We start from the raw sequence: 56118 nt of genomic DNA, 5'->3' as shown, positions 1-56118 counted from the left end.
TACACGCACGCGTGCGTGCAGCCCCGGTAGGGATTGACCGTCCACTGGAACGACATCCGTGAGACCGCCGGCACCCGGTTGATGATCGAACGGGCCCGGATCTCGTGGAACGTGATCCCGGCGAACTCCGGCGTGTCGAAGGTGCGGGTCGTCACCGCGTCCGCGCCGAACAGCGCGGCATCGGCCCGGCTGTGTTCGGAGTCCACTGTGAGGTTCTCCCAGCGCATGACGCCTCCTCGGTAGCACTGCCCACAGAATAGAACACATGTTCCCTTGATCGTGCGGGGGTGTTTTCCGAACGTGTTCGACCGGGTTGGGCGACCCCGATTTGGGGCGCCGGGCGGCGGGGTGGTTGGCTTGCCCCGACCCCCGAGCAACCATGTCCTGGAGGAAAGCGATGGCGCAGGTCGAAGCCACTACGGAGCGGATCGTCGCGGCGGACGCGGAGACGGTGTTCGACGCCCTCGCCGACTACAGCGGCACCCGCGCGAAGCTGCTGCCCGAGCAGTTCAGCGAGTACGAGGTCCGGGAGGGCGGCGACGGCGAGGGCACCCTCGTCCACTGGCGGCTCCAGGCCACCAGCAAGCGCGTGCGCGACTGCCTCCTGGAGGTCAGCGAGCCCACCGACGGCGAGCTGGTCGAGAAGGACCGCAACTCGTCCATGGTCACCACCTGGCGGGTCACCCCGGCCGGGGAGGGCAAGTCCCGCGTCGTCGTGACCACCACCTGGACCGGCGCCGGCGGCATCGGCGGCTTCTTCGAGAAGACGTTCGCGCCCAAGGGTCTCGGCCGGATCTATGACGCGGTGCTCGCCCGGCTCGCCGCCGAGGTCGAGAAGTAGCCGCTCCCAAGGTCCCGACCCCCGGGGGCCGTTGTGCCCCTCACCGGTTCGGGTGATCTCCGTACGGCTCGCTCCCGTGCCGTAACTCGTCGCGCTTGCTCGTAGTTGTCGCTTTTACGCGGTAATTGTGCGGCAGCGCGACGAGGGGAGCGGTAGGTGGGCGGTATCACTCTGGCGCAGGACGAACCGGCGGCAGCACCCCCCGACAGCCCCCCACCACCCCCGACCGAGGCCGCCCGGCTGAGCCCGCGGCGGGTGCGGCTGGTCTTCCTCGCGCTCCTGTCGGCCCTGCTCCTGGCCGCCCTGGAGCAGATGATCGTCGCCACCGCCCTCCCGAAGATCGTCGGTGAGCTGCACGGCCTGGACCGGATGTCCTGGGCGATCACGGCCTACCTGCTCACCGCCACCGTCGGGCTGCCCATCTACGGCAAGCTCGGCGACCTCCTCGGCCGCAAGGGCGTCTTCCAGTTCGCCATCGTCGTCTTCGTCGCCGGCTCCGCGCTCGCGGGCCGGGCGCAGACCATGGACCAGCTGATCGCGTTCCGCGCCCTGCAAGGCGTCGGCGCGGGCGGCCTCATGATCGGGGTGCAGGCGATCATCGCCGACATCGTGCCGCCCCGGCAGCGCGGCCGGTACATGGGCCTGATCGGCGCCGCCTTCGGCCTCGCCTCCGTGGCCGGGCCCCTGCTCGGCGGCTACTTCACGGACCACCTCTCCTGGCGCTGGTGCTTCTACGTCAACGTGCCCTTCGGCCTGCTCACCCTCGCCGTCGTCGCCGTCGCGCTGAAACTCCCGAAACCGGCCGTCAGGGCCCGGCTGGACATCCTCGGCGCGCTGCTGCTGACCGCCGCCTCCACCTGCCTGCTCCTGCTCACGAGTTGGGGCGGCACGGAGTACGCCTGGGACTCGCGCACGATCCTCGGCCTCGGCGCCGGAGCGGCCGCGGCGACCGTCCTCTTCCTCGTCGTCGAGCGCTTCGCCGCCGAACCCCTCATGCCGCTGCGGCTGTTCCGGGACTCCGTCTTCAACATCACCGGCCTGGTCGGCCTGGTGACCGGCGTCGGACTGTTCGGCGCCGCCAGCTACCTGCCGACCTACCTGCAGATGGTCGACGGGGTCTCCGCCACCGAGTCGGGCCTGCTCATGCTGCCGATGATGGCCGGCATCGTCGGCGCCTCGGTCATCGCCGGACAGCTCATCAGCCACACCGGCCGCTACAAGGTCTACCCGATCCTCGGCGGCGCCCTCTCCGTCGTCGGCATGTGGCTGCTGTCCCGCCTGGAGGTGGGCACGCCCCGCCTGCACTACAGCGTCTGGATGGCCGTCCTCGGCGCCGGCATCGGCATGGTGATGCCGGTGCTGATCCTCGCCGTTCAGAACTCCGTGCGCCCCGCCGACCTCGGTACGGCCACCAGCGCCAACAACTACTTCCGGCAGATCGGCGGCAGCGTCGGAGCCGCCGTCTTCGGCGCCCTCCTCGCCGAACGGCTCACCGACGCCCTGGCCGACCGCCTGCCGACGCGTGCCGGGACCCCGCTGCCCGACCCGGAGTCCCTCACCCCGCAGCTGGTGCACTCCCTGCCCCCGGCCCTGCGCGACGGCTACATCCGGGCGTACGCCGACACCATGCCGCGGATCTTCCTCTACCTGGTGCCGGTGCTCGTCCTCGGACTGGTCATCGCCTTCTTCCTCAAGGAGAAACCCCTGGTGTCCCACAACGCCTCCGTCACCGACCCGGACACGGCGCCGGGGAACGCCCCGATCCCGCAGGCGCGCGGCGCGCACACCGCCGGAGTGCCCGTCTGCGGCTCGGTGCAGCACCACGACGGGACCGTCGTGCCCCGCGCGGCGCTCACGCTCATCGACGTCACCGGCCGGCAGACCGGGCGCGGCGCGAGCGGCGAGGACGGACGCTACGCGCTGGCCACCCCGGGCCCGGGCTCGTACGTGCTGATCGCCGCCGCGGGCGGCCACCAGCCGCAGGCGGTCTCCGTCACCGTCGGCGAACGCCCCGTCGAACTCGACATCGTCCTCGGCGGCGCCGGGAACCTCGTCGGCAGCGTGGTCACCGCCGACGGCACACCCGTGCGGGACGCCACCGTCACCCTCACCAACGCGCACGGCGAAGTCGTCGCCACCACCCGCAGCGGCCGCGAGGGCGGCTACGTCATCACCGAGCTGGTGGCCGGCGAGTACACCCTCGCCGCCAGCGCGCCCGCCTTCCGCCCGGCCGCGCTCCCCGTCACCGTCCAGGCCGCCCGCGAGACCCGCCGGGACATCGAGCTGGCCGGGGGCGCCGTGCTGCGCGGCACCGTCCGGGCGGGCGGCGGACGGCCCGTGGAGGACGCCCGGGTGACCCTGCTGGACGTGGCGGGCAACGTCGTCGAAACCCTCACCACCGGCCCCGACGGCACGTTCCGCTTCGTCGACCTGTCCACCGGCGAGTACACCGTCATCGCCGCCGGCTACCCGCCCGTCGCCACCGTCCTCCAGGTGGCCGGAGGCGGACGCACCGAGCGGGACCTCCAGCTGGGGCACGAGGACTGAACCGCACCGGCGCGCGGGGTCGCACGCCGGTGCGAACCCCGCGCGAGCAATTTCCCGCATTGCCTCACCTCACGACCGGCGGGCGCCGTACGGTGGTGACGCCGGCACAGATCTTGCGGATCCGTGGGGAGAGAGGGCCTGGGCCATGGACCGTGGCACCGAGACGGACACCACCCCCAGCCCCGGGGCTGGACAGGGCACGGTGACGGAACCCACCGAGCCCGGCCGGGTCCCCCTGGCCGTGGTCGTCGTCGACCGCGAGGGCCTCGTCTCCCACTGGAGCCGGGGCGCACGACGGCTGTTCGGCGTCCCCAAGGAAGAGGCGATCGGCCGCGCGGCCCTCGACCTGCTCCCCGTCTCCGGCGCCCTGCCCGGAGAGCCCGACACCGCCCCGTACGCCGCCGACGACGGCCTCGGACCCGACCTCGAAGCCTCCCTCGACCAGGGGCTCTCCTACCCGGCCGCGGGCCGCGCCCGGCTCACCGCACCCGGTAGCGAGCGGGTCGACGTCCTGTGGTGGGCCTACCCCCTGGTCGGCCCCGGACCCGAACGGCTGCTCGTGCTGGCCGCCGACGCGGCCGGGCTGCGCGCGGGAGACGGGGAGTTCGAGCGGATCGCGCCCGGCTTCGCCCTGCACACCGACTTCCCCGGCGCGGAGGACCTCGCACGCCGGCTCCCCGAGATCCTGCCCAGCATGAGCGTCGGCGAGAGCGCCCGCATCGTCGCGCAGGTCCTCGAACTCGGCTACCCGGTACTGGAGTTCAGCCAGAACGACCGGGTGCCCGTGACGCCCGACTGGGGCGTGGCCCGGCGCGCCGAGCGCAGGGCGCGCCGCGAGCGGGCCGCGCGGGCCCTGGCCGCCGGGGAACCCGTCCCCGAGGAACTGCGCGACGAGGGCGAGGACCTGGAGTACGCCGCCGTCCGCGAGCGCCTGGAGTTCCTCAACGAGGTCAGCGGCCGCATCGGCACCTCCCTCGACCTGTCCCGCACGATCATCGAGGTCAGCAGGGCCGTCGTGCCCCGCTTCACCGATGTCGCCGGCACCTACCTGCGCGAACAGGTCGTCGCCGGCGAGGGCTTCCCCGAGGGCGTGCCCGACACCACGACCATGTGGCACCGGGTCGCCGTCGAGCACACCGACGAACCAGGCCGCTGGGACGACGTCGTCCCCGTCGGCGAGGCCATGCCGTTCCCGGCGCACACGCCGTTCTTCCAGTGCATGACCAGCGGCGAGCCCGTCCTCGTGCCGCGCATCAGCGAGGAGATGGGGCACGCCATCGCCGCGCAGTTCGACAAGCGGGACATCCGGCCGCTCATCACGGGCCGCTCCATGCTGGTCGTGCCGCTGAAGGCGCGCAACGTCGTCCTCGGCTTCATGATCCTGCTGCGGCACCCCGAGCGGCCCGTCTTCAACGACATGGACCGCGTCACCGGCGCCGAACTCGCCGCCCGTGCGGGCCTCGTCCTCGACAACGCGCGCATGTACACGTTCCAGGAGAACGTCGCCGAGACGCTCCAGGACAGCATGCTGCCGCACATCCCGCCCCGCATGGCGGGCTGCGACATCGCCACCCGCTACCTGCCCGGCACCCTGCTCGGGCGGGTCGGCGGAGACTGGTTCGACGCGGTGAAGCTGCACGGCGGGCGCACGGCACTCGTCGTCGGCGACGTCATGGGCCACGGCCTGAACTCGGCCGCCATGATGGGCCAGTTGCGCACGGCCGTGCAGACCATGGCCGGGCTCGACCTGCCGCCCGCCCAGCTGCTGCGCAACCTCGACGACCTCGCCCAGCGCCTCGGCGACACCTACCTCGCGACCTGCCTCTACGCCGTCTACGACCCGATCGCGGGCGAACTCCACCTCGCCAACGCCGGGCACATCCCGCCCGTCCTGGTCCGCGCCGACGACGGCCGCAGCGAACTGCTCGACCTGCCCACGGGCGCGCCCATCGGGGTCGGGGGAGTGCCCTTCGAGGCGGTGCGCGTCCCGGTGGCGCCCGGTGACCGGCTGGTGATGTGCACCGACGGGCTGGTGGAGGTGCGCGGCGAGGACATCGGCGTGGGTCTCGCGACGCTCTGCGAGTCGGCCGCACACCCGGCCGCGTCCATGGACGCGGCCTGCGACACGATCATCCGCGCCCTCAACACGCGCGGCGGCCGCAAGGACGACGTGGCCCTGCTGATGGCCCGCCTGAACGGCATCGCACCGGACGACGTGGCCGAATGGCGGCTGGCCCTCGACCCGGCCGAGGTGGGCCGGGCCCGCGCGGCGGTCCGCGAGCAACTGCACGACTGGGGCCTGGCGAAGCTGGTCGCGTCCGCCGAGCTGATGGTTGGCGAGCTCGTCACCAACGCCGTGCGGCACTCCCACGCCCGCCCCGTCGAGGTGCGCCTGGTCCGCGGCGACACCCTGCTGTGCGAGGTGGAGGACGACGACCACGAACTGCCGACGCTGCTCAGCGCGGGCCCGCTCGACGACGCCGGACGCGGCCTGCGCGTGGTCAGCACGCTGGCCCGCGAGTGGGGGACCAGCCGGACGAAGGCCGGCAAGACGGTGTGGTTCGAGCTGACCCTGCCGCGCCGCTGAGCACCACCGTGTCGAACGCGGGGTGAAGGAACGGGCCGCGTCCTTGTGGCCGCGACCCGAGCGCGGTACACCGTACTCGCCCGTCACTCATGGCGGGAATCGTTCGCACCCTGGGGAGTCGGACATGAGCGTGACGAGTCGGTACCGGGAGTCCTGGGAGGGGTTCTGGCGTGAGGCGTCCGACGAACCGGGGGCGGTGTTCTGGGACGCGGAGCCGGCCCTGACCGTCGGGCCGCATCTCGCCCTGTTCGAACCGCACCTGGCCGATCCCGCGCTGCCGCTGGTGGACCTCGGCTGCGGCAACGGCACCCAGACCCGTCACCTCGCCGACCGCTTCCCGCGGGTCCTGGGCGCCGACCTGTCCGCCGCGGCCCTCGACCACGCCCGGCGTGCCGACCCGGCGGGCCAGGCGACGTACCGGCAGCTGGACGCCGTCGAGAAGAGCGAGACCCAGGCCCTGCACGCGGAGCTCGGCGACACCAACGTCTATCTGCGGGGCGTCCTGCACCAGTGCGAGCCGGACGACCGGCAGGCGCTCGTGGACGGCATCGCCACCCTGGTCGGGGACCGCGGCCGCGCCTTCCTCGTGGAGCTCTCGGGGGCCGCCAAGCCGGTGCTGATGGGCCTGGCGAGCGGCCCCTCCGGTCCGCCGGCCAAGCTCGCGCCCGTGTTCCGGCACGGCATCGCGCCCGGCGAGGTCTCGGACGACGCCGTGCCCGAGTATGTGCGCGCGGCGGGGCTCACCGTCCTCGCGAGCGGCGAACTCCCCCTGAGCACCACGGAGTACCGCCCCGACGGCACCCGCATCGAGCTGCCCTCCCGGTGGCTGGTGGCGGGGCGCACGGGCTGACGCGGCCGGTCAGCGGTCCGGGCCGCCGCCCAGCCGGTCGGCCAGACAGGCCAGGTACAGGGCCCTGGCCGTCCGGTGCTCGCGCAGCGGACGGCCGTCAGGTCGAGCAGGCGCGTGCGGGCGGACCGGCCGACCGCCGCGAGGAGTTGGTGGGCTCTCAGGTCGCCGATGGCGGCGGCCCGAGACGCTGCTGCCCTTCCGCTTCGACCGGCTCCGGAACTGACCCTGGTGACCATGGTTTTTGTCGGTGTACGGTCACTGATGCGCCGTCCTGTCCGTGCATCCGCCTCGCCGTCCGGAGGACCGTCATGCCGTTGCCCTGGGTCCGGACGCTGGTCGCGTCGGCGGCGTCGATGCTGCTGCTCGGCACCGCGTCCGTCGCCACCGCCGCGCCGGACCGGGACGGAGTGCGGGCGAGCGTGCACACCGCCGGGCGGGTGCAGGACGCCGGGGACGTCCTGCGGTACAGCTGGCCCGGCGTGTACTTCGAGGGCCGGGTCAGGGGGACCGGCGTCGGAATCGTGCTCGACGACCCGGCCGCCGACTACGACGTCCAGGTCGACGGGACCACCGTCGCGACCCTCGTCACGCCGGGCAAGACCACCCACTGGGTCACCGGTCTGCGCGACGGCGTGCACACCGTGCGGCTCGTCAAGCGCAACGACACGCCCTGGTCCACCAGCGCGTTCGGCGGGTTCGTCGCCGCGCCCGGCGGCGCCGTGCTGAGCAGGCCGGCCGCGCGCGGCCGCCAGATCGAGTTCGTCGGCGACTCCCTCACCGCGGGCTACGGCAACCTCTCGGACTCCCGCGACTGCGACGGCGAGCAGCTCAGGCGCACCACCAACGCGGACGTCAGCTACGGTGCCCTCACCGCCCGGCGGCTGAAGGCCGACTACCAGCTCAACGCCTACTCGGGCCTGGGCATGGTGCGCAACTACGGCGGAGGCTCCCCGGAGGTGAACTACCGCACCTTCTACGACCGCGCGCTGCTGAACGTGCCGGGCGACGTCTGGCAGAACCCGGGCACCTGGCGACCGCAGCTCGTCGTGGTGTACCTCGGCACGAACGACTTCTCGACACCGGTCGGTCCGGGCGAGCCGTGGACGGACGAGAGCCTCGCCGCCGCCTACCGCAGCGCCTACGGCGCCTTCCTGGAGAAGCTGCGGACGCGCTACGGCCCGCGCACCACCCTCCTGGCCGTCGGCACCGGCCCGTTCGCGGGACACGTCGAGCAGGTCGTCCGGGAGCGCACCGCCGCCGGCGACCGCCGGGTCCGCCACTGGCCCCTCGACACCACCGGCCTGGACCACACCGGCTGCCACTGGCACTACTCGGCCCACGACCACCGGCTCCTCGCCGACCGCCTCACCGCGTTCATCACCGACCTGCCGATACGGTGGTGACCACCTCGTAGCCGGTTCCGCCCGCAGCGCGTAACGTGACGAACCATGAAGATCTGCACCCGGGACGGTTCGTCATGAGAATCCTCGTCAGCGCCGACATGGAGGGCGCCACCGGCGTCACCTGGCCGGACGACGTGATGCCCGGCGCGTCCCAGTGGGAGCGCTGCCGCGCGCTGTTCACCTCCGACGTCAACGCCGCCGTGCTCGGCTTCCACGACGGCGGCGCCGACGAGGTGCTCATCAACGAGGCGCACGCGACCATGCGCAATCTGCTGCTGGAGCAGCTGGACGAACGGGCCCGGTTGCTCACCGGGCGGCACAAGGCGCTGTCCATGGTGGAGGGGGTGCAGTACGGCGACGTCGACGGCGTTGCGTTCGTCGGCTACCACGCGGGCGCCGGCATGGAGGGCGTCCTCGCGCACACCTACCTCGCCAACTCCATCACCGGGGTGTGGCTGAACGACGTACGGGCCAGCGAGGGGCTGCTCAACGCGCACGTCGCCGCCGAGTTCGGGGTGCCGGTCGTGCTGGTCACCGGCGACGACGTGGCCTGCGAGGACGCGCTCGGCTACGCGCCCGGGGCGCTGAAGGTCGCCGTCAAGGACCACGTCTCCCGGTACGCGGCCGTGTGCCGCACACCCGCCCGGACGGCCGCCGACATCCGGGCCGCCGCCAAGGAGGCCGCGGCCCTGGCGGTGCGTCACGAGCCCGTGCGGGGCGGCCCGTTCACCGTCGCCGTCGAGTTCGACGCGGAGCACCTGGCGATGGCCGCCACCCTCGTGCCGGGTGTGGACCGGATCGCGGAGCGGAAGGTGGCCTGCACGAGCGAGACCATGTACGAGGGCATCCGCGCCTTCAAGGCGGTCACCACGATCGTCTCGGCCGCGGTGGAGGAGCAGTATGGCTGAGCGGGTGGACGAGCGGGCGCTGGACGAGGTCGTGACGTTCACGTCCGACCTGATCCGGATCGACACCGCCAACCGGGGTGGCGGCGACTGCCGGGAGCGGCCCGCCGCCGAGTACGCCGCCGCGCGGCTCGCCGAGGCCGGGATCGAGCCGACGCTCCTGGAACGCACCCCGGGCCGCACCAACGTCGTCGCCCGCGTCGAGGGCACCGACCCCTCGGCGGACGCGCTGCTGCTCCACGGCCACCTCGACGTCGTGCCCGCCGAGGCCGCCGACTGGAGCGTGCACCCGTTCTCCGGGGAGGTCCGCGACGGGATCGTCTGGGGGCGCGGCGCCGTCGACATGAAGGACATGGACGCGATGATCCTGGCCGTGGTGCGCTCCTGGGCCCGCAAGGGCGTGCGACCCCGGCGGGACGTCGTCATCGCGTTCACCGCGGACGAGGAGGCCAGCGCCGAGGACGGCTCGGGATTCCTCGCCGACGAGCACCCCGGACTGTTCGAGGGCTGCACCGAGGGCGTCAGCGAGTCCGGCGGCTTCACCTTCCACGACGGGGCCGGGCGGCAGATCTACCCGATCGCGGCCGGCGAACGTGGCACCGCCTGGCTGAAGCTCACCGCGCGGGGACGCGCCGGGCACGGCTCCAAGGTGAACCCGGACAACGCCGTGACCCGCCTCGCGCAGGCGATCGCGCGGATCGGGGCACACGAGTGGCCGCTGCGGCTGACCCCGACCGTACGCGCCGCCCTCACCGAACTCGCGGCCCTCTACGGCATCGAGACCGACCTGACCGACGTGGACGCGCTGCTGGACAAACTCGGCCCGGCCGCGCACCTCGTCGAGGCGACCCTCCGCAACAGCGCCAACCCGACCATGCTGAACGCCGGTTACAAGATCAACGTCATTCCCGGGGAGGCCGTGGCGTACGTCGACGGCCGGTATCTGCCCGGCGCCGAGGACGAGTTCCGCGGCACCCTCGACCGGCTCACCGGGCCGGACGTGGAGTGGGAGTTCCACCACCGCGAGGTGGCCCTGCAGGCGCCGGTGGACTCACCGACGTTCGCCCGGATGCGGGCCGCCGTCGAGGAGTTCGCGCCGGAGGGCCACGTCGTGCCGTACTGCATGTCCGGCGGCACGGACGCCAAGCAGTTCTCCCGCCTCGGCATCACCGGCTACGGCTTCACACCCCTGAAGCTGCCGGAGGGCTTCGACTACGGCGCCCTGTACCACGGGGTCGACGAGCGGGTCCCCGTCGAGGCGCTGCACTTCGGGGTGCAGGTGCTCGACCGGTTCCTGCGGACCGCCTGAACGAGTGGGGGAGACGGTGCGGACGCTGGCGTACGGGGCGTGGCCCTCGCCCATCGACGCGGCCCTGGCCGCCGCGCACGACGGGCACCCGGAGTACGTGGGCTTCGTCGGCGACGAGGTGTGGTGGACCGAGCCGCGCCCCGCCGAGGGCGGCCGGCGCACCCTGGTGCGGCGGCACACCGACGGCCGGGAGGAGACGGTGCTGCCCGCGCCGTGGAACGTGCGCAGCCGGGTCATCGAGTACGGCGGACACCCGTGGGCCGCCCTGCCCGGCGAGGACGGGCCGCTGCTGGTCTTCGTGAACTTCGCCGACCAGCGGCTCTACCGCTGCGAGCCGGGCGGCGAGCCGCGCCCGCTCACGCCCGTGTCCCCGGTGGGCGCCGGCCTGCGCTGGGCCGAGCCGCTGCTCCGGCCGGAGCGGGGCGAGGTGTGGTGCGTGCTGGAGGAGTTCACCGGCGACGGGCCCGCCGACGTGCGCCGCGTCCCGGCCGCCGTACCGCTGGACGGATCCGCCGCCCAGGACCGCGGCGCCGTGCGCGAACTCACCGACGAGAGGCACCGGTTCGTGACCGGGCCGAGGCTCTCGCCCGACGGGCGGCAGGCGGCCTGGCTCGCCTGGGACCATCCGCGCATGCCGTGGGACGGCACCGAACTGGTCCTCGCCGACGTCGGCCCCGACGGCACCCTGCACGACCCCCGGACCGTCGCCGGCGGCCCCGGGGAGTCCATCCCGCAGGCCGACTGGACCCACGACGGCCGCCTGCTGCACGCGAGCGACCGCACCGGCTGGTGGAACCTCTACCTCGACGGGGAGCCGCTGTGCCCCCGCGAGGAGGAGTTCGGCGACGCGCTGTGGAAACTCGGGTCGAGATGGTTCGCACCGCTGGAGAGCGGGCTGATCGCGGTCGTGCACGGCCGCGGCGCCACCGCCCTCGGCATCCTGGACCCCGAGACGGGCGAGGTCGTCGACGCCGCCGGGCCCTGGACCGAGTTCGCCCCCACCCTCGCGGCGCACGGCGAGCGGGTCGTCGCCGTCGGGGCCAGCCCGCGCAGCGCCCACGAGGTCGTGGAACTGGACACGCGCACCGGCCACGCCCGCGTCATCGGCGCCGAGCACGACGACGCCGTGGACCCCGCGTACTACCCCGAGCCGCAGATCCGCACCTTCACCGGCCCGGACGGACGCGACATCCACGCCCACATCTACCCGCCGCACCATCCCGCCTGCGTCGCGCCCGGCGAGGAGCTGCCGCCGTACGTCATCTGGGCGCACGGCGGCCCCACCGGCCGCGCGGGGCTCGTGCTGGACCTGGAGATCGCCTACTTCACCTCGCGCGGCATCGGCGTCGCCGAGGTCGACTACGGCGGCTCCACGGGGTACGGCCGCGCCTACCGCGAGCGGCTGCGCGAGCAGTGGGGCGTGGTGGACGTGGAGGACTGCGCCGCCGTCGCCCTGGCCCTCGCCGACGAGGGCACCGCCGACCGCCGCCGGCTCGCAGTCCGCGGCGGCAGCGCGGGCGGCTGGACCGCGGCGGCCTCGCTCACCACGACCGACGTCTACGCCTGCGGCACCATCAAGTACCCGATCCTGGACCTCACCGGCTGGGGCACGGGGGAGACCCACGACTTCGAGTCCCAGTACCTGGAGTCCCTGATCGGGCCGCTCGCCGAGGTGCCCGCGCGGTACGCGGAGCGCTCGCCCGCCACCCACGCCGACCGCCTCCGCGTGCCGTTCCTGCTGCTCCAGGGGCTGGACGACGTGATCTGCCCGCCCGTCCAGTGCGAGCGCTTCCTGGCCCGCCTCGAAGGGCGGCAGGTGCCGCACGCCTACCTCGCCTTCGAGGGAGAGGGCCACGGATTCCGCAGGGCGGAGACCATGGTGCGCGCCCTGGAGGCCGAACTCTCCCTGTACGCCCAGGTGTTCCGCCTGAACCCGCTCGGCATCCCCACCCTGGAGCTCACCAAGTGAACCCGCTCGGAACACCCACCCTGGAGCACAGCCAATGAACCCGCTCGTCCGGCCGCCCCGGCTCGCCCCCGGCGCCCGCGTGGCCGTCGTCGCCCCCAGCGGGCCCGTGCCCGAGGAGCGGCTGCAGGCCGGGCTCGACATCCTGCGCGGCTGGGACCTCGACCCCGTGCCCGCGCCGCATGTGCTCGGCCGGCACGGCACGTTGGACTACCTGGCCGGCACGGACGCGGAGCGGGCCGCCGACCTGCAGGACGCCTGGTGCGACCCGTCCGTCGCCGCGGTGCTGTGCGCCCGGGGCGGGTACGGGGCGCAGCGCACGGTCGACCTGCTCGACTGGGCGGCGATGCGGGCGGCGGGGCCGAAGGTGTTCGCCGGGTTCAGCGACATCACCGTCCTGCACCAGGCGTTCGCCACCCGCCTCGGCCTGGTCACCCTGTACGGGCCCGCGGCCGCCGGTGTCGACTTCCTCAAGAACGCCCGCGCCCAGGAGCACCTGCGGGCCACCCTCTTCGAGCCGGAGTCCGTGCGGACCATCGCCGCGGCGCCCCCGGGCGGTGCCGCACTGGTGCCCGGCCGGGCCCGGGGCGTCACCCTGGGCGGCTGCCTGAGCCTGCTCGCCGGCGACCTCGGCACCCCGCACGCGCACGCCGGTGCCCGCGGCGGGCTGCTGCTGATGGAGGACGTCGGCGAGAGCCCGTACCGACTGGACCGCTACCTGACCCAACTCCTGCGCGGCGGCTGGCTGGACGGGGTGGCCGGCATCGCGCTCGGGTCGTGGGCGAGGTGCGGTCCGTACGAGGAGGTGCGCGCGGTCCTCACCGACCGGCTCGGCGGGCTCGGTGTCCCGGTCGTGGAGGAGTTCGGGTTCGGGCACGGCGAGGGCGCGCTGACGATGCCCCTCGGGGTCGGGGCCGAACTGGACGCGGACACGGGCACGTTGACGCTCGACGAACCGGCCCTGAGCTGACCGGCCGCTACTGAAATCCTGTCAAGAAACCCTCGTTTCGGTGATTGACGCCCCCTGACACGTGTCACACCATGACTACCGGCCAGTACATACCGACCGGTATCCGGGTCGTCCGGGTGTCGCCGTCCCCACCGTGGAGGTCCGTGTGTCCCGACGCGTGCCCAGATCCCGCGCACTCGCTCTCGCTCTGGGCGCCGTCCTGGCCGCCCCGCTCGCCCTCACCCCGCCCGCGACCGCCGCCGCCTCCTACTCCGTCACCCCGCTGAAGTTCACCGTCCAGGCCGGCGGGCGGGCCTGCACGGTCGACGCCGACCTCTACCGCCCCACCGGCGTGGACCGCGACCACCCGGCGCCCGCCGTGCTCGGCACGAACGGCTTCGGCGGCAGCAAGTCGGACGGCTCGACGGACACCATCGGCAAGGCCTTCGCCGAGCGCGGCTACGTCTCCCTCGTCTACTCCGGACTCGGATTCGGCCGCAGCGGCTGCCTCATCTCCCTCGACGACCCGGACATCGACGGCGCCGCCGCCGCGCAGCTGGTGGACTTCCTGGGCGGCAAACGCGCCGCCGACGACGGCACCACCGCCGACTTCGTCACCCTCGACGCCCCCGGCGACCCCCGCGTCGGCATGATCGGCGGCTCCTACGGCGGCGCCGTCCAGCTGGCGACGGCCGCCGTCGACCACCGCCTCGACGCGCTCGTCCCGATGATCACCTGGAACGACCTGGCCCACTCGCTCGCCCCCAACGACGCCGTCGGCAGCGCCGGCGTGCCCGGCGTCTTCAAATGGCAGTGGACCAACGGCTTCTACCTCATCGGCGAGGGCCAGCCGCTGCTCCAGCCCAGCCTCGACCCGTCCCGGATCAACTCCCTGACCTGCCTGCACTTCGTCACCCAGGCCTGCCGGACCGTCCACACCCTCAACTCCGGGAAGTTCCCCGCCGACCGGACCGCCGAGCTGCTCGCCTTCGCGCACCGCGTCTCCCCGGCGTCCTACCTGCACCGCGTCAAGACGCCCACCCTGCTGGTCCAGGGGCAGGCCGACACCCTCTTCAACCTCAACGAGGCGACGGCGACCTACCGGACACTGGCCAGCCGGGGCACCCCCGTGAAGATGATCTGGCAGTCCTGGGGCCACAGCGGCGGCCTCACCGGCCCGGCCGCCGGCGAACTCGACCTGTCCAAGGGCAACCTGGAGACCAGCTACGTCGGCCGGCGCGTCCTCGCCTGGTTCGACCACCACCTGCGCAAACGGGCCGACGTCGACACCGGCCCCGCCTTCGCCTACCACCGCGACTGGATCACCGACCCCGAGCGCGCCTACGCCACCGCCGACCGCCTCCCCGCCCTCGGCCGCACGCTGTACCTCTCCGGCGACGGCAGGCTCGTCGACGACCGCGACAAGGTGGTGCGCGGCAGCCGCGGTTACGCCAACTGGCCGATCCCCACGAGCCACTCGGAGAACTCGCTGGCCGGCCTCCTCGGCGTGCCGGACTCACCGCCGCGCGACACCAAGGGCACCTACCTCGACTGGACCAGCGCGCCGCTGGAACGGCCCCTCGACGTCGTGGGCGCGCCCCGGGCCACGCTCAAGGTCGTCTCCCCGAAGGCCGAACGCACCCAGCACTCCGGCGACGCCGCCGACAAGCTCGTCCTCTTCGCCAAGCTCTACGACGTCGCCCCCGACGGCACCCGCACCCTGGTGCGCCGCCTGGTCGCGCCGGTCCGCGTCCCCGACGTGACCAAGAGCTTCACCGTCACCCTGCCCGGCATCGTGCACCGGTACGAGACGGGGCACCGGCTGCGCTTCGTGATCGCGGCGAGCGACGACGCCTACTTCGGCAACCGGGGGATCAAGCCGGTGACCGTGGCCGGCGGACCGCGGGAGACCGGCGTGCTCCGGCTGCCGGTCGCCGGTTCCTGAAGAGATCCAGCCGCGCGGTTACTGTGGCGGGGTGCCGCACAACGCATCCCGCTACCTCGCCGAAGGCCCCCGGGTGGGCATACGCCACTTCACCTACGAGGACGGTGCCGAGTTCACCGCCCGCGCCCGGGAGAGCAAGGACCTGCACCACCCCTGGCTCTTCCCGCCGAACACCGCACAGGCCTACACCGCCTACGCGAGCCGGCTGATCGAGGACCCGTCCAAGGCCGGCTTCCTCGTCTGCGAGAAGGCCGACGGGGCCATCGCCGGGTTCATCAACATCAACAACATCGTCGAGGGCGGCTTCCAGTCAGGGGCGCTGGGCTACGGCGCCTTCGCGCACGCCGCCGGGCGCGGGCTGATGCGCGAAGGGCTGGACCTCGTCGTGCGGTACGCGTTCGGCCCCATGCGGCTGCACCGGCTGGAGATCAACGTCCAGCCCCTGAACGCCGCGTCGATCGCCCTCGCCCGCGGCTGCGGGTTCCGCCTGGAGGGCTTCTCGCCGAAGATGCTCTTCGTCGACGGGGCCTGGCGCGACCACGAGCGCTGGGCGATCACCGCCGAGATGATCATGGGGCCGGGGCGGCGCTGAGACCGGCCCCGGCCGGGATCACGCCTGGCGGTCCACGTACTCGTAGACCGACCCGTCCGGGTGCAGGGCGATCAGGTTGCGGCCCGCCGGTGACGCGATGGGGCCCGCGATGATGTGGGCGCCCAGCTCGGTGAGGACCTTGTGCGTCTCCTCGACGTCCGTCACCGCGATCGTCGCGGCGACCTTGCGCAGCACCTCCAGCTCGGTCGGGGGACCGCTCATCAGCAGGAAGCAGCCGATCGCCGCCACCTGGACACCGCCCCGTTCGAAGCGCTGGGCCGGGCCGCCCGCCAGCCGCTCGTAGAAGGGGATCGCGGTCTCGAGGTCGTCGACGCAGACGCGCAGTGTGGCACCCAGAATCTCCATGCCGACGAGCCTAGTTGCGCCGGCCGGGCGGGGAGATCACTCCACACGATCTCCCCCCGCGCCGGACACACCGCACCGGCGTTACCGGGCAGGGGGCGAGGGTACCCGGCCGGGTATGAAGCCGTTGGATCACCTGGAGCATCTGGACAAGCACCTGGTCGACGAGCTGGCACAGGTGGCGCGCGAGACCGTACGGGACGAACTGCGCGAGCAGACCCGCAAGCAGCGCCGCAAGGCCGCGCTGTACGCCGCGTCCGGTGCCCTCGCCCTGTACGCGGGCGCGGCCCTCGCGCTCGCCGTGGGCCTCGCGCTCGCCCTCGGGCTGCCCGACTGGGCCGCGGCGCTGATCACCGCCGTGATCCTGGGAGCGGCGGCGTTCGTGCTGCGCGGCATGGCCCGGCCGTCCCGCCCGGGCGGCGAGCACGCGGCCGGCACGCGTTTCCCGGGCCGTGGGCGAACGGGCCAGGCGGCTGCGGGCGGCATGCCCTACCCGCCCGTGCCGCCGGCCCCGCCCGCCGGGACCGCCCCGGGCACCGTGCCCCCGCGGCCCACGGACGACCCGGACGTACCCCACCACAGGGCGTGATGCCGGGTGCGCACGACAAGGACCTCGCAGGGGCACGGCCGGGTGGTCGTGGTGACCGGGGCCAGCGGCGGTGTCGGACGGGCCACGGCCCGGGCCTTCGCCGCCCGGGGCGACACGGTCGCCCTGCTCGCGCGCGGGCGTGAGGGACTCGCCGCCGCGGCGGACGACGTGCGCCGCGCCGGCGGGGAGGCGCTCGTCATCGGCGTGGACGTCTCCGACGCCAAGGCCGTAGAGGACGCCGCCCAGCAGATCGTCGACGCGTACGGCCGCATCGACGTCTGGGTCAACAACGCCTTCACCGGGGTGTTCGCGCCGTTCACGGAGGTCGCCCCGGACGAGTTCCGCCGCGTGACCGAGGTGACGTACCTCGGCTACGTGTTCGGCACCCGGGCCGCCCTGCGCCACATGCTGCCGCGCGACCGCGGCACGATCGTGCAGGTCGGTTCCGCGCTCGCCTACCGGGGCATCCCGCTGCAGTCGGCGTACTGCGGTGCCAAGCACGCCATCCAGGGCTTCAACGAGTCCCTGCGCTGCGAACTGCTGCATGCCCGCAGCGGCGTGCGGACGACGATGGTGCAGCTGCCCGGCCTCAACACCCCGCAGTTCGACTGGGTGCTGAACCGGATGCCGGGGCGGGCCCGGCCCGTCGCGCCGGTCTACCAGCCGGAGGTCGCGGCCCGGGCGATCGTGCACGCGTCGACGCACGCGCGGCGCCGGGAGTACTGGGTCGGCGGCTCCACGGCCGCCACGCTCCTCGCCAACGCGATCGCCCCCGGCCTGCTGGACCGCTATCTGGCGCGGACGAACTTCGACGCGCAGCAGGACGAGGGCCGGCCCGACGGCCCGGCCAACCTGTGGGCCCCGGCGGACGGACCCCACGGGCAGGACTTCGGGGCGCACGGGCGCTTCGACGACGAGGCCACGGGCGACAGCCCGCAGCAGTGGGCGTCGCGCAACCGGGGCTGGATGGGCGCGGCCCTCACGGTGGGAGCCGGAGCGGCCCTCGCGGCACGCAAACTGGTCCGCCGCTAGGGGCCCAGGGGTGTTTCAGGGAATCCCCTGGGGGGCGTCCTAGGGACCGTCCTAGGAGCCGTTCCAGGGGGTGTCCGCCTCGGCGGCGTCGAGGAACCGGAGCAGGACGGCCGCCTCCGCGCGGAGGCGTTCGGAGCGGGCGGCATGGGCCGGGGCGGTCAACCGGGCCGCCGCCTCCAGCCGTTCGGAGGCCTCGGCGCGCACGATGTCCACCACCTCGCGCTCGCCGAGTTCGCGCCGAGCCGCCTCGGTGGCGCCGGCCCCCGCCGGCGAGTCCTCCAGGGCCGCCGCGCGGGGCGCGGACTCGTCCAGGGGGACCGCCTCGGCGTTGTCCAGCGCGGACAGCGTCCCGCGCAGGGCGCTCACCGCCGCCTTGTCCCGGGCTCGCATGGCTTCCGGCAGGGCGGCACGCAGCCGCGGACGCAGAGACATGCCGGTGACCTTATGCGACGCCGATGAGGTTAGGCCACGCGATATTCCTCCACCTCCTGCGTGCGCAGGGTGAGTCCGTGGCCCACGCCCTGGGTGGGGCGGACGGTACCGCCGGTGGGGTCCAGGGCGCCGTCGAAGAACATGTCCTCGATGCGGACGTGGTCGTGGAACCACTCGACGTGGCGGAGGTTGGGGATCGCGGCGCACGCCGCCGCGTGGGCGTGCGGGGCGCAGTGCGCGGACACCTCCAGGCCGTGGGCCTGGGCCAGGGCGGCCGCGCGGAGGAACTCGGTGAGGCCGCCGCAGCGCGTGGCGTCGACCTGGAGGCAGTCGACCGCCCCGGCCGCGATCATCCGGGCGAAGTAGGGCAGGTCGAAGCCGTACTCCCCGGCCGTCACATCGCACAGCACGGCGTCCCGGACCAGCCTGAGACCCGTCAGGTCGTCGGAGGAGACCGGCTCCTCGAACCAGCCCACGCCGTGCTCGGCGAGGACCCGGCCGACCCGCACCGCCTGTTTGCGGGTGTACGCGCCGTTGGCGTCGACGTACAACTCGGCGTCGTCGCCGATGACATGGCGGGCGGCCCGGACCCGGTGCAGGTCGCGGGCCGCCTCGCGGCCCCACCCCTGGCCGATCTTGATCTTCACGCGCGGGATGTGCTGCCCGTGCACCCAGCCGTTGAGCTGTGCGGCCAGGTGCGTGTCGTGGTACGTGGTGAAGCCCCCGCTGCCGTACACCGGCACCTGCTCCTCGCGCACGCCCAGCAGCCGGGCCAGGGGGAGTTCCAGCAGCCGGGCCTTGAGGTCCCACAGGGCGATGTCCAGCGCCGAGATCGCGCAGGCGGCGACGCCCGGGCGGCCCGCGTTGCGCACCGAGCGGCACATCGCGTCGTGCACGGCCGGGATGTCCAGAGCGCTCATGCCCTCCACGAGCGGGGCGAGCTGCCCGGTGAGGAAGTCGCCGACCGGCGCCGGGCCGTACGTCCAGCCCGTGCCGGTCGCGTCGCCGGCCGCCACCTCGCAGATCACCACGGTCGTGGAGTCCCACCGCAGCGTGCCGTCCGCCTCGGGGGCGTCGGTCGGCACCGTGTACACGGAGACCACCGGCCGGTGGAGTCGCATCGCGCCTCCCGTCCCGTCAGAGGGTCTGCTGGAGCTGGGGCAGCACCTTCGTGCGGTAGAAGTCGAAGAAGCCGCGCACGTCCGGGCCGATCTGGTTCACGTAGACCCGGTCGAAGCCCGCGTCGGCGAACTGCTTCAGCTCCGCCACGTGCGCGTCCACGTCGTCGCCGCACACCCGGTTCTCGCGCACCATGTCCTCGGTGACCAGCTGCTGCGCCTGCTCGAAGTGCTTGGGGGAGGGCAGCACCTGGCCCAGCTCGCCCGGCAACTGCTCGTTCGCCCAGAGCCGGTGGACGGTGCGCACGGCCTCGTCCTCGTCGGTGTCGTAGCAGACCTTGGTGCCGCCGCTGACCAGCTTTCCGCCGCCCCCGCCCTTGCGGTACTGCTCGACCATCGTCTCGTCCGGCTGGATCGTGATGTAGCCGTCGCCGACGCGGGAGGCGAGCTGCGTCGCCGCCGGGCCGAAGCCGGAGATGTCGATCGGGATCGGCTCGTCCGGAACGGTGTACAGGCGCGCGTTCTCGACCGTGTAGTGCGGGCCGTGGTGGTTGACCTCCTCGCCGGTGAACAGCCGGCGCATCACCTGGATGGCCTCCTCCAGCATGTCCAGCCGGACGTGGGCCGGCGGCCAGTGGTCGCCCAAAATGTGCTCGTTGAGAGCCTCGCCGGAGCCCACACCGAGCCGGAAGCGGTTGTCCGTCATCACCGCGCTGGTCGCCGCGGCCTGCGCCACCACCGCCGGGTGCATCCGCACGGTCGGGCAGGTCACCGCCGTCTCGATCGGCAGCGACACCGCCTCGGACAGCGCGCCGATCACCGACCACACGAACGGGCTCTGGCCCTGCGCGTCGTTCCACGGGTGGTAGTGGTCCGAGATCCACAGCGCCTGGAAACCGGCCTGCTCGGCCATCCGCGCCTGCTCGATCAGCTCGGCGGGTCCGTACTGCTCGCACGAGAGGAAGTATCCGTACTCGGGCATGGGGGAGTGCCTCCGCGACGTCGGCGGTCCGTATCCCGCACCGGGTACCCGGGCGGGCGGCCGGAAACCGGCCGCGCCGGGGCGGGCGGACGTTTGGGTGCCCTGGCCAGGGGGACGCGGAAGGCTCCCGAGGTACGCGAACAGCGCCGGAGGCGAGCCAACCGTGAGTCGACCCCGCATCGTGATCGTCGGTGCCGGCTTCGCCGGATACCGCACGGCCCGCACCCTGTCCCGGATGACCCGGGGCCGGGCCCACATCACCCTGCTGAACCCGACCGACTACTTCCTGTATCTGCCCCTGCTGCCCCAGGTCGCCGCCGGTGTGCTGGAGCCGCGCCGGGTCACGGTCTCCCTCTCGGACACGCTGCCGAACGTACGGCTGGTGCTGGGCGAGGCCGACCGGATCGACCTCGACGACCGCACCCTGCACTACACGGGCCCCGAGGGCGAGGACGGCACCCTCTCCTACGACCGGCTGGTGCTCGCCGCGGGCAGCGTCAACAAGCTGCTGCCCATCCCGGGCGTCGCCGAGCACGCGCACGGCTTCCGCGGGCTGCCCGAGGCGCTGTACCTGCGCGACCACGTGACCCGGCAGGTGGAGCTCGCGGCCGCCGCGGACGATCCCAAGACGTGCGCCGCGCGCTGCACCTTCGTCGTGGTCGGCGCCGGATACACCGGCACCGAGGTCGCCGCGCACGGGCAGATGTTCACCGACGCGCAGGTCCGCAAGCACCCGCTGCGGCGGGGCATGCGGCCGCGCTGGATGCTGCTGGACGTGGCGCCGCGGGTGCTGCCCGAGATGGACGAGAAGCTGTCCGCCACCGCCGACCGGGTGCTGCGGGAGCGGGGCGTGGACGTGCGGATGGGGACCTCCGTGAAGGAGGCCACGCACGACGGGGTGGTGCTGACCGACGGCGAGTTCGTCGACACGCGGACGCTGGTGTGGTGCGTGGGCGTACGGCCCGACCCGCTGGTCGAGTCCCTCGGGCTGCCGATGGAGAAGGGGCGGCTGCTCGTCGACCCGCACCTGCAGGTGCCGGGGCGGCCCGAGCTGTTCGCGTGCGGTGACGTGGCCGCGGTGCCGGACCTGGAGAAGCCGGGGAGCTACACGCCGATGACGGCGCAGCACGCCTGGCGGCACGGCAAGGTCGCGGCCGAGAACGTCGCCGCCTCGCTGGGCCTCGGCGGGGCGCGGAAGCCCTACCGCCATCGCGACCTGGGCTTCGTCGTGGACCTGGGTGGTGCGAAGGCCGCCGCGAATCCGCTCGGTGTGCCCCTGTCCGGGGTGCCGGCCGGTGCGGTGACGCGCGGCTACCACCTCGCCGCGATGCCGGGGAACCGCGTCCGGGTGGCCGCCGACTGGCTGCTGGACGCCGTACTGCCGCGCCAGGCCGTGCAGTTGGGGCTCGTGCGGTCCTGGTCCGTGCCGCTGGACACGTCGTCGCCGGAGCTGGCGCGGGTGCCGGGCGGACCCGGGCAGCGGCAGGAGGCGAGCGCCCGGTCGGGGCCGGGGGCGGCGATCGAGGCCGACACGCACGACGGGGGAACCGGCACGGGGCCCGACCGGGGCCGGGCCGGTGACGAGCCCGCGAAGGGGCAGCCCGGATCCGGCCCGGCCGGTCCGCAGCACGGGTCCGGGCCCGCTCAACTGCGCCGCTTCGAGTCCGAGACGGCGAAGGGCCGCCCGGACGACGGGCCCACCGAAGGCCGCCCCGGCTCCGGCTCCGGACCCGGATCCGGCTCCGCGGTCCTGCGCCGCACCGAGTCGGAGACGGCGAAGGGCCGTCCGGACGACGGGGCGGCCGGCAACCGGCCCGGTGCGGAGTCCCTGGAGCGGCAGGCGGGCGGTGATCCCGCGAAAGGGCCGCAGGGTGGTGAGCCCGCCAGGAACCGGCCGGGTGGTGAGCCTGCGGAGGGGCAGGCGGAAGGCCAGCCCGCCAAGGGCCAGCCCGGCGGTGAGCCCGCCAGGAATCAGCCCGGCGGTGAGCCTGCGAAGGGGCAGCCGGGTGGTGAGCCCGCCAAGGGCCAGGCCGGTGGTGAGCCCGCCAGGAATCAGCCCGGCGGTGAGCCTGCGAAGGGTCAGGCGGGTGGTGAGCCCGCCAAGGGCCAGGCCGGTGGTGAGCCCGGCAGGAATCAGCCCGGCGGTGAGCCTGCGAAGGGGCAGCCGGGTGGTGAGCCCGCCAAGAACCAGCCCGGCGGTGAGCCCGCCAAGAACCAACCGGGCGGTGAGCCCGCGAAGAACCAGCCCGGCCCCACCCCGTCGCCCCCGGCCGACCAGCCGCCCCCGGACACCGGCGCCGCCCCCGGCCCCGTCAAGCGAACCGACGCCCCGGACGACTCCGCGAAGGGAGACTCATGAACACCGGTGAACTCGCCGACCTCGGACAGCAGCTGCGCGTGGACAGCGTCCGCGCCGCCGCCGCCGCGGGCTCCGGGCACCCGACCTCCTCGATGTCCGCCGCCGACCTGATGGCGGTGCTGCTCGCCCACCACTTCCGCTACGACTTCGACCGCCCGGCCCACCCCGGCAACGACCGCTTCGTCCTGTCCAAGGGGCACGCCTCGCCGCTGCTGTACGCCGCGTACAAGGCGGCCGGCGCCATCGACGACGAGGAACTGCTCACCTTCCGCAAACTGGGCAGCCGCCTCGAAGGGCACCCCACCCCGCAGCGCCTGCCGTGGGTCGAGACGGCCACCGGCTCGCTCGGACAGGGCCTGCCCGTCGGCGTCGGCATCGCGCTGGCCGGCAAGCGGCTGGACCGCACCGGCTACCGCACCTGGGTGCTGTGCGGCGACAGCGAGCTGGCCGAGGGATCCGTGTGGGAGGCCGCCGAGCACGCCGGGTACGAGCACCTGGACAACCTCACCGTGATCGTCGACATCAACCGGCTCGGCCAGCGAGGCCCGACCCGGCACGGCCACGACCTGGACGCCTACGCCCGCCGCTTCCAGGCCTTCGACTGGCACACCATCGAGGTCGACGGTCACGACGTCGACGCCGTCGACCGCGCCTACGGCGAGGCCGCCTCCACCAAGGGCCAGCCCACCGCCATCCTCGCCCGCACCCTCAAGGGCAAGGGCGTCGAGGGCGTCCAGGACCGCGAGGGCCTGCACGGCAAGCCGCTGCCGGAGGCCGAGGACGCGATCGCCGAACTCGGCGGCTCCCGGGACCTGCGCGTCGAGGTGCGGGAGCCGGCCGCCGCCCGCATGCTGCACTCCGTCCAGACCGGGGACTTCGAGCTCCCGGCCTGGGAGAAGGGCGAGGAGATCGCCACCCGCAACGCCTTCGGCGAGGCTCTGGCCGCGCTCGGCACCGGCCGCGGCGACATCGTCGCCCTGGACGGCGAGGTCGGCGACTCCACGCGCGCCGAGTTCTTCGCCAAGGAGCACCCCGACCGCTACTTCGAGTGCTACATCGCCGAGCAGCAGCTCGTCGCCTCGGCGGTCGGCCTCGCGGCCCGTGGCTGGGTGCCGTACGCCGCCACCTTCGCGGCCTTCCTGACCCGGGCGTACGACTTCATCCGGATGGCGTCCGTCAGCGGCTCCGGCATCAACCTCGTCGGCTCGCACGCGGGCGTCGCCATCGGTCAGGACGGGCCCAGCCAGATGGGTCTGGAGGACCTGGCGATGATGCGGGCGGTGCACGGCTCGACCGTGCTGTACCCGTGCGACGCCAACCAGACCGCGCGGCTCGTCGGCGCGATGGCCGGCCTGGAGGGCATCCGCTACCTGCGCACCTCGCGTGGCGAGAGCCCGGTGATCTACGGCCCCGACGAGGAGTTCCCGGTCGGCGGCAGCAAGGTGCTGCGCTCCTCCGGCGAGGACCGGCTGACCCTCGTCGCGGCGGGCGTCACCGTGCACGAGGCACTGGCCGCGGCCGACGCCCTGGAGCAGGAGGGCATCCGGGTGCGGGTCATCGACCTGTACTCCGTGAAGCCCGTCGACCGGGCCACCCTGCGCCGGGCCGCCGAGGAGACCGGCTGCCTGGTGACCGTCGAGGACCACCGCCCCGAGGGCGGCCTCGGCGACGCGGTGCTCGAGGCCTTCGCCGACGGTCGTCCCGTGCCGCGCCTGGTGCGGCTCGGCGTACGGACGCTGCCGGGCTCGGCCTCCCCCGAGGAGCAGCTGCACGCGGCGGGCATCGACGCCGAGTCCGTCGCGGCGGCCGGACGGCTGCTGGTGGAGGAGGCGGTCGTGCGGTGAGCGGCGGCGACGGCACGCGCAGGGTGCGGGCGGGCCGCCGCACGGTGGAGGTGCACCGGCCGGACAAGGTGCTCTTCCCCGGCGGCGGCGACGCCAAGGAGTACACCAAGGGCGACCTGGTGGACTACCACCGGGCCGTCGCGCCCTTCATGCTGCCCCACCTGCGCGGCCGCCCGCTGATGCTGGAGCGGCACCCGGACGGCCTCGACGGGCCCAGGTTCATGCAGAAGAACACCCCGGACCACTACCCGGAGTGGATCACTCGCGTCGAGCTGGCCAAGGAGGGCGGCACCGTCCGGCACACCGTCTGCGACGACACCGCCACCCTCCTCTACCTGGCCGACCAGGCGAGCATCAGCCTGCACCGCTGGCTGTCCCGCGCCGACAGCCCCGACCACCCCGACCGGCTGGTCTTCGACCTCGACCCGGCCGGTGACGACTTCGAGGCCGTGCGCGAGGCCGCCCGGCTGCTCGGGGAGCTGCTCGATGAGCTGGAGCTGCCCGCCGCGCTGATGACCACCGGATCGCGCGGACTGCACGCGATCGTCCCGCTGACCGGACGGCACGACTTCGACGAGGTCCGCGCCTTCGCCCGGGACGTCGCCGACACCCTCGCCGACGCCCACCCGGACCGGCTCACCACCGCCGCCCGCAAGAAGGACCGCGGTGACCGGCTCTACCTCGACATCCAGCGCAACGCCTACGCCCAGACCGCCGTCGCGCCCTTCACCGTCCGGCCCCGTCCCGGCGCACCCGTGGCCACCCCCATCACCTGGGAGCAACTGGACGACCCGGAGCTGCACGCCCGCCGCTGGACCGTCGCCGACGCCGTCGATCAGGCCCGGACCAACCCCTGGTCAGGCCTGCTGAACCGGGGCAGGGCGCTGGGGCCGGCCCGGCGGCGGCTGAAGGCCCTGCGCGGCTGAACCACCCGCGGGCCGCTCCCGGCGGGTGGCAGATGCACGCGTCCGCAGAGGTTTGGCGAACACTCTTGCGGCCACACGGAGGGGGAGGTGGCCATGTCGAACACAAAAAACACGCAAGAGTCACAGAGTTCACAGAAGTCCCAGGACTCACGGAATTCGGACACGTCGAACGACGACCGTTCGGCCGAGCGCCGGCCGAGCCCGATGGAGGTACTGCGCCAGGCGCGCGGGCAACTCGCGGAGCTCACCGGCATGGACGCCGAATCCGTGTCGTCCTTCGAGCAGACGGATCAGGGCTGGTCGCTGGAGGTCGAGGTCCTCGAACTCGAGCGCGTGCCCGACACCATGAGCCTGATGGCGAGCTATGAGGTGGAGCTCGACCCCCAGGGGCAGCTCACCGGCTACCGGCGCGTCCGGCGCTACGAGCGCGGGCGGGCCGACGCGCGCAGGCCCGGCGGCCGCTAGGCCGCCCGACCGGAATCACACCCACACACGAGGAGGAACAGCCGGCATGACTGTCGTACCGGCACAGCAGACCGGCGGCGGAGGCGGCAGCAGCGGTCTCTACGACGTGCTTGAACTTGTTCTGGACAGGGGGCTCGTGATCGACGCGTTCGTTCGAGTGTCCCTGGTCGGCATCGAGATCCTCAAGATCGACGTCCGCGTCGTCGTCGCCAGCGTCGACACCTATCTGCGCTTCGCCGAGGCGTGCAACCGGCTCGACCTGGAGGCCGGGCCGCGCAAGGACCCGGGCCTGCCCGACCTGGTCGGGGAGATCACCGAGTCCGGCGCCCGCGGCAAGTCCAAGGGGGCGCTGTCCGGCGCCGCCGAGACCATCTCCGACGCCTTCAAGCAGGCGCGGAGCGAAGGCTCCGAGCGTGAGACCGAGTCGCGTCCGCGCGCCCGCAAGAGCACGTCGGCCCGCCGGAAGGAGGAGCAGGAGTGAGCACCTACGTCTACGGCATCGCGGCGGGCTCGCACCCCGGGCTCCCCGAGGGCATGGGCGGCGTCGGCGACCCGCCCCGCCCGGTGCGCATCCTGCGGGAGGGCGACCTGGCGGCCGTCGTCAGCGAGGCGCCCGAGGGGCTGCGGCCCAAGCGCAAGGACCTGCTCGCCCACCAGAACGTGCTCAGCGAGGCGGGCGCGGCCGGCTGTGTGCTGCCCATGCGGTTCGGCAGCGTCGCCCCGGACGACAAGTCGATCACCGGGGTGCTCGCCGAGCGCGCCGAGCACTACAAGGAGCGCCTGCGGGCCCTGGACGGCCGGGTCGAGTACAACGTCAAGGCCAACCACGTCGAAGAGGCCGTCCTGCACCAGGTGATGGCCGAGAGCCCGGAGATCCGCGGCCTCGCGGAGTCCAACCGGCAGGCGGGCGGCGGGAGTTACGACGACAAGATCCGGCTCGGCGAGATGGTCGCGGCCGCCGTCAAGGCCAGGGAGGCCGACGACGCCGCCGCGCTCCGAAGCGTCCTCGAGCCCGTGGCCGAGGCGGTGAGCGTGGGCCCCGAGTCCACCGGCTGGCTGGCCAACGTGTCGTTCCTGGTGGACCGGGAGTCGGCCGAGAACTTCCTGGCCGCGGTGGAGCAGGCCCGCAAGGACCTGCCGCACCTGGAGGTACGGGTCAACGGCCCGCTGCCCCCGTACAGCTTCGTCGAGCCCGGCCCGGCCGAGCCCGCGGGCACCGCGGCGAGCGGGACGGACACCGGAGCGGGGTGACGACGTGGGCCTGATCTCGGAGGTGCTGCTGCTGCCGTTCGCACCGGTGCGCGGCAGCGCCTGGGCCATCAGACAGGTGCTCCAGGAGGCCGAGCGGATCTACTACGACCCCGCCACGGTCCGGGCCGAACTGTCCCGTCTTGAGGAGCAGTTGGAGGCCGGAGAGATCACGGAGGAGGAGTTCGACCGCCTCGAGGACGAACTCCTCGACCGGCTGGAGATCGCTTCGCGCGGGAGCGCGGGAACGGGCAACGGGACGACACCATGAACCGAATGGGACTGGGCCTCGCGATGGGGGCGGGATACCTCCTGGGGCGCACGAAGAAACTGAAGATGGCGATGGCCGTCGGCGGCCTGGTCGCCGGGAAGAAGCTGAACCTGAGCCCGCGCATGGTCGCCGACCTGCTCCAGCAGCAGCTGCGGAACAACCCGCAGTTCAAGGAGATCGGGGACCAGCTGCGCGAGGACCTGCGCGGCGTCGGCAAGGCGGCCTCCGGCGCGATGGTCGAGCGGCAGCTCGACGCGTTCGCCGACCGGCTGCACGGCCGTACGGCCCAGGTGCGCGACCAGCTGACGGGCGCGGTGCCCGGCACCGGGCGCGACACCGACGCCCAGGACGCCGAGGACGAGGAGCCGGAGGCCGACGAGCCCGAGGACTCCGGTCGGCGGGACGACGAGGAGCCGGAGCCGGCGGCGCGCAAGGCCCCGGCCAAGAAGGCGCCCGCCAAGAAGCCGGCGCGGAAGGCCCCCGCCAAGAAGACCGCCGCGAAGAAGGCCCCCGCGAAGAAGGCGGCGGGCAGGAAGGCGGCGGCGAAGAAGACCACGGCCGCGAAGAAGGCGGCCACCGGGAACAGGGGCGGCAGCGCCCGCTCCCGGCTGCCGAAGGGAGGCGGTGAGGGATGACCGACACCCTCGGATCGGCGACCTCCGCCGCAAAGGGAGCGACGAAGAACCCGCTCGCCGACGTGGCCCACAGCGAGGCCGCCGACCGGCTGAAGGCCGAGTTGCAGGAGTACGTCGCCGCACAGGCCACCCGCATGCTGACCGGCGTGGGCCGCAAGCTCGGCGAGACCACCAACAGACTGAACGACATCGCCGAGGGCAACAGCCCCGGGTTCGCCAAGCTCGCCCTCGACGGCGGGCGCAAGCTCGCCGAGGGCAAGGGCCCGCTGCGCGCCGCCCTGGAGACCGGCGGGTCGAGCATCAAGGACAAGGTCACAGGCGCCTTCAAGAACCTGGCCGGCGGCAAGGGCAAGCGCAAGGGCCGCTCGGGCAACAAGCCCACCGTCATCATCGAGCACATCGACGTCGGCGTGCCGCTGCGCACGGCGTACGACCAGTGGACCCAGTACCAGGACTTCAGCACCTTCGCGAAGGGCGTCAAGAGCGCGAACCGCGCCGACGACACCACGTCCGACTGGCAGGCGAAGATCTGGTGGTCCAACCGCAGCTGGAAGGCGACGACGACCGAGCAGGTCCCCGACGACCGCATCGTCTGGACCTCCGAGGGCGCCAAGGGCTCCACGAAGGGCGTCGTCTCCTTCCACCGGCTCGCCGACAACCTCACCCGCGTCCTGCTGGTCATCGAGTACTACCCCTCCGGTTTCTTCGAGAAGACCGGCAACATCTGGCGCGCCCAGGGCCGCCGGGCCCGGCTGGACCTGAAGAACTTCGCCCGCTTCATCACCCTCAAGGGCGAGGCGGAGGACGGCTGGCGCGGTGAGATCCGCGACGGCGAGGTCGTCCGCAGCCACGACGACGCCGTCGCCGAGGAGGAGTCCGAGGAAGAGTCCGAGGAGCGCCCCGAGGACGAGGAGCCGGAGGGCGAGTACGAGGACGAGGACGAGGAAGCCGAGGACGAGGAAGGCGAGGAGGAACCTGAGGGCGAGTACGAGGACGAGGCCGAGGCCGACTACGACGAGGAGGCCGAGGGCGAGGAGGAGCCCGAGGAGGAGGGTGACGAGGAGCCGGAGGGCGAGTACGAGGACGACGAGTACGAATCCGAGTACGCCGAGGGCGGGAGCCGGCGATGACGACGCCCCACAGGATGCCCGAACCCTACGGCCAGGGGAGCGGCGCCAACCTCGCCGACATCCTGGAACGGGTGCTCGACAAGGGCATCGTCATCGCGGGCGACATCCGCATCAACCTGCTCGACATCGAACTGCTCACCATCAAGCTGCGGCTGATCGTCGCCTCGGTGGACAAGGCGAAGGAGATGGGCATCGACTGGTGGGAGACCGACCCGGCCCTCTCCTCGCGGGCCCGCCGCGACGAACTGACCCGTGAGAACGCCGAGTTGCGCGAGAGGCTGGCCCGGCTCGAGGAACTGGAGCCCGGCCGCGCGGAGAAGAAGGAGGCACCGTGACCGGACTGCGGTACGTCTACGCCGTCTGCCGCCCCTTCGGCACACCGCTCCAGGCCCAGCTGACGGGGGTGGCGGGTGATCCGCCCAGAGCGCTGACCCACCACGGCCTCGTCGCCGTGGTGAGCCACGTGCCGGAGCGGGACTTCGCGGAGGAACCGCTCCACGCCCATCTGGAGGACCTGGACTGGCTCACCGAGACGGCCCGGGCCCACCAGGGGGTGATCGACGCGCTCACCACCGTCACGACACCGCTGCCGCTGCGGCTCGGCACCGTCTTCCGGGACGACAGCGGCGTACGGATGATGATCGAGGCCCGCGAGGAGGACTTCCGGCGCACCCTCGACCGGCTGGAGGGCCGTGTCGAGTGGGGCGTCAAGGTGTACGCCGAGTCCGAACCGCAGGAGAGTCCCCGGCCCGCGCAGAAGGCCACCTCGGGCCGGGACTACCTGCGGCAGCGGCGCATGCAGACCAGGTCGCACGAGGAGATGTGGCAGAAGGCCGAGCATTTCTCGACCCGGCTGCACGAGGAGCTCTCCGCATTCGCGGAGGATTCCCGGCTGCATCCCCCGCAGAATCCCGCACTGTCCAAGGCGACCGGGCGGAACGTACTGAATGCCGCCTATCTCGTGCCGCGCGCGCATTCCGAGGAATTCGTGGAAATGGTGGACCGCACAAAGGGTGAGGTGCCCGGAATGCGGGTCGAACTCACCGGCCCCTGGGCCGCCTATTCGTTCGCCGGGGAGGACGCATGACCGACGGGGAGAAGCCGTGACCGTAGTGGAACGCCGTGAGGTCGCCCTCGTGGACCTGCTCGACCGGCTGCTCGCCGGCGGTGTCGTGATCACGGGGGACATCACGCTGCGCATCGCCGACGTCGACCTCGTCCGCATCGACCTCAACGCGCTCATCAGCTCGGTGAACGCCCAGGTGCCCTCCCCGTTCGAGGAGTTGCTGTGACGTCCCCCGAGAACCACCGGCCCGAGCCCCGCCCGCAGCGCAACCGGCTGGACCTGGAGCCCGACACCGTCGAGCGCGACCTGGTCAAACTCGTGCTGACCGTGGTGGAGCTGCTGCGCCAGCTCATGGAGCGCCAGGCGCTGCGCCGGTTCGACGTGGGGGACCTCAGCGAGGACCAGGAGGAGCGGATCGGGCTCACCCTGATGCTGCTGGAGGAGCGGATGGCGGAGCTGCGCGACCGCTACGGACTGCGGCCCGAGGACCTCAACCTGGACCTCGGGCCGCTCGGACCGCTGCTTCCCCGGGACTGATTCAGTCCCGGGGAAGCAGGGGGGGCTTATTTCGCCACCGGTGAAGTGGCTGTTTCACCACCGGCGAGGCGGCTGCCTCACCACCTGTACCAACGGCCCCGGCCACCGGCTGCCGACGTACCACGGACGAAGAATCCGAGCAGCCACAGGACGAGAACCGCCAGCGCGATCCACCAGAGTACCTTTACTGCAAATCCGGCGCCGAACAGAACCAAAGCCAGAAGCAGCACCAGCAGGATGGGAACCATAATTCGAACCTCCTGCTTTCAGAGTGTCCCGGAAACCGGGTTTCAGGCTTCCTTTCGGCAGAGAATTTCTCCGTGCAGGACGCTGAACCAGCCGTTCTCCCGCGCGCCCCATTCCCGCCAGGCCTCCGCGGCGTCCCGCAGCTCCCGCGCGGTGGCGTGCCCGCCCTGCAGAGCCCGGTCCGCGTACGCCGACGCCAGCGTGCGGTCGGCCCACAGCCCGCTCCACCACGCCCGCTCCTCGGGCGAGGCGAAGGTCCAGGTGCCGGAGGTCGCCGTGACGTCGGTGAGGCCGGCCCGCAGCGCCCACGCCTTCAGGCGGCGCCCGGCGTCCGGCTCGCCGCCGTTGGCGCGGGCGACCCGGCGGTAGAGGTCCAGCCAGTGGTCGAGCCCCGCGGACGCCGGGTACCAGGTCATGGCCGCGTAGTCGGCGTCCCGCACGGCGACGATGCCGCCGGGCCGTACGACCCGCCGCATCTCGCTCAGCGCCCGCACGGGGTCCCCGACGTGCTGGAGCACCTGGTGGGCGTGGACGACGCAGAACGTGTCGTCCGGGTAGTCCAGGGCGTGCACGTCGGCGACCGCGAAATCGACGTTGGCCAGGCCCCGTCCGGCCGCCGTGGCCCGGGCCTGCTCCAGGATCTCCGGCACCCGGTCGACTCCGGTGACGTGACCGTCCGGCACGAGCTCCGCCAGGTCGGCGGTGATGGTGCCCGGCCCGCAGCCGATGTCCAGGACCCTCATGTGGGGCTTGAGCGAAGGCAGCAGGTACGCGGCCGAGTTGGCGGCGGTCCGCCAGGTGTGCGAGCGCAGTACGGACTCGTGGTGCCCGTGGGTGTAGACGGCGGTCTCCCGTGGTTCCGGCATGGCGGATCCCACCCCTTCCGTTCCGGTCGGCATGGGATCACCGTACGCAGCCCGGCCGAATAATGAGACCCGGGTATCAGTATGTGGAACAAGTGACGGTGTGTCAGTACCCGGCGATGGGGCGGTACACGGTCAGCGCCTCGGGCAGCTTCTCCAGCTCCACGCGGCCCTCCACCTCGGTGACTTCGCCGTCGTAGGCGAGGAGCGTGCCGGGCGCCACGTGGTCCAGGCGCAGCCGGCCCACCTGGACGGCCGCGTGCGCGGGGGAGCGGGTCAGGGGCCCCGCGAGGGCGGCGGCGAGCAGCCGCGCCGCCGGCCGCCGTCCGCCGTGCACGACCCGCACGTCGAGCTGCCCGTCCGCGAGGTCCAGCCGGCGTCCGGACGCGAGCCCCATGCGGTGATACGTGCCGTTCCCCGCGAACAGCAGCCACAGGGGCCGGGTGCGCCCCTGGAACTCCGCCTCCAGCGGGTGCCGGTCGGCCCGCAGCACCCGCATCGCCGCGAGGACCCCGGCCGGCCAGCCGCCGATCCGGTGCGACCAGCGCTCCCGCTCGCGTACCAGCTCCGGGTAGACGCCGACGCTGCACGTGTTGAGGAAGACGCCCTGCTTGCCGCCGCAGGAGTACCGCCCGACGTCCACGCGCACGGCGTCGCCCTGGCGCAGCGCCCGGGCGAGATCGCGCACGTCCTCCACGCCCAGGTCGTAGGCGAAGTGGTTGAGGGTGCCGCCGGGCAGCACCGCCAGGGGCAGGCCGGAGCGCAGCGCGACCCGGGCGGCGGTGTTCACGGTGCCGTCGCCGCCGCACACTCCGAGGACCCGGGCCCGGGAGGCCGCCTTGTCCAACTCGGCCGGGACGTCCTCCGGCCGGCATTCGACGACCTCGGCGCGCGGCAGGGCGTCCCCCAGGGCGCGGGCCCGTTCGGCGGATCCCGAGGCGGTGTTCGCGACGAGGACGAGCCCCTCGCCCTCCAGCAGTGCCGGGACCTCGGCGCGGGGACGGGCCGGCGGGGTGGCCTGGCCCCGCGTCGGCACCAGGCCCCGGACGGCGAGCGCGGCGCCCACGCCCAGGGCGGCGCCCGCCAGGACGTCGCTGGGGAAGTGGTCGCCGGTGGAGACGCGGGAGACGGCGACCGAGGCGGCCACCGGGGTGACGGCCGCGCCCCAGGCCGGGGACTCCAGGGCGACGCCGGCGGCGAAGGCGGCGGCCGACGCGGCGTGCCCGGAGGGGAACGACGTGGTGACCGGCCGCCGCCGCACCCGCCGGAGCAGCGGGACCGGGACGAACGCCGGGCCAGGGTGACGGACCGAGCGCTCGCCGAGGGCGCGGAGGGCGAGGGAGGCCAGGCCCAGCGAGGCCAGCCCGCGGGTCGCCGCGCGGCGGGCACGGGGGGTGCGGCTCGCCGCGAGGACGGCGGCGGCCGCGCACCACAGCGCGCCGTGGTCCGCGCCGCGGCTCAGCCGCGGCAGGACGGAGTCGGCCCCCGGCCAGCGCCCGGCCCCGGCGGCCTCGAAGAGACGGCGGTCCCAGGCGAGGGCGCGGTCGCGCAGGGGATGGTGCCCGGGCTTCGCCGTGGTGAGGTCCAGGTCGGGGGTCGTCATGGGGTGCGGGTACCCGGCGGGGGGTGGACACACCGGCCGCCCGGGGGCAAGCTCTGGGGCGATCATGGTGACCGAACGAATGATCATGGTGACCGAACAGGGGGAGACGGCGACATGAGCGCACGCGTGACGGCGGTCAGCAGCAACGGGGAGTACTCGTTCACCAAGCCCAACCGGGAGAGCATCACCCTGCTCGCCGGCCTCGGGGTGGAGGGGGACGTGCACGCCGGCGTGACGGTCAAGCACCGCTCGCGCGTCGCTCAGGACCCCACGCAGCCGAACCTGCGCCAGGTCCACCTCATGCACGAGGAGCTCTTCGCCGAGGTCGCCGCGGACGGGTTCGAGGTGGCGCCCGGCGAGCTCGGCGAGAACATCACCACGGCCGGCATCGACCTGCTCGGCCTGCCGACCGGCACGCTGCTGCGCATCGGGGACTCCGCGGTCCTGGAGGTGACCGGCCTGCGCAACCCCTGCCTGCAGATCGACGCCTTCCGGGACGGACTGCTGAAGCGGGTCGTCGGCCGGGACGAGGCGGGGAACGTGGTGCGCAAGGCCGGGATCATGAGCGTGGTCCGGGAAGGGGGCGTGGTGCGCCCCGGCGACCGGATCGAGGCGGAGCCGCCCGCCGGGCCCCACCGGGCGTTGGAGCGGGTCTGACGGTTCCCGCCCGAAATGCATTTGCCCGGGGTGTGAGACGCCCCGGACAATCGCGGGCATGGGTCACCTCGAAGCCGCACACCTGGAGTACCACCTGCCCGACGGACGGGCACTGCTGGGTGATGTGTCCTTCCGGGTGGGGGAGGGCGCCGTGGTCGCCCTCGTGGGGCCCAACGGCGCCGGGAAGACCACCCTGCTCCGCATGCTCGCCGGTGAGGTCAGGCCGCACGGCGGTACCGTCACCGTCGGCGGCGGCCTCGGCGTGATGCGGCAGTTCATCGGATCCGTACGGGACGAGACGACCGTACGGGACCTCCTCGTGTCCGTCGCGACCCCCCGCGTCCGCGACGCGGCCCGTGCCGTGGACGCCGCCGAGCACGCCGTCATGACCGTCGACGACGAGGCCGCCCAGCTGAAGTACGCCCAGGCGCTGGCCGACTGGGCCGAGGCCCGTGGCTACGAGGCCGAGACGCTGTGGGACATGTGCACCACGGCCGCGCTCGGCATCCCGTACGAGAAGGCGCAGTGGCGCCAGGTCCGCACCCTCTCCGGCGGCGAGCAGAAACGCCTCGTCCTGGAGGCCCTCCTGCGCGGCACCGACGAGGTCCTCCTGCTCGACGAGCCGGACAACTACCTCGACGTCCCCGGCAAGCGCTGGCTGGAGGAGCGGCTCGCCGAGACCCGCAAGACCGTCCTGTTCGTCTCCCACGACCGCGAACTCCTCGCGCGCGCCGCCCAGCGCATCATCTCCCTGGAGCCCGGTCCCGCCGGCGCCGACGCCTGGGTGCACGGCGGCGGCTTCGCCACGTACCACGAGGCCCGCCGCGAACGCTTCGCCCGCTTCGAGGAGTTGCGCAGGCGCTGGGACGAGAAGCACGCCCAGCTGAAGAAGCTGGTGCTGAACCTGCGTCAGGCCGCCACCGTCAGCCACGAGATGTCCTCCCGCTACCAGGCCGCCCAGACCCGCCTGCGCAAGTTCGAGGAGGCCGGACCGCCCCCGGAGCCGCCCCGCGAGCAGGACATCAGGATGCGGCTCAAGGGCGGCCGCACCGGCGTGCGGGCCCTCACCTGTCAGGGACTCGAACTCACGGGCCTGATGAAACCCTTCGACCTGGAGGTCTTCTACGGCGAACGCGTCGCCGTCCTCGGCTCCAACGGCTCCGGCAAGTCCCACTTCCTGCGGCTGCTCGCCGGGGACGACGTGGCGCACACGGGGGCGTGGAAGCTCGGGGCGCGAGTGGTGCCCGGCCACTTCGCCCAGACGCACGCCCATCCGGAACTGGAGGGCCGCACCCTCCTGGACATCCTCTGGACCGAGCACTCCCAGGACCGCGGCGCCGCCATGTCCCGGCTGCGCCGCTACGAGCTGACGAACCAGGCCGAGCAGGCGTTCGAACGCCTGTCCGGTGGCCAGCAGGCCCGTTTCCAGATCCTCCTGCTGGAGCTCCAGGGCGTGACGGCCCTGCTCCTCGACGAGCCGACCGACAACCTGGACCTGGAGTCCGCAGAGGCCCTCCAGGAAGGCCTGGAGGCCTTCGACGGCACGGTCCTGGCGGTCACCCACGACCGCTGGTTCGCCCGCTCCTTCGACCGCTACCTGGTCTTCGGCAGCGACGGCCGGGTCCGGGAGACCCCGGACCCGGTCTGGGACGAACGCCGGGTGGAACGGGCGCGATAGAAGCCGACCCGGGGGCGCGGGGAACTGCGCGACCGGCCACGACGCGCCCGCACCCGCGCCCGTGCCGCGCCCCCTACGGCGATTCGGCGCGCTTGGTCACTTCCAGCGGAGCAACGCCCCGAGTCCGCCGACCGGAACCTCCTGCTCCGCAACGGCCAGTGCCCCCGCGTCCGTCGCCACCGCCGACCGGATCAGCGCGTCGTCCGCCCGGGCCGGCCAGGAGTGCTGCTCGCCCAGGACCTTCAGGTCCGTCCGCCGCACCGCCAGCTGGTCCGGGTCCTCGCCGATCCACACCTCGCGGTGCGCGTCCGGCCCGTCCAGCCTGATCAGCAGCTCGTCGATGCGGTGCTCCCGCGCCGCCTCGACCAGCGCGGGAACGCCCTCCACGGCCCCGGCCCGGCCCTCGTCGTCCGGGTTCCGGGCGGCCCGGAAACGCTCCAGCTCCGCCTCGGCCTGCCGCGCCACGTGCTCGGCGCGGGCCCGCTCGACGTCCTCGTCGAGGAGCCGGCTGCCCGTGCCGTGCGGCGCCTCGACGACCAGGTCGTGCAGCCGCTTGGGCAGCCGCTCGTACACGGACCGCCGCTCTCGGTCGTCACCGACGAGGATCAGCAGGTCGGCCCGGGTCTCCTCCTGGCACACGGCGAGCGCGTCGGCGATCTCCGCGGCGTTGTGCTCCCAGGTGTTCTCCACCCGCAGCTGGAAATGCCGCTCGGACCAGTCCACCGAACTCGTCCGGTGCACCGGCCACTGGCGCCCGGTGACGCTCCCGGCGTCCTCCCGGCCCAGTGCGCTGCGCAGCTCGAAGTCCGCGCCCTTGCGGTCGACGTACGCCACCACGCACACCGGGTTCTCACCGGCCAGCTCCAGCAGCGGCGTCACCCGCGGCAGCGGCGCCCACTCGGCCCAGTCGCCGCCCTGCGGGGGACGGACCAGCGGCGGGTCCAGGACGACCTGGCCGTCCCGGGCGAACAGGGCCCGGCCGTGCGGTTCGGACGAGTGCCGCAGATCCTCGATCGCGTTCTGCACGGCCCGGCAGGTCGCCTCGTCCGCGCCCTGCGCGGCCAGCTCCCTGGCCATCGCCTGGGCCGTCAGGTGCCGCTCGTGGGGGGTGTCCTCCGTATGCCGGGAGGTGTCGACGTACACAGAGGCCCACGGCCCCTGGTGTTCGTACAGTGGGTGCAGAAAAGCGAGATCCATGGCTCCCTCCCGGATGCCGCTCGGGGGTAGTGCTCGTTGCTCCCCGGGCGGGTACCCGGACCACATGAACGAACACGACGAGCGGGGCGACACCATGACCGGAGTGGACCCTGACCGGCTGGACGACCAGCAGCTCATGAAAGAGCTGGAGACCATCCACCGCACGCGCCACGACACGCTGCTCTACGGCTCGAACGACGCGCTGCGGGCCCACAACGAGCGCATGGCGCAGCTCGAGGGCGAATACCTGCGCCGCAACCCGCGCCGCCCGGTGGCCGCGGGCCGCACACGCGAAGGGGCCCGGGAGCGGGCGAGCGGGGAGTCGGCGACTCCCACGACCCCCGGCACCTGAGCCCCTCACAACCGCCTCGAACGTCCCTCGGAGAGCGAGGGACACAGGACAGCCCGGCGCACCGCGGACCGGACCGGAAAGACCGGCCCGGCCCCGCCGCTCAGCGCCGTACCGGCGGACGCCCCCAGTGGCGGTGCGCCGCGATCGCGGCCACGAACGCGTCCAGGAACTCCGTGCTCGCCGGCCCGGGAGACGTGTCGGTCACGACCCCCTGGTCGGTGACCACCCGCTGGAACTCCGTCGACAGGTGCAGCCCCTCGGGCTCCAGCGCCGACAGGATCCCCACGCCCGAGCCGAGCGCGCCCACCGGCTTGCCGTGCCGGAAGGCGTCCCGCACGAACCGCACCGCGTCCGGGTCGGCCGCCGTGGGCGGGGTGCCGACCGGCCCGCCGGGCAGCAGGACGGCGTCGTACAGCACGGACGCCACGGTCGGCAGCGCCCGGTCGACCGCGTACGTCTCGCCGTCGGATCCGGTGATCGTGCCGTCCGCCGGGGCCAGCGCCTCGACGATCGCGCCCTCGGCGGCCAGCCGCTCCCGCACGGAGGTGATCTGCTCGGCGTCCACGCCGTCGGTGACGAGCACCGCGATCTGCCGGGTCCGGATCGAACCGTCCCCGCGCAGCGACTCGAGACTGAGGGCGGGGGAGACCAGCTTGCCCGGGGTCTCGGCCCCGGCCGGCGCCGGCACCCCGACGCCCCGCGCCACCTGCGCGGCCAGTTCCCCGTCGACCTTGGCCAGGTGCTCGACCGTACGGGCCCGCACGGTCATCGCCCCGACCTTGCCGAGCTCGAACCGGAACGCCTCCACGATGTGCTGCTTCTCCCAGTCCGCCATGCTGTTCCAGAACATCGCGGTCTGGCTGTAGTGGTCCTGGAAGCTGGGACTGCGCCGCCGGATCTTGTGACCGTCGACGCGTTCGGCGTGGTGGGTGTAGGTGCCCGCTCCGGCACCCGCGTGGGCCGGGCAGCCCCCGCCCAGCGAGTTCGGGAAGTAGTTCGTGCCGGAGTGGATCGCGCTCTGGTGGTAGCCGTCGCGCTGGTTGTTGCGCACCGGCGCGACCGGCCGGTTCACCGGCAGTTGCGAGAAGTTGGGCCCGCCGAGCCGGATCAGCTGCGTGTCCAGGTAGGAGAAGTTCCGGGCCTGGAGCAGCGGGTCGTTGGTGAAGTCGATGCCGGGGACGACGTTCGCCGTGTGGAAGGCGACCTGCTCGGTCTCCGCGAAGAAGTTCTCCGGGTTGCGGTTCAGCACCATCCGGCCGATCGGCCGCACCGGCACCTGCTCCTCCGGGATGATCTTCGTCGGGTCGAGCAGGTCGAAGTCGAACGCGAACTCGTCCTCCTCCGGCACGAGTTGCACGCCCAGCTCCCACTCGGGGTACTCGCCCGCCTCGATCGCGTCCCACAGGTCACGCCGGTTGAAGTCCGGGTCGCGGCCCTGGCACTCCTGCGCCTCGTCCCACACCAGCGAGTGCACGCCCAGCTTCGGCTTCCAGTGGAACTTCACGAACGTGCCGCGCCCCTCCGCGTTCACGAACCGGAAGGTGTGCACGCCGAAGCCCTGCATCATGCGGTAGCTGCGCGGGATCGCCCGGTCCGACATCAGCCACATGATCGCGTGCAGCGTCTCGGGCTGGAGCGACACGAAGTCCCACAGGGTGTCGTGCGCGGACGCGCCGGTCGGGATGTCGTTGTGCGGCTCGGGTTTCACCGCGTGCACGAAGTCCGGGAACTTGATGCCGTCCTGGATGAAGAAGACCGGGAAGTTGTTCCCGACCAGGTCGTAGTTCCCCTCCGAGGTGTAGAACTTGGTCGCGAAGCCGCGCACGTCCCGCACGGTGTCCGCCGAGCCCTTGGGGCCCTGCACGGTCGAGAACCGCACGAACACGGGCGTCCGCACCGACGGGTCCTGGAGGAAGGCCGCGCGGGTGAACTCCGCGCAGGACTCGTACGGTTCGAAGTACCCGTACGCGCCCGCGCCCCGGGCGTGCACCACCCGTTCCGGGATCCGCTCGTGGTCGAAGCGGGTGAGCTTCTCCCGGAAGTGGAAGTCCTCCATCAGCGTCGGACCGCGTTCCCCCGCCGCCAGGGAGTCGTCGGTGTGGTCGACCGCGACTCCCTGGTCGGTGGTGAGCGGCCCGGCGGCCGGGTCGTCCGCCCGGAACGCCTCGCGCTGCTCCTGCTTGCGGTCGGCCGGAGAGGCCATCAGGCGGCCTCCTCGGCGAAGACGTCGAGGAAGGTCTCGCAGAACGCCTTCAGGTCGTCCGGCTTGCGGCTGGTGACCAGCTTGTTGGCCCCGTGGTCGCACACCTTCACCTGCTCGTCGACCCAGGTGCCGCCCGCGTTGCCGATGTCCGTCCTGAGGCTCGGCCACGACGTCAGCACCCGGCCCCGTACGACGTCCGCCTCGACCAGCGTCCACGGCGCGTGGCAGATCGCGGCGACGGGGCGGCCCTGCTCGAAGAAGTCCCGGACGAACGCGACGGCCTTGTCGTCCATCCGCAGGAAGTCCGGGTTGGCCACGCCGCCCGGCAGCACCAGCGCGCCGAACGAACCGGGCGCGGACTCGCCCACGACCTCGTCCACGGGGAAGGTGTCCGCCTTGTCGAGGTGGTGGAACGCCTGGATCTCCCCCTCCTTCGTCGACACCAGCACGGGCTCGTGGCCGGCGTCCTTGGCCGCCTGCCACGGATCGGTCAGCTCGACCTGCTCGACGCCCTCGGGTGCCACCAGAAATGCGATACGCATGATGGTCATCGTCCTTCCCCGGAGCGGGCGGCGCTCCAGCGCGCCGCGTCGCCCCTCGCGTTCCTGTCGTTCTTCTTGCGCTTGCTGTTCCTGCGGCCCGCGCGCACGCACCGCAGCAGTTCCTCGCCGTACGGCAGCAGCACGCACGTGCCGATCGCGGCGGCGATGCCCGCCAGGTAGCCGGGCGAGAGCGGCCGCCGCCGGGGCACCAGCCGCCACGCGTCGGGATCGCCCCGGCCGCCGCGCAGCAGGGACTTCACCTGATCGGCGTGCAGACACATCAGGGCGGCCAGGGCTCCGAACGGCAGCGACTCCAGGAAGCTGTGGATGTGCTGCTCGATCGGCTTGACCTCCCGCTCGCTCTCGACGGCGGTACGGACGTCCCACAGCGCCGTCGCCTCGTGCACCGCGGCCCCGCCCAGCTGCACGCTCAGCAGCAGCGGGTTGACCTCGTAGCGCAGCGTCAGCGCGATCGGGATGCCGACCTCGGCCATCATCAGCTGGGGGCACCTCCCACGCCCTTAAGGCAGTGGGGGAGGATGAGGGACTCCTTCGTCCCCGCCGTCTCCTCGATCCGGGTGCGCCGGTGCATCACCCAGTCGGCCACGCCGGGCACGAACCAGCTGGGCAGCAGCCCGTACATCAGGTACCGGGTCGTGGCGTCACCGACGTCGACGGTGACGCCGGTGGCGCTGATCTCCCTGGCCTGGTCCGTGCTCATGCACCACCCCGGGTGTCCGGCTCGGCACGGCTGATGTCGGCGAGCGCCGACGCCGGGTCCTCGGCCTCGGCCACGTCGCCGAGGCTCACGATCCCGACCGGCAGCCCGTTCTCCACCACCGGCAGCCGGCGCACCGCGTGCTCGCGCATCAGCGTGACCGCGGCCGCCACCGGGTCGTCCGGGGTCACCGTCACCGGGTCCGGCGTGCACACGGCCCGGACGCTCACCGACATCGGGTCGGCACCGTCGGCGACGGCCCGCACCGTGATGTCACGGTCGGTGAGCACACCGATCACGTCCTGTCCGTCGGCCACCACCACGTCGCCGATGTTCTGGGTGCGCATCAGCTGCGCCGCCTCCACGAGCGAGGCGTCCGGGCGTACGGCGACCACACCCGGAGTCATCACGTCCTTCACCAACTCGGCCATCACGGGGCCCTCCCTCGGCTGCCACGCCGGTGGGGGCACCGCGGCGCGCCGGACGACGCCCCGCGGTGCCCCCGACGCGGTTCCTACGCGTACTCCTCCGGCCCGGTCTCCCGGGCCCGGACCAGGGCCTGGGCCAGCTCCTGGACGTTGCCGTAGCGCTCCTGGCGCGGCAGCCGCTCCAGGGCCTCGACGAGCGCGTCGGGCGCCTGGCGGCCGCGCAGCTCACGGGCCAGCTCACGCGGGCTCGCGGGGAACGCCCTGCGGCCCAGCATCCGGGCCAGCTCCAGCCGCACCGACTCCAGGGACGTCGGCCGACGGCTCGGCGTCACCGGCCCGTACGTGACCTCGGGGTCGTCCTCGGCGGCCGGCTCCGGGTCGTGCCACTCCTCACTGCGCGTGGGGTGCCCGGACCTGAGCAGACCCTGCAGTTCGTGCTTCATCTCGTCGTCCCGGTGGACGCTCAGCCGGTCGCTGCCTCGCTGCATGTCTCCCTCCAGACCTTCGGGGGTCCGCACCGCGTACCCGAACACCGGAGGCCGACACGGGTTCGGCCCACCGGATCACCGCCGGAGGCCCTGGTTTGCGCCAAGGACTGCGGGAGACCCGGATCACACCCCCCACTCATCTCTGGGGAAGGACACGACATGGCGATGCTCGCTGTGCTCATCCCGCTGCTCATGCTCGGAGTGGTGCTGGTGCTGGGCCGGTACGAGGAGCTGCTGCTGCCGCAGGACGACGCCGACCGGCCCGAACCGGCCGGCGCCCCCGCCGCCGCTACTTCTTCTCACGCCCCGGCAGGAACTCCTGCATCTTCGCCTTGAAGCCCTGCTTGACCATCGATCCCCGGTCCGCGTCGCCCTTCAGGATCGACGCGGCGGCCGCCTCCATCTGGTCCCAGGTGGCGTGCGGCGGGATCGGTGGGACAGCCGGATCGGTCAGGAACTCGACCACCGCGGGACCGTCCGCCTCCAGCGCCGCACGCCAGGCCGGCTCGACGTCCTCCGGCTTCTCCACCCGGATGCCGGTCAGCCCCAGGGAACGCGCGAACGCGGCGTACTGCACGTCCGGAAGCTCCTGCGAGGGCAGGAACGACGGCGCGCCCTCCATGGCCCGCATCTCCCACGTCACCTGGTTCAGGTCGTGGTTGTTCCACACGGCGATCACCAGCCGCGGGTCCTCCCACTGATGGCGGTACTTCGCCGCCGTGATCAGTTCCGCCATGCCGTTCATCTGCATGGCCCCGTCCCCGACCAGCGCGATCGCCGGCCGGTCCGGGTGCGCGAACTTCGCGCCGATCACGTACGGCACCCCGCAGCCCATCGTCGCCAGCGTGCCCGACAGCGAGCCGCGCATGCCCGGCCGCATCGTCAGGTGCCGCGCGTACCAGTTGGCCGTCGAACCCGAGTCGGACGTGACGATCGCGTTGTCCGGCAGCAGCGGGTCCAGGGCGCGGGCCACGTACTCCGGGTTGATCGGATGGGCGTCGAGCCCGGCCCGGCGCTCCATGACCCCGTGCCAGCGCGTCACGTTGTCGCACACCGTGTCGTACCACTCACGCCCGCGGCCCTCCTCGATCAGCGGGATCAGCCGCTCCAGGGTGGCCTTCGCGTCACCGACCAGGTTCACCTCGTACGGGTAGCGCATCCCGACCATGTGCGGGTCGATGTCGATCTGCACGCCCCGCGCCTTGCCGAACTCCGGCAGGAACTGGGTGTAGGGGAACGACGACCCGATGGTCAGCAGCGTGTCGCAGTCCCGCATCAGCTCGTACGACGGGCGGGTGCCCAGCAGGCCGATCGAGCCGGTGACGTAGGGCAGTTCGTCGCTGAGGACGTCCTTGCCGAGCAGCGCCTTGGCGACGCCCGCGCCGAGCAGCTCGGCGATCCGCTCCACCTCGGCCCGCGCCCCGGCCGCGCCCTGGCCGACCAGGATCGCCACCTTGTCACCGGAGTTGAGGATCTCCGCGGCCCGCCGCACCGCGTCGTCGGACGGAACCGCCGTCCACGAACTGCGGTCCAGGCTGGAGGGGACCATCTTGAACTCGTGCGTCGGCGGCGAGTAGTCCAGCTCCTGCACGTCGCCCGGGATGATGACCGCGGTCGGGCAGCGGCGGGCGTAGGCGGTGCGGATCGCCCGGTCCAGCACGTTCGGCAGCTGCTCCGGCACCGTCACCGTCTCCACGAAATCGGAGGCGACGTCCTTGTACAGCGTGTGCAGGTCCACCTCCTGCTGGTAGGAGCCGCCCATCGCGGTGCGGTGCGTCTGGCCGACGATCGCCAGCACCGGGACGTGGTCCAGCTTGGCGTCGTACAGGCCGTTCAGCAGGTGGATCGCGCCCGGCCCCGACGTCGCGGCGCACACCCCGAGACGGCCGCTGAACTTGGCGTAACCGACCGCCTGGAACGCGGACATCTCCTCGTGGCGCGACTGCACGAAACGTGGCTCGTTCTCGGCCCGGCCCCATGCGGCGAGCAGCCCGTTGATCCCGTCGCCCGGATAGCCGAAGACCTGCTCCACCCCCCACTCGCGCAGCCTCTGCAGGACGTGGTCGGCGACCTTGGTGCTCATGTACGACCTCCCGGACGTATGGGGACAGAGCCAGCAGTACGAGTCACCCTGCGCCACGGCGGAAAACCTCGCCGGGTTTGCGGGCGGGGGCCGGGGGCAGGCGCACCTCAGTGCTTCGGACAGGAGGCACGCCCGTGGGAGTGGCGCAGCGCGCCGTCACCGGCGCCCCTGGTCCGCACCGTCGACGCTCTCCCACGGTGACTGTCCAACACAGAGCACCCTCAAGGGAATTGCGACGCATCATGCCGACCCGAACCAGCGCGAAGCAGCACCCGCACGACGACGCCCCCGACACTGCCGAGGCCTTCCGCAGGCTCACCTCGATGCCCGCCGGCCCGGAGCGTGACGCGCTGCGCGACGAGATCGTCGAGGCCTGGCTGCCCATGGCGGACCGCCTCGCCGGACGCTTCCGCAGCCGCGGCGAGAGCTTCGAGGACCTGCGGCAGGTCGCGGCCCTCGGCCTGGTCAAGGCCGTCGACCGGTACGATCCGGCGCGCGGCAACGCGTTCGAGAGCTACGCCGTGCCGACCATCACCGGCGAGATCAAGCGGCACTTCCGCGACCACATGTGGACCCTGCACGTACCCCGCCGCGTCCAGGACCTGCGCAACCGCGTGCGCTTCGCCTCCCAGGACCTGTCCCAGACCATCTCGGGCCGCAGGCCGACGGTGGCCGAGATCGCCGCGCACGCCAAGATGAGCGAGGAGGACGTCCAGGTGGGCCTGGAGGCGCTGGAGAGCTTCACGGCGCTGTCCCTGGACGCGGAGCTGCCCGGCAGCGACGACGGGTACTCGCTGAGCGACGCGCTGGGGTCGGTGGACCCGGCGCTGGACACGGTGGTGGACCGGGAGGCCGTGAAGTCGCGGCTGGCGGCGCTGCCGGAGCGGGAGCGGGCGATCCTGTACATGCGGTTCTTCTCCGACATGACGCAGAGCCGGATCGCCGAGGAGCTGGGGATCTCCCAGATGCACGTGTCCCGGCTGATCAGCCGGTGCTGCGGGCGGGTGCGGGAGCAGGTCATGCGGGACGTGGCGTAGCGCCGTAGGGGTTCCCGCGATGGTGCGGGTGCGGGTCGTCCGTGGCTGGTCGCGCAGTTCCCCGCGCTCCTGGGTCGCTCCGATTCACCCGGTCGTGTGGCACTGTCCCGCAAATGGGTCTTGGCCGCGCGCGGCGCCGTACCGGGCTGGCTGTCATGGCAGAGGGGCATTCTGCCGTCGCCCGAAGGAGTCCCCTCCATGCGCCGCACCCTCCACGCCCTGTCCGTCGCCGTCCTCACCGGGGCCGCCCTGGCGGGCTCCGCACCGGCCGTCCTCGCCGAACCCGCCGCCGAGGTCGCTCCCGCCACCGTCGAGCCCGGGGGCACGCTCACCGTCTCGGTCAGCTGCGACCCGACCGGCGGACCGCCCCCGGACACCATCGACGCCACCTCGCAGGCCTTCGACGAGGGGACCGTCCCGCTGCGCCGGGTCACCGGCAACGACGACGAGGTGTCCGGCCCGGCCTACCGCGGCACGGCCAGGATCGCCTCCGCCGAGAACTTCGAGGGCGATCCCGACGCCGGGGGCGAGGACTCCGCGTGGACCGTGGACGGGACCTGCCCGGCCGCGCCCGGCGGGGAGGGCAAGGAGTGGAGCGCGACGTTCACCGTGGCCCACGGTTCCGGTCCCCACAAGCCGTCCCACCGGCCCACCCACAAGCCCCCGCACCACCCCTGCCCCGAGCCCCCGCACCACGGCGAGCACCACCACGACCCGCACCACCACGACCCGCAGCGCCCCGACCAGCACCACAGCGACCCGCAGCACCCCGGACCGCACCACACCGACTGCGGTGCGGCGGTCGTCCGGCGCGGGGTACGGGCCGGTGACGGCGGTGCCTTCACCGACTCCGTGCCCGCCCTGGTCGCGGGCGGGGTGCTGATCGCGGGCGCGTTCGGCGCCGCCGTGCACCGGCTGCGCAACCGCGAGACCGACATGCACCGCTGACCCCGGCGCGCACCGGCGCCCCGCACGCCCCCCGCTTCCCCGGCCCGGCCCACTCATGCTGTGACCGTCACGACCCGGCCGGGTGCCCATGGGGCGGCGGCACCCTGGGTACTCAGTGGCCTAGGGCACGAGTCGCACCGTACGGAGCACCGGGCAGCGGACGGCGGACGCGCCGAAGGCGACAGGACACGGCGGCACCAGGCACTGCGGAGGTACGGATGCGGCGGACGGACCCGGTAGGCCACGGCCCCGTCCGCTTCGGGCCGCCGCTCCCCGAGGACGGGCTGCCGGTGCTGCCGGAGCTGTCCGCGGTGCTCGCCGCCGCGGCCTCCCGCGGCGACCACGAGCCGGTCGGCGGCGGCCCGGCCCTGCGGGAGGCCGCCTGCGGCTACTGGGACCGGCGCGGCCTGCACTGCGACCCCGGCCGCGTGGCCGCCGGCCCCGGCGCGCCCGCCCTGCTGCTCGCGCTGACCGCCGCCCTCGGCGGCGACGTCCTCGTCCCGCGACCCTGCGCCGCCTGGTGGGCGCCGTACGCGCGCCTGCTGGGACGCCCTTCCTTCCATGTGCCGACCCCGCCGGAGAGCGGCGGCGTCCCGGACCCGTACGCCCTGCTGGAGACGGTGCGCCGGGTCCGCGCCGAGGGCGGCGACCCGCGCCTGCTCGTGCTGTCCGTCGCCGACGACCCCACCGCGACCGTCGCCCCGCCGGAGCTGCTGCACGAGACCGTCGAGGCCGCCCAAGGGGAGGGCCTGCACCTGGTCAGCGACGAGACCTGGCGCGACACCCTGCACGACCCGCACGACACCGTGCTGCTCAGCCCCGCCGAGATGCTGCCCGACCGGGTCACCGTCGTCACCGACCTGGCCGGTGCCCTGCTCCCGCCCGGCTGGCCCGCCGCCGTGGCCCGCTTCCCGGCCGGCGAGGACGCCGACGGCCTCCACGCGCGCGTGCTCGACGTCCTCACCGCCCTCGACGCCCGGGTCGCCGCCCCCGTCGCCGCGGCGGCGGGCCACGCGCTGGCGGAACCGGAGCCGGTGGCCGCGCGCGTGGCCGCCGCCGTGCGCCTGCACGCGCGCTTGGCGGCCGAGGCGCACGCCACCGTGGTCGGCGCGGGCGCCCTCGCCCGGCCGCCCCGGGCCGGCCGCCATCTGTACGTCGACCTCTCCCCGCTGCGCCCCGCGCTGAGCGCGCACGGCGTCGGCGACGCACAGGAACTGGAGGACTTCCTCTCCGCCCGGCTCGGCATGCCCGCGCCGGGCGGCCACCGCTTCGGCGACGACCTCGAAGCCCCGCGCGTGCGGCTCTCCACCGGCGCGCTGGTGGCCGGCTCCGACACGGAACGCGCGGAATGCCTCACCTCACCCACGCCGTTGGAACTGCCGCACGTGCACCGCGCGTTGATCCACCTGAAGTCGGTCTTCGACGATCTCCGCGACGAAGCTCAGCGATGGGAGCCTCCTCGATGACGCAGCAGTCCGAGTCGACCACGAGCACGACCACCCGGGAAGCCGACGGCCCCGCCCTCCCGTCCCCCCTCGCGCCCCCGTACCCGCCCCTGGCCGAACCCCGGCCGCTGGCCGAGCGGAGAGTGTGGCCGCGCACCTTCCACGACCGGCTGACCGCCCCGCTCCCCGGCCTCAAGGCCATGGCCCGCTTCGCCCGCGAGGGCGCCGTGAGACCCGGCCCGGAGGGCCTCGCCGACATCCCCCTGCTGCCCTACGCCCCGGCCCCCCTGCCCCGCGTCGACGCCCGCACGGTCGCCGTCACCTGGGCGGGACACGCCAGTTGGATCCTGCGGATCGGCGGACTGACCGTCCTCACCGACCCGGTCTGGTCCCGCCGCATCCTCGGCACCCCGGCCCGGATCACCCCCGTGGGCGTCCCCTGGGAGGACCTGCCCCGCGTCGACGCCGTCGTCATCAGCCACAACCACTACGACCACCTGGACGCCCCCACCCTGCGCCGCCTCCCGCGCGACACCCCGGTGTTCGTGCCGGCCGGCCTCGCCGGCTGGTTCCACCGCCGCCGCTTCACGCGCGTGACGGAGCTCGACTGGTGGGAGGCGGCCGAACTGGACGGCGTCCGCTTCGACTTCGTCCCGTCCCACCACTGGTCCAAGCGCACCCTCACCGACACCTGCCACAGCCTCTGGGGCGGCTGGGTCCTCACCGACCGGGACGGCCGACGCGTATACTTCGCGGGCGACACGGGCTACGGCCACTGGTTCTCCCGCATCGGCCGCCGCTACCCCGGCATCGACCTCGCCCTCCTCCCCATCGGCGCCTACGACCCCCGCTGGTGGCTCAGGGACGTCCACTGCGACCCGGAGGAAGCGGTCCGGGCCGCCCAGGACCTGGGAGCGGCCCGCATGGCCCCCATGCACTGGGCGACGTTCGTCCTCTCCGCCGAACCCGTCCTCGAACCCCTCACCCGGGTCCGAGCGGCCTGGGAGAAGACGGGCCTGCCCCGGGAGAACCTCTGGGACATGCCGGTGGGCGCTTCCAGGGTGCTGGAAACCAGCTAGGAGCGTGCTAGGAGCGCGGCGAACTGCGCACGCGGCGCACCACCCCCGGCACCGCGCTGATCACCAGGGTCAGCGCGATCGCCGCCACCACACCCTCCCACGGCTCGTCGAACAACGACCCCCCGAGGATCCCGATCAGCTGGTACGTCACGGCCCAGGCCAGACAGGCCGGGAAGTTCCCCCGGGCGAACCGCCGCATGGGCCACTTCGCCAGCAGACAGGCCAGCATCACCGGAATGCGCCCGGCCGGCACCAGCCGGGACAGCACCAGCACGGCGACCCCGTGCGCGGCCAGTTTCCCCTGCGCCTGCGCCAGCCGGTCCTCCGGCGCCCGCGCCCGGATCGCCTCCAGCCACCGCGACCCGTTCCTCGACTTCAGCCCGCGCCGCCCCAGCCAGTACAGCGCCGCATCGCCCAGGAACGCCGCCAGCGACGCCGTCACGAACACCATCGCCAGCGAGAACGGCGCCGTCTGGTGGAACGCGACCACCGCCGCCGAACTCACCAGCGCCCCGGTCGGGATGACCGGCACCAACGCCCCGAGGAGCACGAGCAGAAAGAGCGTCGGATACCCGATCGCCTGCTGCGTGGACTCCGGCACCACGGACGCCGGGGTGACGGCCGACGCCGCCAGCAGGGGCACGCCGGCCTGCGCCAGGGGCGCGGACCAGGTCACCGCGCGACCTCCAGGCGCACACTCTCCCCGTGCCCCAGCCGGTGCACCGCCACGCCCGGCGCACGCCGGGCCGCCAGCCGTACGAACTCATCCCCCGGCGCATGGAACTCATGGGGGCGCACGGCGTCCATCCCGATCGGCCAGTACGTGCCGTAGTGCACCGGCACCGCACTGCTCGGCGCCAGCCGCGCCAGCGCCTCCGCCGCCCGGCCCGCGTCCAGGTGCCCCTCGCCCAGGTACGGCCCCCAGCCGCCCACCGGCAGCAGCGCCACCTCGACCGGCCCGACCTCCTTGGCCATCTCGTCGAACAGCCCGGTGTCCCCGGCGAAGTACGTCCGCGCCTCACCGTCGATGACGTAGCCGAGAGCGGGGGAGCGGTGCGGCCCGAGCGGCAGCCGCCGCCCGTCGTGCCGCGCCGGCACCGCCCGTACGACGACGTCGCCGACCGGTGTCTCGTCCCCGGGCGCCACCTCGCTCACCCGCAGATGCGCGAGCCGGCGCAGACCGGGCACGGCTCGGCGTGCGCCCCGGGGCACGAGCAGGCGCGTGCCCGGCGCGAGCCCCATCAGCGAGGGCACGTGCAGGTGGTCGGCGTGCAGATGGGAGACCAGCGCCACGTCCGCCTGCCGGGCGCCGGACGGCGGCAGGTCCCCGCGCCGGCGGCGCAGGTGCGCGAGCCGGCGCGCGAACAAGGGGTCGGTGAGTACGCGTACGTTCGAGTCCTCGACCGTGCAAGTGGCGTGACCCCACCAGGTGATCTCCACCGGCACTTCTTTGCCTCCTTCGCGCGACTCCCCGAAGCCTACGTGCAGGAGTAGGGTCGGCGGCGAAACCGGAGGTGAGGGGGGACGCCATGGTGCCGGTCCGGGTCACGGCGATCGCGAGTCTGACGCCGCTGGAGGAGCTGGACGACGATCCGTTCCTGGTCGACTCCCGCAGCCAGCACGCGATGTGCGCCCGCTGGGCCGCCGAGCGGGGCTACGTGGTCAGCCGGGAGTTGCTGGTGCGGGGGCTGCGCCCCGACCACGGCGCGCTGTGGGACGGCGTCCGCCCCGGCCTCGACCTGTTCGTGGCACCCAGCCGGCGGGTACTGGAGAGCGCGCTCGCGTCCGTCGAGCAGTTCACCGCGGAGTGCGCGCGACGCGGGGTACGGGTCGAGACGGTGGGGCACGCGGAGCCGGCGTACGACGCGGCGATGAAGGCGTGCGTGCACCGCAGGCTCTCGATGCCGACGGCGGGCTACGACGGCCGCTGAGCGGGGCGACTCCGGCTCGAAGGACACTCGAGGCACGGAAAGGCACCGCCGGGGCGTTGAGACACTGTGGGTGAGGGCCCGCGGTCGGGACGGGCCGGGACGTGAGGTGGCTGGACGTGCGGTGGCGGCGGGTTGCCAGTCAGGTGGGGCGGAGCGTCGCCGTGTGGGCGGTCTCCACCGTCACCATGCTCGTGCTCGCCGGGATCCTCCCGGACTTCCGGCTCCGGTCGGCCGACGGCGACAGCGCGACCGACATCGCCGTCACGGCGGCCTTCGGCGCCGGCGCCTTCGGCCTGCTGTCGGCCCTGGTGTGGCCGCTGCTGGTGCGGCTCCTGCTCCTCGTCCCGGCGCTCGTGCTCGGGCTGCTGGTGTTCTTCCTCAACGGCGCGCTGCTCACGCTCGCCCTGCGCCTGAACCCCGCCGAGCGCGGCGCCGCCGCCCCGGAGACCGCCGTGGTGGTCGCCGCCGTGATGTCGGCCGTCGCGTCGGCGACCGGCGCCGCCCTCGCCGTGCGCGACGACGACGCCTACCGCCGCCGGCTGTACCGCCTCTCCGACCGCCGCCGCCGGTCCACACCGCCCTGCCCGTCCGGCCCCGGCACGGTCTTCCTGCAACTCGACGGCGTCGGCCACGACACCCTGCTGGACGCTGTCGGCAAGGGCCTGATGCCCACCGTCGCCCGCTGGCTCGACCCGGGCCCCGGCGGCCGCCCCACCCACCGCCTCACCCCCTGGCGCACCGACTGGTCCAGCCAGACCGGCGCCAGTCAGCTCGGCATCCTGCACGGCAGCAACCACGACGTCCCCGCGTTCCGCTGGTACGAGAAGGACACCCGCGAGGTCGTCGTCTGCAACCGCCCGACCAGCGCCGCCGAACTCCAGCGGCGTGCCGTCGGATACGCGGGGCACGACGGTCTGCTCAGCGTCGACGGCGCCTCCCGCGGCAACCTGTTCAGCGGCGGCGCCGAGCAGCAGGCCCTCGTGCTGTCGATCGCCACCCGCCGCCGCAGCCGCGAGAACCGCTCCCGGGCGGGCTACTTCGCCTATTTCTCCGACCCGGCCAACGCCGTGCGCACGGCGCTGTCCTTCATCGCCGAGGTGGGCCGGGAGATCGGCCAGTCCACCCGGGCGAGACTGCGCAAGCAGCGCCCGCGCGTCTCCCGCGGCGGCCTCTACCCGTTCATCCGCGCCTTCGCGACCGTCGTCGAGCGGGACGTCGTGGTGGCCGCCGTGATGGGCGACATGCTCGCCGGCCGCACCGCCGTCTACGCCGACCTGGTGGCCTACGACGAGGTCGCCCACCACTCCGGCCCGGCGAGCCGCGACGCGCAGAAGGTCCTCGAACGCCTCGACCGCTCCCTCGCGCTGATCGAGAACGTCGCCGAGCACGCCCCGCGCCCGTACCGGATCGTCGTGCTGTCCGACCACGGCCAGAGCCCCGGCGAGACGTTCCGCTCCCGCTACGGCCTCACCCTCGGCGACCTGGTGCGGGCCGGCTGCGGACTGCCCGTGCCGCGCCGCGCGGAGCGCACCCGCAGCGGCGCGGAGGCCCGCACGGCCGTGCGCGCCGCCCTGCGCATCCCGGTCGAGGAGGGCGACGAGCGGCACCGCCCCGCGCGCCGCTCGGAACCGATCGTGCTGGCCTCCGGCAACCTCGGCCTGGTCTCCTTCCCGGACGTCACGCACCGGATGAGCAAGGAGGAGATCGACGCCCGCCACCCCGCGCTGCTGCCGACCCTCGCCAACCACCCCGGCATCGGCTTCCTGCTGGTCCGCAGCGACCGGCACGGCGGTGTCGTCCTCGGCGCGTACGGGGCGGAGATCCCGCTGGCCGGCCTCGACGAAGACCCCGGCCCGCTTGCCCCGTTCGGCCCGGGCGCCGTCGAAGCGGTACGCCGTACGCACACCTTCCCGCACACCGCCGACATCATGGTGAACTCCTTCCACGACCCGGCCGACGGCGAAGTCCTCGCCTTCGAGGAGCAGATCGGCTCGCACGGCGGCCTCGGCGGGGCCCAGAGCAAACCGTTCCTGCTGTCGCCGCTCGTGCTGTCCGCGCCGGTGGAGGACGGGGCGGAACTCATCGGCGCCGAGCACGTCCACCACGTCCTCGGCCGCTGGCTGCGCGAGTCGAACGGACCGCAGGTGCCGCTGGAGCCGAGCGAGGAGCGCGCCGCCTGACATGCGGCCGCGTTCCCGGGCGAGGAGCGCGCCGCCCCGAAATTCGGCTGCGTTCGCGCGGCCGTCCTCACACACTGGTGGGGCTCGTCCCCTTCCCACCTCCCAAGGAGCCCCTGCCTTGCAGGCAGCCGTCACCGTCACGCCCGCCCGCCTCCCCGACCTGCTGCTCGGCCTCGCCACCGTGCGGCCGGTCTTCGTCTGGGGCGCCCCCGGCATCGGGAAGTCCTCCCTGGTGCGGAACTTCGCCGAGTCGCTGGGCCTGCCGTGCGTGAGCCTGCTGGGCACCCAGCTCGCCGCCGAGGACCTGATGGGCGTCCCGCAGATCCGCGACGGCCGCTCGGTGTTCTGCCCGCCCGAGGCGATCGCCCGCGACGAGCCCTACTGCCTCTTCCTCGACGAGCTCAACGCCGCCACGCCCGACGTGCAGAAGGCGTTCTACTCGCTGATCCTGGACCGCCGGATCGGCGCCTACGAGCTGCCCAAGGGCTCCATCGTCATCGGCGCAGGCAACCGCGCCACCGACAACGCGCTCGCGCGGCCCATCGCCTCGGCGCTGGTCAACCGGCTCACCCACGTGCACCTGGAGGCCTCCGCCAAGGACTGGCTGACCTGGGCCGGGAGCAACGGCATCCACCCCTGGATCGCGGACCACCTCACCGACCGGCCCGACCACCTGTGGTCCAAGCCGCCCAAGACGGAGGAGCCGTTCTCCACGCCCCGCTCCTGGCACATGCTCTCCGACGCCCTGCACTCCTTCGGCCGCGACCTCGACGAGGAGACGCTGCGGGTGCTCGCGCACGGCACGCTGACGCCCGCGCACGCCCAGGCGTTCTGCGGCTACGTCAAGGTCGTGCGCAGCCGGTACGGCATCGAGGCCATCATCAAGGGCGACGCGCGCTGGCCCAACCGCCCGGAGGACCGCGACCTGCTCTACTACCTCGCCGACTCCTTCCGCGGCCGTCTGGTCAAGGAACTGCCCGTCAGCAAGGAGCACATGTCGGCCAACGGCCGGCAGACCGCCTACCGCGCCAAGTCGCTGCTGGTGCAGCTCGCCGAGATCTCCGTCGAGGTCGCCCAGACCGTCATCGCCTCCGACACCGACGGCAACCCCGTGCTGCCCTCCTGGTTCCTCGTCGAGGCGGCGCGCGACATGCCCCGGCTGGTGGAGGCGCGGCGGTGAGCCGTGGCCCCGGCAAGGACCGGCGCAAGAAGAAGCGGGACCTCGCGGGGGAGGCGTTCGCCGAGGGCATGCGCCTGATGAAGACCAACCCGGCTCTCGCGGCCGTGGAGTTCGACGTCTGCCGCGGGGAGGAATGCCGCTTCGCGCCCCGCGACGGGCTCGTCGCCGTCGACTCCGACGGCGACCTGCACGCGCAGCCCGACCGGCTCGCCGAGCCCGCCGCCTGGGCCTGGGCGCTCGCCCACGCCGTCCTCCACCTCGGCTTCGGGCACGTCCCCGCGGCCAAGGGGGAGCGCGTCCAGCCCGACCGCTTCGACCTCGCCGCGCGCTGCGTCGTCGTCAACCGCTTCCTGCTCGGCTTCACCGTCGGCGAGACCCCCGAGCACCTGCCCGCCGCCTACCCGGACGGCGACGAGGAGCAGCTCGCCGCCCGCTGGCGGCGCGACGGACTGCCCCCGGTCTACGAGCGCTGCGGCACGGCGGGCGACGAGCCCGACCAGGTGCTGGTGCCGTGGACGGGCTGGTCCCGGCCGCCCGACTGGCAGCTGGCCTTCGCCACCGCCCTGACCCGGACGGTGTCCGCCGCGATGGACATGGCCGGCGGCCGCCGCGACAGCCTGGACGGCGAGGTCCCCCGGCCGCGCCCCTGGCAGCGGGCGCTGAGCTGGTTCATCTCCTCCTACCCGCTGCTCGGCGGCATCGCGGCCGGCATCAAGCTGGTCGCCGACGCCGAACTCGCCCGTGCCCACGGCATCGCGATCGCGGCGGTCGACGCCGAGGCGGGCGAGATCTACATCAACCCCCTGCGCGGTTTCGAGGACGAGGAGTGGCGGTTCGTCCTCGCCCACGAGATGCTGCACGCCGCCCTGCGCCACGGCGACCGCTGCGGCACCCGCGACCCCTACCTGTTCAACGTCGCCTGCGACTACGTGATCAACGGCTGGCTGACCGAGATGGAGGTCGGCACCATGCCCGAGGGGCTGCTGTACGACCCGGGACTCGCCGGGCTCTCCGCGGAGGAGGTCTACGACCGCATCGCCGGCGACCTGCGCCGCAAGCGCCGCCTGGCCACCCTGCGCGGCAAGGGCGTGGGCGACATCCTCGGCGGCCCGCTCGGCTCACCCCGCGACTACGTCGACCTCGACGCGTTCTACCGCCGCGGCCTCGCCCAGGGCCTCGACCTGCACCAGCGGCAGGAGCGCGGCTTCCTGCCCGGCGGCCTGGTCGAGGAGATCCGCGCGCTGAGCCACCCGCCGCTGCCCTGGGACGCACGCCTGGCGCGCTGGTTCGACGAGTTCGTGCCCCGCCCCGAGCCCGTCCGGTCCTACGCCCGCCCCGCGCGGCGCCAGGCGGCCACGCCCGACATCCCGCGCGCCGGGCGGTACTTCCCGCCCGAGGAGGTCGCCCGCTGCACCTTCGGCGTGGTCCTGGACACCTCCGGCTCGATGGGCCGCGACCTGCTCGGCAAGGCGCTGGGCGCGATCGCCTCCTACGCGGAGGCCCGTGACGTACCGGCCGCCCGGGTCGTGTTCTGCGACGCCGCGCCGCACGACGCGGGCTATCTGCCGGTGACGGAGATCGCCGGACGGGTGCGGGTGCACGGGCGCGGCGGCACCGTCCTGCAACCCGGGATCGACCTGCTGCACCGCGCCGACGACTTCCCGCCGGGCGCGCCCGTCCTGGTCATCACCGACGGCTGGTGCGACACCCTGCGCGTGCGGCGCGAGCACGCCTACCTGATCCCGGCCGGAGCGCGGCTGCCGTTCACCGCCAGGGGCCCGGTCTTCCGCGTGAGTTGAGCCGTAGTGTGATCGGATGGGGACAAGGACCCGGCAACGGGCCCCTTGGACCACTGAAGACACATACAGCCGGACATTTTTCGAAAGGATGCGTCATGGCAGCCACGCGCTCCGCACACACCGTCTGGGAAGGCAACCTCTTCAAGGGCAACGGTGTCGTCACCTTCGACTCCTCCGGCATCCTCAGCGAGCAGCCGGTCAGCTGGGCGGCCCGCACCGAGGAGCCCGGCGGGAAGACCAGCCCGGAGGAGCTGATCGCCGCAGCCCACTCCAGCTGCTTCTCGATGGCCTTCTCCAACATCCTCGACAAGGCCGGCACCCCGCCGACCAAGCTGGTGACCTCCGCCGACGTCACCTTCCAGCCCGGTGAGGGCATCACCGGCATCCACCTCACGGTCGAGGGCACCGTCCCCGGCATGGACGAGGAGGCCTTCCTGGCCGCCGCCGAGGAGGCCAAGGTCGGCTGCCCGGTCAGCCAGGCCCTCAAGGCCACGCCCATCACGCTGACGGCCAAGCTCGCCTGACCGGACCCACCCACGTCGCGCGGGCCGGCCCACCGGGGGCGGCCCG

At 73.3% G+C, this 56118-nt stretch carries 55 protein-coding genes and 1 pseudogene (1 of these 56 only partly in view); 39 read left to right on the top strand and 17 right to left on the bottom strand.

Annotated elements, in window-relative coordinates:
* Nucleotides 1–227, bottom strand: partial view of an Rv2578c family radical SAM protein gene (locus tag ABZ948_RS25905; RefSeq protein ID WP_359763328.1) — the 5' end (the start) only. Its footprint begins 814 nt before the window's first position; 227 of the gene's 1041 nt are visible here — the first part of the coding sequence; the start codon lies at nt 225–227; its stop codon lies off the left edge, out of view.
* A gap of 170 nt (nt 228–397) precedes the next feature.
* On the opposite strand from ABZ948_RS25905, the gene ABZ948_RS25900 reads away from it, so the two are divergent.
* The 11 genes from ABZ948_RS25900 to ABZ948_RS25850 all read left to right on the top strand — a co-directional run bounded on the left by ABZ948_RS25900 (nt 398) and on the right by ABZ948_RS25850 (nt 15894).
* Nucleotides 398–841, top strand: coding sequence for an SRPBCC family protein (locus tag ABZ948_RS25900; RefSeq protein ID WP_031118247.1), 444 nt, complete (start codon nt 398–400; stop codon nt 839–841).
* Nucleotides 842–997: 156 nt separating this feature from the next.
* Complete coding sequence (locus tag ABZ948_RS25895; protein WP_359763326.1) at nt 998–3388, top strand: MFS transporter; 2391 nt, start codon at nt 998–1000, stop codon at nt 3386–3388.
* Between the two features lie 145 nt (nt 3389–3533).
* Entirely contained in the window at nt 3534–5975 is a 2442-nt protein-coding gene (locus ABZ948_RS25890) for an ATP-binding SpoIIE family protein phosphatase (RefSeq protein ID WP_359763324.1), read from the top strand.
* A 124-nt stretch (nt 5976–6099) separates the two neighbouring features.
* The gene (locus tag ABZ948_RS25885) at nt 6100–6825 is read left to right on the top strand and encodes a class I SAM-dependent methyltransferase (protein WP_359763322.1); all 726 of its coding nucleotides are present in this window, start codon (nt 6100–6102) and stop codon (nt 6823–6825) included.
* A gap of 308 nt (nt 6826–7133) precedes the next feature.
* A complete protein-coding gene (locus tag ABZ948_RS25880; protein WP_359763320.1) occupies nt 7134–8228 on the top strand; it encodes an SGNH/GDSL hydrolase family protein in 1095 nt (364 codons plus the stop codon).
* 74 nt (nt 8229–8302) lie between these two features.
* Complete coding sequence (locus ABZ948_RS25875; RefSeq protein ID WP_359763318.1) at nt 8303–9136, top strand: M55 family metallopeptidase; 834 nt, start codon at nt 8303–8305, stop codon at nt 9134–9136.
* On the top strand, nt 9129–10442 hold the full coding sequence (locus tag ABZ948_RS25870) for a M20/M25/M40 family metallo-hydrolase (protein WP_359763316.1): 1314 nt from the start codon (nt 9129–9131) through the stop codon (nt 10440–10442). Before ABZ948_RS25875 ends, ABZ948_RS25870 begins: the two co-directional genes overlap by 8 nt.
* Before the next feature lie 4 nt (nt 10443–10446).
* Entirely contained in the window at nt 10447–12411 is a 1965-nt protein-coding gene (locus ABZ948_RS25865; protein ID WP_359763314.1) for a prolyl oligopeptidase family serine peptidase, read from the top strand.
* 34 nt (nt 12412–12445) lie between these two features.
* A complete protein-coding gene (locus ABZ948_RS25860) occupies nt 12446–13378 on the top strand; it encodes a S66 peptidase family protein (RefSeq protein WP_359763312.1) in 933 nt (310 codons plus the stop codon).
* 145 nt (nt 13379–13523) lie between these two features.
* Nucleotides 13524–15302 carry a CocE/NonD family hydrolase gene (locus tag ABZ948_RS25855; protein ID WP_359763310.1) on the top strand — a complete coding sequence of 593 codons (1779 nt, stop codon included), beginning with the start codon at nt 13524–13526 and terminating at the stop codon, nt 15300–15302.
* A gap of 31 nt (nt 15303–15333) precedes the next feature.
* Nucleotides 15334–15894, top strand: coding sequence for a GNAT family N-acetyltransferase (locus tag ABZ948_RS25850; protein WP_359763308.1), 561 nt, complete (start codon nt 15334–15336; stop codon nt 15892–15894).
* A gap of 18 nt (nt 15895–15912) precedes the next feature.
* Here ABZ948_RS25850 and ABZ948_RS25845 read toward each other — a convergent pair whose 3' ends face one another.
* Nucleotides 15913–16260 carry a VOC family protein gene (locus ABZ948_RS25845; RefSeq protein ID WP_359763306.1) on the bottom strand — a complete coding sequence of 116 codons (348 nt, stop codon included), beginning with the start codon at nt 16258–16260 and terminating at the stop codon, nt 15913–15915.
* A 115-nt stretch (nt 16261–16375) separates the two neighbouring features.
* Between ABZ948_RS25845 and ABZ948_RS25840 the strand changes: the two genes are divergently transcribed.
* Both ABZ948_RS25840 and ABZ948_RS25835 read left to right on the top strand, forming a co-directional pair.
* The gene (locus tag ABZ948_RS25840) at nt 16376–16846 is read left to right on the top strand and encodes a phage holin family protein (RefSeq protein WP_359763304.1); all 471 of its coding nucleotides are present in this window, start codon (nt 16376–16378) and stop codon (nt 16844–16846) included.
* 6 nt (nt 16847–16852) lie between these two features.
* Nucleotides 16853–17878 carry an SDR family oxidoreductase gene (locus ABZ948_RS25835; protein ID WP_359763302.1) on the top strand — a complete coding sequence of 342 codons (1026 nt, stop codon included), beginning with the start codon at nt 16853–16855 and terminating at the stop codon, nt 17876–17878.
* Nucleotides 17879–17929: 51 nt separating this feature from the next.
* Here ABZ948_RS25835 and ABZ948_RS25830 read toward each other — a convergent pair whose 3' ends face one another.
* The 3 genes from ABZ948_RS25830 to ABZ948_RS25820 all read right to left on the bottom strand — a co-directional run bounded on the left by ABZ948_RS25830 (nt 17930) and on the right by ABZ948_RS25820 (nt 20410).
* Nucleotides 17930–18268 (bottom strand): GatB/YqeY domain-containing protein, encoded by a 339-nt coding sequence (locus ABZ948_RS25830; protein WP_359763356.1) that lies wholly within the window; start codon nt 18266–18268, stop codon nt 17930–17932.
* Between the two features lie 71 nt (nt 18269–18339).
* The gene (locus ABZ948_RS25825) at nt 18340–19431 is read right to left on the bottom strand and encodes an enolase C-terminal domain-like protein (RefSeq protein WP_359763300.1); all 1092 of its coding nucleotides are present in this window, start codon (nt 19429–19431) and stop codon (nt 18340–18342) included.
* A gap of 16 nt (nt 19432–19447) precedes the next feature.
* Nucleotides 19448–20410, bottom strand: a complete 963-nt coding sequence (locus tag ABZ948_RS25820; RefSeq protein ID WP_359763299.1) for an LLM class F420-dependent oxidoreductase — start codon at nt 20408–20410, stop codon at nt 19448–19450.
* A gap of 163 nt (nt 20411–20573) precedes the next feature.
* On the opposite strand from ABZ948_RS25820, the gene ABZ948_RS25815 reads away from it, so the two are divergent.
* From ABZ948_RS25815 to ABZ948_RS25755, 13 genes are all read left to right on the top strand, one after another.
* The gene (locus tag ABZ948_RS25815) at nt 20574–22769 is read left to right on the top strand and encodes an FAD-dependent oxidoreductase (protein ID WP_359763298.1); all 2196 of its coding nucleotides are present in this window, start codon (nt 20574–20576) and stop codon (nt 22767–22769) included.
* Nucleotides 22766–24613, top strand: a complete 1848-nt coding sequence (locus ABZ948_RS25810; RefSeq protein ID WP_359763296.1) for a transketolase — start codon at nt 22766–22768, stop codon at nt 24611–24613. The genes ABZ948_RS25815 and ABZ948_RS25810 overlap by 4 nt, the downstream gene beginning before the upstream one ends.
* Nucleotides 24610–25539 carry a non-homologous end-joining DNA ligase gene (gene ligD / locus ABZ948_RS25805; RefSeq protein WP_359763294.1) on the top strand — a complete coding sequence of 310 codons (930 nt, stop codon included), beginning with the start codon at nt 24610–24612 and terminating at the stop codon, nt 25537–25539. Before ABZ948_RS25810 ends, ligD begins: the two co-directional genes overlap by 4 nt.
* 93 nt (nt 25540–25632) lie before the next feature.
* Nucleotides 25633–26004: a gas vesicle protein GvpO gene (locus ABZ948_RS25800; protein WP_359763354.1), complete on the top strand. Its 372-nt coding sequence runs from the start codon at nt 25633–25635 to the stop codon at nt 26002–26004.
* Between the two features lie 46 nt (nt 26005–26050).
* The gene (locus tag ABZ948_RS25795; RefSeq protein ID WP_031118216.1) at nt 26051–26485 is read left to right on the top strand and encodes a gas vesicle structural protein GvpA; all 435 of its coding nucleotides are present in this window, start codon (nt 26051–26053) and stop codon (nt 26483–26485) included.
* Nucleotides 26482–27255, top strand: a complete 774-nt coding sequence (locus ABZ948_RS25790; RefSeq protein WP_359763291.1) for a GvpL/GvpF family gas vesicle protein — start codon at nt 26482–26484, stop codon at nt 27253–27255. Before ABZ948_RS25795 ends, ABZ948_RS25790 begins: the two co-directional genes overlap by 4 nt.
* A gap of 4 nt (nt 27256–27259) precedes the next feature.
* Nucleotides 27260–27523: a gas vesicle protein GvpG gene (locus ABZ948_RS25785; protein ID WP_114256336.1), complete on the top strand. Its 264-nt coding sequence runs from the start codon at nt 27260–27262 to the stop codon at nt 27521–27523.
* Nucleotides 27520–28158, top strand: a complete 639-nt coding sequence (locus ABZ948_RS25780; protein WP_359763289.1) for a DNA primase — start codon at nt 27520–27522, stop codon at nt 28156–28158. Before ABZ948_RS25785 ends, ABZ948_RS25780 begins: the two co-directional genes overlap by 4 nt.
* The gene (locus ABZ948_RS25775) at nt 28155–29288 is read left to right on the top strand and encodes an SRPBCC family protein (protein ID WP_359763287.1); all 1134 of its coding nucleotides are present in this window, start codon (nt 28155–28157) and stop codon (nt 29286–29288) included. The genes ABZ948_RS25780 and ABZ948_RS25775 overlap by 4 nt, the downstream gene beginning before the upstream one ends.
* Complete coding sequence (locus tag ABZ948_RS25770) at nt 29285–29623, top strand: gas vesicle protein (protein WP_359763285.1); 339 nt, start codon at nt 29285–29287, stop codon at nt 29621–29623. The genes ABZ948_RS25775 and ABZ948_RS25770 overlap by 4 nt, the downstream gene beginning before the upstream one ends.
* Nucleotides 29620–30375 (top strand): GvpL/GvpF family gas vesicle protein, encoded by a 756-nt coding sequence (locus tag ABZ948_RS25765; protein ID WP_359763283.1) that lies wholly within the window; start codon nt 29620–29622, stop codon nt 30373–30375. The genes ABZ948_RS25770 and ABZ948_RS25765 overlap by 4 nt, the downstream gene beginning before the upstream one ends.
* Before the next feature lie 16 nt (nt 30376–30391).
* Nucleotides 30392–30580: a gas vesicle protein gene (locus tag ABZ948_RS25760; RefSeq protein WP_003994122.1), complete on the top strand. Its 189-nt coding sequence runs from the start codon at nt 30392–30394 to the stop codon at nt 30578–30580.
* Nucleotides 30577–30891, top strand: a complete 315-nt coding sequence (locus tag ABZ948_RS25755) for a gas vesicle protein K (protein WP_359763281.1) — start codon at nt 30577–30579, stop codon at nt 30889–30891. Before ABZ948_RS25760 ends, ABZ948_RS25755 begins: the two co-directional genes overlap by 4 nt.
* A 77-nt stretch (nt 30892–30968) precedes the next feature.
* Here the strand turns inward: ABZ948_RS25755 and ABZ948_RS25750 are convergent, their stop codons facing one another.
* The 3 genes from ABZ948_RS25750 to ABZ948_RS25740 all read right to left on the bottom strand — a co-directional run bounded on the left by ABZ948_RS25750 (nt 30969) and on the right by ABZ948_RS25740 (nt 33603).
* Nucleotides 30969–31139, bottom strand: a complete 171-nt coding sequence (locus ABZ948_RS25750; RefSeq protein ID WP_020270859.1) for a hypothetical protein — start codon at nt 31137–31139, stop codon at nt 30969–30971.
* Between the two features lie 42 nt (nt 31140–31181).
* Nucleotides 31182–32003 (bottom strand): class I SAM-dependent methyltransferase, encoded by an 822-nt coding sequence (locus tag ABZ948_RS25745; RefSeq protein WP_359763352.1) that lies wholly within the window; start codon nt 32001–32003, stop codon nt 31182–31184.
* Between the two features lie 103 nt (nt 32004–32106).
* A complete protein-coding gene (locus ABZ948_RS25740; protein WP_359763278.1) occupies nt 32107–33603 on the bottom strand; it encodes a diacylglycerol kinase family protein in 1497 nt (498 codons plus the stop codon).
* Nucleotides 33604–33717: 114 nt separating this feature from the next.
* On the opposite strand from ABZ948_RS25740, the gene ABZ948_RS25735 reads away from it, so the two are divergent.
* Nucleotides 33718–34260, top strand: coding sequence for an MOSC domain-containing protein (locus ABZ948_RS25735; RefSeq protein ID WP_359763276.1), 543 nt, complete (start codon nt 33718–33720; stop codon nt 34258–34260).
* A 58-nt stretch (nt 34261–34318) separates the two neighbouring features.
* Nucleotides 34319–35938: an ATP-binding cassette domain-containing protein gene (locus tag ABZ948_RS25730; protein WP_359763274.1), complete on the top strand. Its 1620-nt coding sequence runs from the start codon at nt 34319–34321 to the stop codon at nt 35936–35938.
* 96 nt (nt 35939–36034) lie between these two features.
* Here the strand turns inward: ABZ948_RS25730 and ABZ948_RS25725 are convergent, their stop codons facing one another.
* Nucleotides 36035–37135 carry a baeRF2 domain-containing protein gene (locus ABZ948_RS25725; protein ID WP_359763272.1) on the bottom strand — a complete coding sequence of 367 codons (1101 nt, stop codon included), beginning with the start codon at nt 37133–37135 and terminating at the stop codon, nt 36035–36037.
* A 64-nt stretch (nt 37136–37199) separates the two neighbouring features.
* Between ABZ948_RS25725 and ABZ948_RS25720 the strand changes: the two genes are divergently transcribed.
* The gene (locus ABZ948_RS25720; protein WP_359763270.1) at nt 37200–37487 is read left to right on the top strand and encodes a DUF6158 family protein; all 288 of its coding nucleotides are present in this window, start codon (nt 37200–37202) and stop codon (nt 37485–37487) included.
* A 100-nt stretch (nt 37488–37587) separates the two neighbouring features.
* On the opposite strand, the gene ABZ948_RS25715 is transcribed toward ABZ948_RS25720, so the two are convergent.
* The 5 genes and pseudogenes from ABZ948_RS25715 to ABZ948_RS25695 form a co-directional block, all read right to left on the bottom strand.
* Nucleotides 37588–39690, bottom strand: a complete 2103-nt coding sequence (locus ABZ948_RS25715) for a catalase (RefSeq protein ID WP_359763268.1) — start codon at nt 39688–39690, stop codon at nt 37588–37590.
* On the bottom strand, nt 39690–40232 hold the full coding sequence (locus tag ABZ948_RS25710) for a type 1 glutamine amidotransferase domain-containing protein (RefSeq protein WP_359763266.1): 543 nt from the start codon (nt 40230–40232) through the stop codon (nt 39690–39692). Before ABZ948_RS25710 ends, ABZ948_RS25715 begins: the two co-directional genes overlap by 1 nt.
* Nucleotides 40233–40237: 5 nt before the next feature.
* Nucleotides 40238–40953: pseudogene (locus ABZ948_RS25705) on the bottom strand (diguanylate cyclase).
* Nucleotides 40950–41381 (bottom strand): CBS domain-containing protein, encoded by a 432-nt coding sequence (locus ABZ948_RS25700; protein ID WP_359763264.1) that lies wholly within the window; start codon nt 41379–41381, stop codon nt 40950–40952. The pseudogene ABZ948_RS25705 and the gene ABZ948_RS25700 overlap by 4 nt, the downstream one beginning before the upstream one ends.
* 83 nt (nt 41382–41464) lie before the next feature.
* Nucleotides 41465–41866 carry a DUF2795 domain-containing protein gene (locus ABZ948_RS25695; RefSeq protein WP_359763262.1) on the bottom strand — a complete coding sequence of 134 codons (402 nt, stop codon included), beginning with the start codon at nt 41864–41866 and terminating at the stop codon, nt 41465–41467.
* A gap of 159 nt (nt 41867–42025) precedes the next feature.
* Here ABZ948_RS25695 and ABZ948_RS25690 point away from each other — a divergent pair, with 159 nt between their 5' ends.
* Nucleotides 42026–42202, top strand: a complete 177-nt coding sequence (locus ABZ948_RS25690; RefSeq protein WP_359763260.1) for a hypothetical protein — start codon at nt 42026–42028, stop codon at nt 42200–42202.
* On the opposite strand, the gene ABZ948_RS25685 is transcribed toward ABZ948_RS25690, so the two are convergent.
* Nucleotides 42156–43949, bottom strand: coding sequence for a thiamine pyrophosphate-requiring protein (locus ABZ948_RS25685; protein WP_359763258.1), 1794 nt, complete (start codon nt 43947–43949; stop codon nt 42156–42158). The genes ABZ948_RS25690 and ABZ948_RS25685 overlap by 47 nt on opposite strands.
* 242 nt (nt 43950–44191) lie before the next feature.
* Here ABZ948_RS25685 and ABZ948_RS25680 point away from each other — a divergent pair, with 242 nt between their 5' ends.
* The 4 genes from ABZ948_RS25680 to ABZ948_RS25665 all read left to right on the top strand — a co-directional run bounded on the left by ABZ948_RS25680 (nt 44192) and on the right by ABZ948_RS25665 (nt 48458).
* Nucleotides 44192–44986, top strand: a complete 795-nt coding sequence (locus ABZ948_RS25680; protein WP_359763256.1) for an RNA polymerase sigma factor SigF — start codon at nt 44192–44194, stop codon at nt 44984–44986.
* A gap of 198 nt (nt 44987–45184) precedes the next feature.
* Nucleotides 45185–45934 carry a hypothetical protein gene (locus tag ABZ948_RS25675; RefSeq protein WP_359763255.1) on the top strand — a complete coding sequence of 250 codons (750 nt, stop codon included), beginning with the start codon at nt 45185–45187 and terminating at the stop codon, nt 45932–45934.
* Between the two features lie 218 nt (nt 45935–46152).
* The gene (locus ABZ948_RS25670) at nt 46153–47400 is read left to right on the top strand and encodes an aminotransferase class I/II-fold pyridoxal phosphate-dependent enzyme (RefSeq protein ID WP_359763253.1); all 1248 of its coding nucleotides are present in this window, start codon (nt 46153–46155) and stop codon (nt 47398–47400) included.
* The gene (locus tag ABZ948_RS25665; protein ID WP_359763251.1) at nt 47397–48458 is read left to right on the top strand and encodes an MBL fold metallo-hydrolase; all 1062 of its coding nucleotides are present in this window, start codon (nt 47397–47399) and stop codon (nt 48456–48458) included. Before ABZ948_RS25670 ends, ABZ948_RS25665 begins: the two co-directional genes overlap by 4 nt.
* A gap of 7 nt (nt 48459–48465) precedes the next feature.
* Here the strand turns inward: ABZ948_RS25665 and ABZ948_RS25660 are convergent, their stop codons facing one another.
* Both ABZ948_RS25660 and ABZ948_RS25655 read right to left on the bottom strand, forming a co-directional pair.
* Entirely contained in the window at nt 48466–49101 is a 636-nt protein-coding gene (locus ABZ948_RS25660; RefSeq protein ID WP_359763350.1) for a DedA family protein, read from the bottom strand.
* Nucleotides 49102–49130: 29 nt separating this feature from the next.
* Complete coding sequence (locus ABZ948_RS25655; protein ID WP_359763249.1) at nt 49131–49904, bottom strand: MBL fold metallo-hydrolase; 774 nt, start codon at nt 49902–49904, stop codon at nt 49131–49133.
* Nucleotides 49905–49987: 83 nt separating this feature from the next.
* Here ABZ948_RS25655 and ABZ948_RS25650 point away from each other — a divergent pair, with 83 nt between their 5' ends.
* The 5 genes from ABZ948_RS25650 (at nt 49988) to ABZ948_RS25630 (ending at nt 56072) form a co-directional block, all read left to right on the top strand.
* A complete protein-coding gene (locus ABZ948_RS25650) occupies nt 49988–50389 on the top strand; it encodes a hypothetical protein (protein WP_031118186.1) in 402 nt (133 codons plus the stop codon).
* A gap of 161 nt (nt 50390–50550) precedes the next feature.
* Entirely contained in the window at nt 50551–52569 is a 2019-nt protein-coding gene (locus ABZ948_RS25645; RefSeq protein WP_359763246.1) for a phage holin family protein, read from the top strand.
* A gap of 118 nt (nt 52570–52687) precedes the next feature.
* Nucleotides 52688–53749, top strand: a complete 1062-nt coding sequence (locus ABZ948_RS25640) for an ATP-binding protein (RefSeq protein WP_359763244.1) — start codon at nt 52688–52690, stop codon at nt 53747–53749.
* A gap of 68 nt (nt 53750–53817) precedes the next feature.
* Nucleotides 53818–55548 carry a vWA domain-containing protein gene (locus ABZ948_RS25635; RefSeq protein WP_435857600.1) on the top strand — a complete coding sequence of 577 codons (1731 nt, stop codon included), beginning with the start codon at nt 53818–53820 and terminating at the stop codon, nt 55546–55548.
* Between the two features lie 95 nt (nt 55549–55643).
* Nucleotides 55644–56072, top strand: a complete 429-nt coding sequence (locus tag ABZ948_RS25630) for an OsmC family peroxiredoxin (RefSeq protein ID WP_031118182.1) — start codon at nt 55644–55646, stop codon at nt 56070–56072.
* Nucleotides 56073–56118 lie beyond the last annotated feature (46 nt).

The sequence above is a fragment of the Streptomyces olindensis genome (assembly GCF_040645895.1).
In the GTDB taxonomy this organism is placed as follows: Bacteria; Actinomycetota; Actinomycetes; order Streptomycetales; family Streptomycetaceae; genus Streptomyces; species Streptomyces olindensis.
The sequence above is the reverse complement of the archived record's forward strand: the minus strand, read 5'-3'. Positions and strand labels throughout refer to the sequence as shown.

Excerpts from the sequence above, each read along its gene's own strand:
- ABZ948_RS25900 (WP_031118247.1), top strand. The coding sequence starts at position 398 with ATGGCGCAGGTCGAAGCCACTACGGAGCGGATCGTCGCGGCGGACGCG.
- ABZ948_RS25890 (WP_359763324.1), top strand. The coding sequence starts at position 3,534 with ATGGACCGTGGCACCGAGACGGACACCACCCCCAGCCCCGGGGCTGGA.
- ABZ948_RS25885 (WP_359763322.1), top strand. The coding sequence starts at position 6,100 with ATGAGCGTGACGAGTCGGTACCGGGAGTCCTGGGAGGGGTTCTGGCGT.
- ABZ948_RS25880 (WP_359763320.1), top strand. The coding sequence starts at position 7,134 with ATGCCGTTGCCCTGGGTCCGGACGCTGGTCGCGTCGGCGGCGTCGATG.
- ABZ948_RS25875 (WP_359763318.1), top strand. The coding sequence starts at position 8,303 with ATGAGAATCCTCGTCAGCGCCGACATGGAGGGCGCCACCGGCGTCACC.
- ABZ948_RS25870 (WP_359763316.1), top strand. The coding sequence starts at position 9,129 with ATGGCTGAGCGGGTGGACGAGCGGGCGCTGGACGAGGTCGTGACGTTC.
- ABZ948_RS25860 (WP_359763312.1), top strand. The coding sequence starts at position 12,446 with ATGAACCCGCTCGTCCGGCCGCCCCGGCTCGCCCCCGGCGCCCGCGTG.
- ABZ948_RS25845 (WP_359763306.1), bottom strand. The coding sequence starts at position 16,260 with ATGGAGATTCTGGGTGCCACACTGCGCGTCTGCGTCGACGACCTCGAG.
- ABZ948_RS25840 (WP_359763304.1), top strand. The coding sequence starts at position 16,376 with ATGAAGCCGTTGGATCACCTGGAGCATCTGGACAAGCACCTGGTCGAC.
- ABZ948_RS25830 (WP_359763356.1), bottom strand. The coding sequence starts at position 18,268 with ATGCGAGCCCGGGACAAGGCGGCGGTGAGCGCCCTGCGCGGGACGCTG.
- ABZ948_RS25825 (WP_359763300.1), bottom strand. The coding sequence starts at position 19,431 with ATGCGACTCCACCGGCCGGTGGTCTCCGTGTACACGGTGCCGACCGAC.
- ABZ948_RS25820 (WP_359763299.1), bottom strand. The coding sequence starts at position 20,410 with ATGCCCGAGTACGGATACTTCCTCTCGTGCGAGCAGTACGGACCCGCC.
- ABZ948_RS25810 (WP_359763296.1), top strand. The coding sequence starts at position 22,766 with ATGAACACCGGTGAACTCGCCGACCTCGGACAGCAGCTGCGCGTGGAC.
- ABZ948_RS25800 (WP_359763354.1), top strand. The coding sequence starts at position 25,633 with ATGTCGAACACAAAAAACACGCAAGAGTCACAGAGTTCACAGAAGTCC.
- ABZ948_RS25795 (WP_031118216.1), top strand. The coding sequence starts at position 26,051 with ATGACTGTCGTACCGGCACAGCAGACCGGCGGCGGAGGCGGCAGCAGC.
- ABZ948_RS25780 (WP_359763289.1), top strand. The coding sequence starts at position 27,520 with ATGAACCGAATGGGACTGGGCCTCGCGATGGGGGCGGGATACCTCCTG.
- ABZ948_RS25775 (WP_359763287.1), top strand. The coding sequence starts at position 28,155 with ATGACCGACACCCTCGGATCGGCGACCTCCGCCGCAAAGGGAGCGACG.
- ABZ948_RS25770 (WP_359763285.1), top strand. The coding sequence starts at position 29,285 with ATGACGACGCCCCACAGGATGCCCGAACCCTACGGCCAGGGGAGCGGC.
- ABZ948_RS25750 (WP_020270859.1), bottom strand. The coding sequence starts at position 31,139 with ATGGTTCCCATCCTGCTGGTGCTGCTTCTGGCTTTGGTTCTGTTCGGC.
- ABZ948_RS25745 (WP_359763352.1), bottom strand. The coding sequence starts at position 32,003 with ATGCCGGAACCACGGGAGACCGCCGTCTACACCCACGGGCACCACGAG.
- ABZ948_RS25740 (WP_359763278.1), bottom strand. The coding sequence starts at position 33,603 with ATGACGACCCCCGACCTGGACCTCACCACGGCGAAGCCCGGGCACCAT.
- ABZ948_RS25735 (WP_359763276.1), top strand. The coding sequence starts at position 33,718 with ATGAGCGCACGCGTGACGGCGGTCAGCAGCAACGGGGAGTACTCGTTC.
- ABZ948_RS25730 (WP_359763274.1), top strand. The coding sequence starts at position 34,319 with ATGGGTCACCTCGAAGCCGCACACCTGGAGTACCACCTGCCCGACGGA.
- ABZ948_RS25725 (WP_359763272.1), bottom strand. The coding sequence starts at position 37,135 with ATGGATCTCGCTTTTCTGCACCCACTGTACGAACACCAGGGGCCGTGG.
- ABZ948_RS25720 (WP_359763270.1), top strand. The coding sequence starts at position 37,200 with ATGAACGAACACGACGAGCGGGGCGACACCATGACCGGAGTGGACCCT.
- ABZ948_RS25715 (WP_359763268.1), bottom strand. The coding sequence starts at position 39,690 with ATGGCCTCTCCGGCCGACCGCAAGCAGGAGCAGCGCGAGGCGTTCCGG.
- ABZ948_RS25710 (WP_359763266.1), bottom strand. The coding sequence starts at position 40,232 with ATGCGTATCGCATTTCTGGTGGCACCCGAGGGCGTCGAGCAGGTCGAG.
- ABZ948_RS25700 (WP_359763264.1), bottom strand. The coding sequence starts at position 41,381 with ATGGCCGAGTTGGTGAAGGACGTGATGACTCCGGGTGTGGTCGCCGTA.
- ABZ948_RS25695 (WP_359763262.1), bottom strand. The coding sequence starts at position 41,866 with ATGCAGCGAGGCAGCGACCGGCTGAGCGTCCACCGGGACGACGAGATG.
- ABZ948_RS25690 (WP_359763260.1), top strand. The coding sequence starts at position 42,026 with ATGGCGATGCTCGCTGTGCTCATCCCGCTGCTCATGCTCGGAGTGGTG.
- ABZ948_RS25685 (WP_359763258.1), bottom strand. The coding sequence starts at position 43,949 with ATGAGCACCAAGGTCGCCGACCACGTCCTGCAGAGGCTGCGCGAGTGG.
- ABZ948_RS25680 (WP_359763256.1), top strand. The coding sequence starts at position 44,192 with ATGCCGACCCGAACCAGCGCGAAGCAGCACCCGCACGACGACGCCCCC.
- ABZ948_RS25675 (WP_359763255.1), top strand. The coding sequence starts at position 45,185 with ATGCGCCGCACCCTCCACGCCCTGTCCGTCGCCGTCCTCACCGGGGCC.
- ABZ948_RS25670 (WP_359763253.1), top strand. The coding sequence starts at position 46,153 with ATGCGGCGGACGGACCCGGTAGGCCACGGCCCCGTCCGCTTCGGGCCG.
- ABZ948_RS25665 (WP_359763251.1), top strand. The coding sequence starts at position 47,397 with ATGACGCAGCAGTCCGAGTCGACCACGAGCACGACCACCCGGGAAGCC.
- ABZ948_RS25650 (WP_031118186.1), top strand. The coding sequence starts at position 49,988 with ATGGTGCCGGTCCGGGTCACGGCGATCGCGAGTCTGACGCCGCTGGAG.
- ABZ948_RS25635 (WP_435857600.1), top strand. The coding sequence starts at position 53,818 with ATGCGCCTGATGAAGACCAACCCGGCTCTCGCGGCCGTGGAGTTCGAC.
- ABZ948_RS25630 (WP_031118182.1), top strand. The coding sequence starts at position 55,644 with ATGGCAGCCACGCGCTCCGCACACACCGTCTGGGAAGGCAACCTCTTC.